Source organism: Streptomyces sp. NPDC101181 (assembly GCF_044767975.1).
Lineage (GTDB): Bacteria > Actinomycetota > Actinomycetes > Streptomycetales > Streptomycetaceae > Streptomyces.
In genome coordinates this window covers 1-56,399 of sequence record NZ_JBIWOX010000012.1, presented here as the reverse complement: position 1 = coordinate 56,399, position 56,399 = coordinate 1, and the positions used below count along the sequence as shown (strand labels likewise).

Annotated in this window: 48 protein-coding genes and 5 pseudogenes; 28 read left to right on the top strand and 25 right to left on the bottom strand. The window is 69.3% G+C overall.

Going from position 1 to position 56,399, the window contains the following annotated elements; all coding sequences use genetic code 11:
• Positions 1-23: 23 nt before the first annotated feature.
• Positions 24-488 (top strand): annotated as a pseudogene (locus ACIRRU_RS18965) (STAS domain-containing protein); the annotation flags it as partial.
• A 149-nt stretch (positions 489-637) separates the two neighbouring features.
• Here the strand turns inward: ACIRRU_RS18965 and ACIRRU_RS18960 are convergent.
• The 5 genes from ACIRRU_RS18960 to ACIRRU_RS18940 are packed head-to-tail and all read right to left on the bottom strand — an operon-like array spanning position 638 to position 6,004.
• On the bottom strand, positions 638-2,017 hold the full coding sequence (locus tag ACIRRU_RS18960) for an MFS transporter (protein ID WP_403681767.1): 1,380 nt from the start codon (positions 2,015-2,017) through the stop codon (positions 638-640).
• Between the two features lie 49 nt (positions 2,018-2,066).
• The gene (locus tag ACIRRU_RS18955; RefSeq protein WP_403681764.1) at positions 2,067-2,990 is read right to left on the bottom strand and encodes an amidohydrolase family protein; all 924 of its coding nucleotides are present in this window, start codon (positions 2,988-2,990) and stop codon (positions 2,067-2,069) included.
• A gap of 50 nt (positions 2,991-3,040) precedes the next feature.
• A complete protein-coding gene (gene ligK / locus ACIRRU_RS18950) occupies positions 3,041-3,724 on the bottom strand; it encodes a 4-carboxy-4-hydroxy-2-oxoadipate aldolase/oxaloacetate decarboxylase (RefSeq protein ID WP_403681762.1) in 684 nt (227 codons plus the stop codon).
• A gap of 55 nt (positions 3,725-3,779) precedes the next feature.
• Positions 3,780-4,805, bottom strand: a complete 1,026-nt coding sequence (locus tag ACIRRU_RS18945; protein ID WP_403681761.1) for an amidohydrolase family protein — start codon at positions 4,803-4,805, stop codon at positions 3,780-3,782.
• Positions 4,802-6,004, bottom strand: a complete 1,203-nt coding sequence (locus tag ACIRRU_RS18940; protein WP_403681760.1) for a 4-oxalomesaconate tautomerase — start codon at positions 6,002-6,004, stop codon at positions 4,802-4,804. Before ACIRRU_RS18940 ends, ACIRRU_RS18945 begins: the two co-directional genes overlap by 4 nt.
• A 174-nt stretch (positions 6,005-6,178) precedes the next feature.
• Here ACIRRU_RS18940 and ACIRRU_RS18935 point away from each other — a divergent pair, with 174 nt between their 5' ends.
• From ACIRRU_RS18935 to ACIRRU_RS18925, 3 genes are all read left to right on the top strand, one after another.
• Positions 6,179-6,832 (top strand): GntR family transcriptional regulator, encoded by a 654-nt coding sequence (locus ACIRRU_RS18935; protein ID WP_403681758.1) that lies wholly within the window; start codon positions 6,179-6,181, stop codon positions 6,830-6,832.
• Positions 6,833-8,007: 1,175 nt separating this feature from the next.
• Positions 8,008-8,529 carry a MarR family winged helix-turn-helix transcriptional regulator gene (locus ACIRRU_RS18930; RefSeq protein WP_403681755.1) on the top strand — a complete coding sequence of 174 codons (522 nt, stop codon included), beginning with the start codon at positions 8,008-8,010 and terminating at the stop codon, positions 8,527-8,529.
• A 73-nt stretch (positions 8,530-8,602) separates the two neighbouring features.
• The gene (locus tag ACIRRU_RS18925; RefSeq protein ID WP_403681753.1) at positions 8,603-9,268 is read left to right on the top strand and encodes an SDR family NAD(P)-dependent oxidoreductase; all 666 of its coding nucleotides are present in this window, start codon (positions 8,603-8,605) and stop codon (positions 9,266-9,268) included.
• Positions 9,269-9,309: 41 nt separating this feature from the next.
• Here ACIRRU_RS18925 and ACIRRU_RS18920 read toward each other — a convergent pair.
• Positions 9,310-10,055: pseudogene (locus ACIRRU_RS18920) on the bottom strand (IS5 family transposase); the annotation flags it as partial.
• 61 nt (positions 10,056-10,116) lie between these two features.
• On the opposite strand from ACIRRU_RS18920, the gene ACIRRU_RS18915 reads away from it, so the two are divergent.
• The 7 genes and pseudogenes from ACIRRU_RS18915 (at position 10,117) to ACIRRU_RS18885 (ending at position 16,641) form a co-directional block, all read left to right on the top strand.
• On the top strand, positions 10,117-10,458 hold the full coding sequence (locus ACIRRU_RS18915; RefSeq protein ID WP_403681751.1) for a hypothetical protein: 342 nt from the start codon (positions 10,117-10,119) through the stop codon (positions 10,456-10,458).
• An 85-nt stretch (positions 10,459-10,543) separates the two neighbouring features.
• Positions 10,544-10,664, top strand: a pseudogene (locus ACIRRU_RS18910) (IS5/IS1182 family transposase); the annotation flags it as partial.
• A gap of 358 nt (positions 10,665-11,022) precedes the next feature.
• Positions 11,023-11,925 (top strand): type II CAAX prenyl endopeptidase Rce1 family protein, encoded by a 903-nt coding sequence (locus ACIRRU_RS18905; RefSeq protein WP_403682122.1) that lies wholly within the window; start codon positions 11,023-11,025, stop codon positions 11,923-11,925.
• A 25-nt stretch (positions 11,926-11,950) separates the two neighbouring features.
• The gene (locus ACIRRU_RS18900) at positions 11,951-13,201 is read left to right on the top strand and encodes a sensor histidine kinase (protein WP_403681749.1); all 1,251 of its coding nucleotides are present in this window, start codon (positions 11,951-11,953) and stop codon (positions 13,199-13,201) included.
• A complete protein-coding gene (locus tag ACIRRU_RS18895; RefSeq protein WP_403681746.1) occupies positions 13,198-13,872 on the top strand; it encodes a response regulator in 675 nt (224 codons plus the stop codon). Before ACIRRU_RS18900 ends, ACIRRU_RS18895 begins: the two co-directional genes overlap by 4 nt.
• Before the next feature lie 148 nt (positions 13,873-14,020).
• The gene (locus tag ACIRRU_RS18890; protein WP_403681744.1) at positions 14,021-14,785 is read left to right on the top strand and encodes an ABC transporter ATP-binding protein; all 765 of its coding nucleotides are present in this window, start codon (positions 14,021-14,023) and stop codon (positions 14,783-14,785) included.
• Positions 14,785-16,641, top strand: coding sequence for an ABC transporter permease (locus ACIRRU_RS18885; RefSeq protein ID WP_403681741.1), 1,857 nt, complete (start codon positions 14,785-14,787; stop codon positions 16,639-16,641). The genes ACIRRU_RS18890 and ACIRRU_RS18885 overlap by 1 nt, the downstream gene beginning before the upstream one ends.
• 410 nt (positions 16,642-17,051) lie before the next feature.
• Here the strand turns inward: ACIRRU_RS18885 and ACIRRU_RS18880 are convergent.
• The 10 genes and pseudogenes from ACIRRU_RS18880 to ACIRRU_RS18835 form a co-directional block, all read right to left on the bottom strand.
• A pseudogene (locus tag ACIRRU_RS18880) lies at positions 17,052-18,338 on the bottom strand (ATP-binding cassette domain-containing protein); the annotation flags it as partial.
• A gap of 303 nt (positions 18,339-18,641) precedes the next feature.
• Entirely contained in the window at positions 18,642-19,370 is a 729-nt protein-coding gene (locus tag ACIRRU_RS18875) for an adenylate/guanylate cyclase domain-containing protein (protein ID WP_403681738.1), read from the bottom strand.
• Between the two features lie 13 nt (positions 19,371-19,383).
• Positions 19,384-19,914, bottom strand: a complete 531-nt coding sequence (locus ACIRRU_RS18870; RefSeq protein ID WP_403681735.1) for a Pycsar system effector family protein — start codon at positions 19,912-19,914, stop codon at positions 19,384-19,386.
• A 471-nt stretch (positions 19,915-20,385) separates the two neighbouring features.
• Positions 20,386-20,877 (bottom strand): hypothetical protein, encoded by a 492-nt coding sequence (locus ACIRRU_RS18865; RefSeq protein WP_403681732.1) that lies wholly within the window; start codon positions 20,875-20,877, stop codon positions 20,386-20,388.
• 1 nt (position 20,878) lies between these two features.
• Positions 20,879-23,059, bottom strand: coding sequence for an integrase (locus ACIRRU_RS18860; RefSeq protein WP_403681729.1), 2,181 nt, complete (start codon positions 23,057-23,059; stop codon positions 20,879-20,881).
• Positions 23,056-24,804 carry a hypothetical protein gene (locus ACIRRU_RS18855; RefSeq protein ID WP_403681727.1) on the bottom strand — a complete coding sequence of 583 codons (1,749 nt, stop codon included), beginning with the start codon at positions 24,802-24,804 and terminating at the stop codon, positions 23,056-23,058. The genes ACIRRU_RS18860 and ACIRRU_RS18855 overlap by 4 nt, the downstream gene beginning before the upstream one ends.
• Positions 24,804-26,255 (bottom strand): site-specific integrase, encoded by a 1,452-nt coding sequence (locus ACIRRU_RS18850; RefSeq protein WP_403681726.1) that lies wholly within the window; start codon positions 26,253-26,255, stop codon positions 24,804-24,806. Before ACIRRU_RS18850 ends, ACIRRU_RS18855 begins: the two co-directional genes overlap by 1 nt.
• A 96-nt stretch (positions 26,256-26,351) precedes the next feature.
• Positions 26,352-26,948: pseudogene (locus ACIRRU_RS18845) on the bottom strand (ABC transporter ATP-binding protein); the annotation flags it as partial.
• 287 nt (positions 26,949-27,235) lie between these two features.
• Positions 27,236-27,358: a hypothetical protein gene (locus tag ACIRRU_RS18840; protein WP_403681725.1), complete on the bottom strand. Its 123-nt coding sequence runs from the start codon at positions 27,356-27,358 to the stop codon at positions 27,236-27,238.
• A gap of 92 nt (positions 27,359-27,450) precedes the next feature.
• Positions 27,451-27,729 (bottom strand): hypothetical protein, encoded by a 279-nt coding sequence (locus tag ACIRRU_RS18835; protein ID WP_403682136.1) that lies wholly within the window; start codon positions 27,727-27,729, stop codon positions 27,451-27,453.
• Here ACIRRU_RS18835 and ACIRRU_RS18830 point away from each other — a divergent pair.
• The gene (locus ACIRRU_RS18830) at positions 27,704-27,871 is read left to right on the top strand and encodes an alpha/beta hydrolase (RefSeq protein ID WP_403682120.1); all 168 of its coding nucleotides are present in this window, start codon (positions 27,704-27,706) and stop codon (positions 27,869-27,871) included. The genes ACIRRU_RS18835 and ACIRRU_RS18830 overlap by 26 nt on opposite strands.
• A gap of 436 nt (positions 27,872-28,307) precedes the next feature.
• Here ACIRRU_RS18830 and ACIRRU_RS18825 read toward each other — a convergent pair whose 3' ends face one another.
• The gene (locus tag ACIRRU_RS18825) at positions 28,308-29,633 is read right to left on the bottom strand and encodes an MFS transporter (protein WP_403681724.1); all 1,326 of its coding nucleotides are present in this window, start codon (positions 29,631-29,633) and stop codon (positions 28,308-28,310) included.
• Between the two features lie 103 nt (positions 29,634-29,736).
• Here ACIRRU_RS18825 and ACIRRU_RS18820 point away from each other — a divergent pair, with 103 nt between their 5' ends.
• Positions 29,737-30,447 (top strand): AraC family transcriptional regulator, encoded by a 711-nt coding sequence (locus tag ACIRRU_RS18820; RefSeq protein ID WP_403681722.1) that lies wholly within the window; start codon positions 29,737-29,739, stop codon positions 30,445-30,447.
• A gap of 538 nt (positions 30,448-30,985) precedes the next feature.
• On the opposite strand, the gene ACIRRU_RS18815 is transcribed toward ACIRRU_RS18820, so the two are convergent.
• Positions 30,986-31,675, bottom strand: a complete 690-nt coding sequence (locus tag ACIRRU_RS18815) for a GntR family transcriptional regulator (protein ID WP_403681720.1) — start codon at positions 31,673-31,675, stop codon at positions 30,986-30,988.
• Positions 31,676-31,812: 137 nt separating this feature from the next.
• Here ACIRRU_RS18815 and ACIRRU_RS18810 point away from each other — a divergent pair, with 137 nt between their 5' ends.
• The 7 genes from ACIRRU_RS18810 (at position 31,813) to ACIRRU_RS18780 (ending at position 40,423) form a co-directional block, all read left to right on the top strand.
• Positions 31,813-32,619, top strand: a complete 807-nt coding sequence (locus ACIRRU_RS18810; protein ID WP_403681719.1) for an alpha/beta fold hydrolase — start codon at positions 31,813-31,815, stop codon at positions 32,617-32,619.
• Between the two features lie 88 nt (positions 32,620-32,707).
• Positions 32,708-34,123 (top strand): aminopeptidase P family protein, encoded by a 1,416-nt coding sequence (locus ACIRRU_RS18805; RefSeq protein WP_403681717.1) that lies wholly within the window; start codon positions 32,708-32,710, stop codon positions 34,121-34,123.
• On the top strand, positions 34,120-36,540 hold the full coding sequence (locus ACIRRU_RS18800; protein WP_403681715.1) for a prolyl oligopeptidase family serine peptidase: 2,421 nt from the start codon (positions 34,120-34,122) through the stop codon (positions 36,538-36,540). The genes ACIRRU_RS18805 and ACIRRU_RS18800 overlap by 4 nt, the downstream gene beginning before the upstream one ends.
• Entirely contained in the window at positions 36,537-37,829 is a 1,293-nt protein-coding gene (locus ACIRRU_RS18795) for an alpha/beta hydrolase (protein ID WP_403681712.1), read from the top strand. The genes ACIRRU_RS18800 and ACIRRU_RS18795 overlap by 4 nt, the downstream gene beginning before the upstream one ends.
• Before the next feature lie 327 nt (positions 37,830-38,156).
• On the top strand, positions 38,157-39,245 hold the full coding sequence (locus ACIRRU_RS18790; protein ID WP_403681710.1) for an alpha-hydroxy acid oxidase: 1,089 nt from the start codon (positions 38,157-38,159) through the stop codon (positions 39,243-39,245).
• A gap of 393 nt (positions 39,246-39,638) precedes the next feature.
• A complete protein-coding gene (locus tag ACIRRU_RS18785; RefSeq protein ID WP_403681709.1) occupies positions 39,639-39,983 on the top strand; it encodes an ArsR/SmtB family transcription factor in 345 nt (114 codons plus the stop codon).
• Positions 39,980-40,423: an SRPBCC domain-containing protein gene (locus ACIRRU_RS18780; RefSeq protein ID WP_403681707.1), complete on the top strand. Its 444-nt coding sequence runs from the start codon at positions 39,980-39,982 to the stop codon at positions 40,421-40,423. Before ACIRRU_RS18785 ends, ACIRRU_RS18780 begins: the two co-directional genes overlap by 4 nt.
• A 280-nt stretch (positions 40,424-40,703) precedes the next feature.
• Here the strand turns inward: ACIRRU_RS18780 and ACIRRU_RS18775 are convergent, their stop codons facing one another.
• On the bottom strand, positions 40,704-41,543 hold the full coding sequence (locus ACIRRU_RS18775) for a LysR family transcriptional regulator (RefSeq protein WP_403681705.1): 840 nt from the start codon (positions 41,541-41,543) through the stop codon (positions 40,704-40,706).
• A gap of 92 nt (positions 41,544-41,635) precedes the next feature.
• On the opposite strand from ACIRRU_RS18775, the gene ACIRRU_RS18770 reads away from it, so the two are divergent.
• Together ACIRRU_RS18770 and ACIRRU_RS18765 are read left to right on the top strand one after the other, a co-directional pair.
• Positions 41,636-42,373 (top strand): SDR family oxidoreductase, encoded by a 738-nt coding sequence (locus ACIRRU_RS18770; protein ID WP_403682117.1) that lies wholly within the window; start codon positions 41,636-41,638, stop codon positions 42,371-42,373.
• Positions 42,374-43,103: 730 nt separating this feature from the next.
• Positions 43,104-43,760 carry a class I SAM-dependent methyltransferase gene (locus tag ACIRRU_RS18765; protein ID WP_403681702.1) on the top strand — a complete coding sequence of 219 codons (657 nt, stop codon included), beginning with the start codon at positions 43,104-43,106 and terminating at the stop codon, positions 43,758-43,760.
• Here ACIRRU_RS18765 and ACIRRU_RS18760 read toward each other — a convergent pair.
• Genes ACIRRU_RS18760 through ACIRRU_RS18750 form a run of 3 tightly spaced genes read right to left on the bottom strand, consistent with a single transcriptional unit; the run spans position 43,751 to position 46,081 of the window.
• Entirely contained in the window at positions 43,751-44,614 is an 864-nt protein-coding gene (locus ACIRRU_RS18760) for an IS5 family transposase (RefSeq protein ID WP_403681699.1), read from the bottom strand. The two genes, ACIRRU_RS18765 and ACIRRU_RS18760, sit on opposite strands and share 10 nt — an antisense overlap.
• A gap of 39 nt (positions 44,615-44,653) precedes the next feature.
• Complete coding sequence (locus tag ACIRRU_RS18755; RefSeq protein WP_229882432.1) at positions 44,654-45,067, bottom strand: hypothetical protein; 414 nt, start codon at positions 45,065-45,067, stop codon at positions 44,654-44,656.
• Positions 45,068-45,070: 3 nt separating this feature from the next.
• Positions 45,071-46,081 carry a DUF6192 family protein gene (locus ACIRRU_RS18750; protein WP_403681697.1) on the bottom strand — a complete coding sequence of 337 codons (1,011 nt, stop codon included), beginning with the start codon at positions 46,079-46,081 and terminating at the stop codon, positions 45,071-45,073.
• A 187-nt stretch (positions 46,082-46,268) separates the two neighbouring features.
• Here ACIRRU_RS18750 and ACIRRU_RS18745 point away from each other — a divergent pair, with 187 nt between their 5' ends.
• Positions 46,269-46,460 (top strand): hypothetical protein, encoded by a 192-nt coding sequence (locus ACIRRU_RS18745; RefSeq protein ID WP_403681695.1) that lies wholly within the window; start codon positions 46,269-46,271, stop codon positions 46,458-46,460.
• 184 nt (positions 46,461-46,644) lie between these two features.
• Here ACIRRU_RS18745 and ACIRRU_RS18740 read toward each other — a convergent pair whose 3' ends face one another.
• Positions 46,645-47,586, bottom strand: a complete 942-nt coding sequence (locus ACIRRU_RS18740) for an MBL fold metallo-hydrolase (protein ID WP_403681692.1) — start codon at positions 47,584-47,586, stop codon at positions 46,645-46,647.
• Between the two features lie 100 nt (positions 47,587-47,686).
• Between ACIRRU_RS18740 and ACIRRU_RS18735 the strand changes: the two genes are divergently transcribed.
• The gene (locus ACIRRU_RS18735) at positions 47,687-48,709 is read left to right on the top strand and encodes a cupin domain-containing protein (protein WP_403681689.1); all 1,023 of its coding nucleotides are present in this window, start codon (positions 47,687-47,689) and stop codon (positions 48,707-48,709) included.
• 801 nt (positions 48,710-49,510) lie between these two features.
• Here ACIRRU_RS18735 and ACIRRU_RS18730 read toward each other — a convergent pair.
• Entirely contained in the window at positions 49,511-51,625 is a 2,115-nt protein-coding gene (locus tag ACIRRU_RS18730) for a tetratricopeptide repeat protein (protein ID WP_403681687.1), read from the bottom strand.
• Positions 51,626-51,953: 328 nt separating this feature from the next.
• Here ACIRRU_RS18730 and ACIRRU_RS18725 point away from each other — a divergent pair, with 328 nt between their 5' ends.
• The 4 genes from ACIRRU_RS18725 (at position 51,954) to ACIRRU_RS18710 (ending at position 54,206) form a co-directional block, all read left to right on the top strand.
• The gene (locus ACIRRU_RS18725) at positions 51,954-52,097 is read left to right on the top strand and encodes a hypothetical protein (protein WP_403681684.1); all 144 of its coding nucleotides are present in this window, start codon (positions 51,954-51,956) and stop codon (positions 52,095-52,097) included.
• A gap of 90 nt (positions 52,098-52,187) precedes the next feature.
• Positions 52,188-52,514, top strand: coding sequence for a hypothetical protein (locus tag ACIRRU_RS18720; protein ID WP_403681682.1), 327 nt, complete (start codon positions 52,188-52,190; stop codon positions 52,512-52,514).
• Positions 52,515-52,863: 349 nt separating this feature from the next.
• On the top strand, positions 52,864-53,343 hold the full coding sequence (locus ACIRRU_RS18715; protein WP_403681680.1) for a hypothetical protein: 480 nt from the start codon (positions 52,864-52,866) through the stop codon (positions 53,341-53,343).
• Between the two features lie 461 nt (positions 53,344-53,804).
• Positions 53,805-54,206 (top strand): hypothetical protein, encoded by a 402-nt coding sequence (locus ACIRRU_RS18710; RefSeq protein ID WP_403681677.1) that lies wholly within the window; start codon positions 53,805-53,807, stop codon positions 54,204-54,206.
• Positions 54,207-54,749: 543 nt separating this feature from the next.
• Here the strand turns inward: ACIRRU_RS18710 and ACIRRU_RS18705 are convergent.
• A complete protein-coding gene (locus ACIRRU_RS18705; protein WP_403681675.1) occupies positions 54,750-55,529 on the bottom strand; it encodes a class I SAM-dependent methyltransferase in 780 nt (259 codons plus the stop codon).
• Positions 55,530-56,399 lie beyond the last annotated feature (870 nt).

Genomic DNA, 56,399 nt, shown 5'->3' with positions numbered 1-56,399 from the left:
GGCACAGAATCGGCCTCTTCGCCATGGAGCAGCAACTCGCCCAGCCCTGCAATCTACGGCGGCGTCGCCGTGTCCGATGCTGCCGGTCAGGATGTCATTGGAAGCTGGCGCCCTGGCCGCGCAGGCCGAGGGCTGCGGCCAGGAAGTCGTGGAGCACGAGCAGGCCGTCTGACCGGCCCCCATTCCACCCCGCCGACCCCACCTGCGGACGGGCTGTCAGTGGTGTCTGTTTCGATGGGCGGACGGTGTGGAAGCCGGCGGTGTACGTCCGGGTAGGTGAGCTGCCCGGAATGTTCCTTGTCCATGTGGCTGGGCAACTTGACGCGGATGAGGTCGATCTGCTGTTGGCGGCATGGGACGAGGCTGACGAACGAGCGCTCCCCGCCACCGTCGTCGACCTCACCGGGTGCACGTTCGGAGACAGTTCGTTCCTTCACGCCCTTCTCCTGGCCCGTGCCCGGCACCGCAGGGCGGGCCGGCGGCTCGTCCTGGCGGGCCCCCTTCAGCCCCGGATCCTGCTGCTCCTGGCCGTGTGCGCAACCGCGGAGGTGTTCATTCCGGGAAACCGTCAGGGTCTGCTCGTGCGGCGCGGTGGAGGTGTGTCTTCGACCGGGGTGCTTGGCCGTGTGTGGCGCTGTCAGGTGGCTGTGGTGGAGGAGGACAGTTCTTTCTCCTGCGCCAGGGCTGGCAAGCGTCGGCGGCGGGTGGCTGGGCCGAAGAGTGCGAGGACGATGGCTCCGACGGTCCATGTTCCGGCGATGAACATGAAGACGGCTTGGTAGCCGATGCCGTTGTAGATTCCGGCGATGATGAGCGGTCCGGCGGCGTTGGAGAGTCGGCCGAGGCCGTAGGCGATGCTGGTGCCCAGCGAGCGGCCGTTGGTGTCGTAGAGCTCGGGGGCGTAGGCGTAGGCGAGGGCGGTGTAGCCGCGTTCGAAGAGGTTGACGAGGAATCCGAAGACGACGACGAGTACGGGGGTGAAGGTCAGTCCGTACAGGAGTCCGGATGCGGCGATGACGAGTCCGAAGACCACCAGGCACCACTTGCGTTCGAAGCGGTCGGTGACCATGGCGGCGAGGAAGGAGCCGAGAGGGGCGCCGACGGTGGTGAGGGCGACGTAGAAGATCGAGTCTTCGACGCTGACGCCCTCGGAGGCTAGGAGGGTAGGGGCCCAGCTGGAGTAGCCGAAGAAGCCGATGGTCTGGGTCACCCACAGGACGGACAGGAGGATCGTGGGGTAGAGGAACTTCTTGTCCTTGAGCATGCTCAGGCCGGCGTTGATCGTGGGCCTGAGCGGTGCGGGTTCGGCGGGTTCGGGCAGCGTGCCGTGTTCGGCTCCGGCGGCCGCTTCCATGCGGGACAGGATGGCCTCGGCTTCGTCGTGGTGTCCCCGGGATTCGAGCCACCGGGGGGATTCCTCGATCTTGCGGACGAAGAGGAGGAAGAGGACGCCGAATGAGCCCCAGAGGTAGACCAGGCGCCAGGACGAGTCCGACATGGGGACGACGAAGGAGGCGATGAGGTTGGTGGCGGGAGTGCCGCAGATGCCGATGACGATGGCGTACGCCTGGTATTTGCCGCGTTTGGCGGCGGGGAAGAGTTCGCTGATGTAGACGACGGCGACGACGGTCATGGCGGACAGGCCGGCCGAGGTCAGCACGCGGAAGACGCCGAGGGACCAGATGTCCCAGGCGAAGACGCAGGTGAAGGACCACAGGGTGAACCACAGGGTGGTCATGGTCAGGGTGCGTTTGCGTCCCAGTCGGTCGGCGAGTCCTCCGGCGATGACGGCGCCGAGGAACATGCCGACGAAGGAAAGGGAGGTGACGTAGGCGATGTGGTTGACGTCCGAGCCCCACTGTTCGCGGATCACGGGTGCGGTGATGGCGAAGGTGTTGATGTCGGCGAATTCGAAGAAGTAGGCGAACGCGACGGCGAGCAGGGTGGTTTTGTGGAACCGTGAGATGGGCAGCCGGTCGAGCCGGTTGGCCGCATTGGCGGTGTGGGTGTGCTGCACTGCACGCTCCTGGGGTGGGGTCCGGCGGCGGTGCCGGGCCGTTGTGGCGTCAGCGGGCTTCTTCGGGCCAGTAGAGACGCAGGGGGTTGTCGACCAGCAGTGCTTGTTGCTGTTCGGCGGTGGGGGCGATGTGGGGGATGTGGTCGACGAGTAGGCCGTCGTCGGGCATGTGGTTCTTGAGGTTGGGGTGGGGCCAGTCGGTGCCCCACAGGACCCGGTCGCCGAACTGCTCGATGACGGTGCGGGCGAAGGGGACTACATCGCGGTAGGCGTGGCGTTCGCCGTCGAGCGCGGGCGGGCCGGTGACGCTGAGGCGTTCGGGGCAGGAGACTTTGACCCAGACGTCACTGGTGTCCACGAAGCGCAGGAAGCGGGCGAAGCCGGGCCCGGTCGGGGAGAGGGTGACGTCGGGGCGGCCCATGTGGTCGACGACGAGCGGCACCGGGAGGGACGCGAGGAAGTTCTCCAGGTCGGGCAGGTCCGCTGCTTCGAAGTAGAGGACGGCGTGCCAGCCGAGCGGTGCGATACGGCGGGCGATGGTGGCCAGCGTGTCGGTGGGCGGGGCGTCGACGAGCCGTTTCACGAAGTTGAAGCGCACCCCGCGAACGCCGGCTTCGTGCAGGCTCCGCAGTTCGTCGTCGCTGATGTCGGGGCGAACGGTGGCCACTCCGCGGGCGCGGTTCCCCGCCGTGCTCAGGGCGTCGGTCAGGGCACGGTTGTCGGCTCCGTGGCAGGTTGCCTGCACGATGACGTTGCGCGCGAAGCCCAGATGGTCCCGGAGGGCGAACAGGTCGTGCTTGGACGCGTCGACCGGCGTGTACTTGCGTCCCGGGGCGTAGGGGAATGTTCCGGCGGGCCCGAAGACATGACAGTGGGCGTCGACCGCTCCGGTCGGGACGTTGTAGACGGGGGTGCTGGGGTCGGGGTGTCGGTCCAGCCAGCCGGGGGTGACCTCGAAAGCTGGTTCTGGCATGGCGGGTGCTCCTGTGGGTGTCGGGTGGTGGTGGGGCGCATCGAGGGGGATCAGTCGAGATAGGTCAGTCCGAGTTCGGCCAAGGGGCCGCGCATGCTGTAGATGTCGAGGCCCAGTTCGCCGGCCCGGAACCGTTCCCGCTTGGCCTCTTCGGCGTCCTCGCGCCGTGCGGCGGCCTCGGCGACTTCGGCGGCGCGGGTACGGGGCACGACTACGACGCCGTCAGCGTCCGCGACAACGACGTCGCCGGGGTTCACCAGTGCGTTGGCGACGACGACCGGGACGTTGACCGAGCCGAGGGTGGCTTTGACGGTGCCCTTGGCGTTGACGGCCCGGGAGAAGACGGGAAAGTCCATGCGGCGCAGGTCGTCGACGTCGCGGCAGCCTCCGTCGATGACGAGTCCGGCGGCGCCGCGCGCCCGGAGCGAGGTGGCGAGGAGTTCGCCGAAGAAGCCGTCCTCGCTCTCGCTGGTGCAGCCCGCGACGACGACATCGCCTTCCTGTACCTGCTCGGCGGCGACGTGCAGCATCCAGTTGTCGCCCGGCTGGAGCAGCACGGTGACGGCGGTGCCGCACAGGCGGGCGCCTTCGTAGACGGGGCGGATGTAGGGGCGCATCAGGCCGACGCGGCCCATGGCCTCGTGCACGGTGGCGACTCCGAAGCGGGACAACGCCTTTACTGCGGCGCGGTCTGCCCGTTCGTGCTTGCGGTGGACGACTCCGAGCTGGTGCATGGTGAGGCTCCTGGATATGGGGATGGCCGGCCCGCTCGACGGGCCGGGGTGGGGCTCAGCGGCCCTGTGAGGTGAGCAGGGCCTCGAGCCGTGGGTAGACACGGCGCGCGTTGTGCTCCTCGATCGCTCCCAGGCTCTCGGCGCTGAGGCCCGCGTTCTCGACGTAGCGGCGGGTGTCGTCGAAGTGGTGACCCGAACGCGGGTCGACCCCACGGACCGCGCCCACCATCTCGGAGGCGAAGAGGATGTTGTCGTGGGGGACGACGTCCAGGAGGAGGTCGATTCCGGGCTGGTGGTACACACACGTGTCGAAGAAGACGTTGTTCAGCAGCGCGTCCTCCGGCTCCGGCTTTCCCAGGGCCTGGGCGAGGCCCCGGAACCTGCCCCAGTGGTAGGGGACGGCTCCGCCGCCGTGCGGGATGACCAGGCGCAGTTCGGGGAAGTCGGCGAAGAGGTCGCCCGACAGCAGTTGCATGAAAGCGGTGGTGTCGGCGTTGAGGTAGTGGGCGCCGGTGGTGTGGAAGGCCGGGTTGCAGCTGGTCGAGACGTGGACCATGGCGGGTACGTCGAGTTCGACGAGCTTTTCCCACACCGGGTACCAGGACCGGTCGGTCAGGGGCGGGGCTGTCCAGGAACCGCCGCTGGGGTCCGGGCTGACGTTGACGGTGACGGCGCCGAGGTCCTTGACGGCTCGCTCGATCTCCGGGACCACGGTCGCCGGGTCGGAGCCGGGCGACTGCGGGAGCATCGCGCCGGGGACGAAACGCGTCGGGTAGAGGTCGCTGACCCGGCGGCACAGGTCGTTGCAGACGCGGGCCCAGGCGGACGAGGTGGCGAAGTCCCCGACATGGTGGGCCATGAACGAGGCGCGAGGGGAGAACACGGTCACGTCGATGCCGCGCTCGTCCATGAGGCGCAGCTGGTTGGCCGCGATCGATTCACGGATCTGGTCGTCGCTGATGTCGGGGCCACCCGGGTCGGGAGCCCTGAGCGGGTCCGTGAGCGCGTCGACCTGAGCTTCACGCCAGTGGCCGAGCGGCGGCGGCGCCGTGGTGTAGTGGCCGTGGATGTCGATGATCACGCGGCAATCTCCTGGACGGTGGATACGGCAGCGGCTGTCGGGTCCCAGACGGAGCGCGGGACGTAGAGGTCGCCCGCCATGAGAAGGCGCGCGGTGCGCAGCAGCGCCGAGCGGGTGAACCGGCGGCAGTCCTCGGGATCGCGGGCCAGGGTGACGTCGAACGCCCCGGAGGGATGCTCGATGGAGACGTCGATCTCCGGTCCCGCCAAGTCACCGGCGGCCAGGTCGTGCGCGACGCTGCCCTCCAGGGCGCAGGCGGTGGCGGCGGTGATGGCGGCCAGCACGCCGATGGACTGATGGCACACCCGGGGGATGAGGCTGCGGGTGGAAAGCGCGCCGCCGTGCCGGGGCGGTGCCACCAGCGTCATCTTCGGATAGTTCAACGTTCCGACATCGCCGAGACCCATCGCCGCACCGCAGATCAGGCGCAGGGTTTCGACGCGCTCCTTGAGGGCGCTGTCGGCGTCGATCTCCGCCGGTGTCTCGTAGCCGGTGACGCCCAGGCGCTCGGCGGCCACGATCACCAGCGGCTGCCCGTTGTCGATCAGCGTCACCTCGACCCGGCCCTGCCCGGGGACATCGACGGTGTCGCGTACCCGGCCGGTGGGCAGCAGCGTCCCGGTGACGGACCCGGCGGTGTCGAGGAACCCGATCTCGACGGCCGCCGCTGTACCGGGGACGCCGTCGATGCGGGTGGTCCCCTCGTAGGAGACGTACCGCTCACCTCCCGGCCTGGCAGGGGTCGCCACGGTGATCTCGGCGACCATGCCGGTGTTACACGTCAGCACCCGGGCGCTCGTACGCTCACCGGTGGGCGTGATCATGCCGGTCTCCACAGCGAACGGGACCACGGCGGCCAGCATGTTCCCGCAGTTCGCCCTGGTGTCGACGGCATCACCACCCGGCTGGATCTGGGCGAACGTCCATTCGATATCGAGGTTCGCATCCTCGGCCGGGCGCACCATGCCGATCTTGCTGGTCAGCGGATGGGCTCCGCCGACGCCGTCGATCTGCCGCAGATCGGGAGACCCGAGAGCGGCCAGAAGAACGGCGTCCCTGGTGCGTGGGTCCTCGGGCAGCAGGCGAGCGTCGAAGAACGGGCCTCGTGACGTGCCGCCCCTCATGAAAAGGCTGGGGATCGCTGTCTGGGATCCAGCGCCGGCAGCTCTGCGAGCGAGGGCGGCAGCTATGGCGGACATGGCCGCTCCAATCTGAACTGGGTGTGCAGAGGAACGTAGAACAAGACAAGATTGTTGACAAGATGTTTCAACGAGATTGTTAACCTGGGAAGGCAGTGCAAGATCATGAGGACCGGCGGACTATGGTTCTTCCGCAGGAACCACCGTGAAACCAGCGCTGAGGGGTCGACCGAGTTGACGGACAAGCTCACGGGCGCCGCCGGCCGCCAGTACGTCGCGGACGCCATCAGGCACGCCTTGCGCTCCGGAGACCTGGTACCCGGGCAGCGGCTCGTGGAGAACGACCTGGTCGAGTCCTACGGCACGACCCGCGGCGCCGTCCGCGAGGCACTGCAGGACCTGGCCGCCGAAGAGATAGTCGAGATCATCCCCCGGCGCGGCGCCCGGGTCCGCGTCGTCTCGGTCGAGGAAGCCGTCCAGATCACCGAATGCCGCTCCGCTCTCGAGCAGCTGTGCGCCGCGCACGCCGCCGAACGCGCAACCGACGCGCAACGTGCCGAACTCGGCCGCATCGGAAAGGGCATGACCCGAGCCGTCTCCGGCGGGGCCTGGGACGTCTATTCAGCCCTCAACCAGCGCCTGCACGAACTCGTCATCGAGGCCAGCGGCCAAGACGTGGCCCGTCGGCAACTCGAACGTCTCAACGGGCCGATGGTGCGCTTCCAGTTCCGGCTGGCCCTGCGCCCCGGGCGCCCCGCCACCTCCCTGCCCCAGCATTTGGCCATCATCGACGCGGTGGTCGGCGGGGACGCCAAGGCCGCTGCCGCGGCAGCCGCCGCGCACCTGGACGATGTCATCACGCAGATCCGCACCTCCGCTGTCTCCTGACACTCCCTGACGCTGCCGGAGGGCATACCGAAAGGTGCTGGTTCCCTTGGCGACAGGATGCCTGGTTCTCGCGCCGGAGTTGCCGCAGTCCGAACGGTCGGGCCGGAGGGCATGGCGAGGGCGCCGGTCATGTAGCTGCACCCCAACTGGTCCTGCGTCAGCGCCGAGCAGGGCGTTTTCGGGGCGATCGTGGCCCCGGGCGACTTCCGCCGCCAGGGCTTACTGCCTGCCGGGTTGTCCTGGCGGAGGGTGCGCGCGCCCCCATCCCGGCGCATTCCGGCGGCGTCGATCGGCCTCGCCGATTGGTCGGTGGCGACGCGGCCAGATCGAGGGGCGCGTTCGCGCGGAGTCGCACCTCCTCGGGCACCACGTGCCTCACGCGAACACATAGATGAACGCGGGGGACATGCCACAGGGCCGGAGCTGAGACACCTGCGCTGCCTGGTCGCCATCATCGATGCCGGTAGTTTCACGAGCGGGAGACCGGCGTGCCGACATGGCTCGACCTGGTCACCGAAGGCTTCACTGCGCAGGGGGAGCCCGGTCGGCAGCCGCGGTGACCGCCGCGCTCCAGAACGCTCATCCCGAGCGCCGGGTCCAGGCACCCCTCGTACGTAACACCTTGGATCAAGGGGTCGCGTGGGGCCGGTGGGAGCGTACTCGGCAGGGTCGATCGGTGTTCTATGCGCTGGTGTCCACGGCTGATACTGGTCAGAGCTCAGAGGGATCCTGACCGACAACCGGCCAGCACCGCGTGGCCACGGGCCTTTGTCATGTCCGGCGCTGGTTCTTGTGGGTTCGATCATGCCGGCGCGGCGAGGATGTGCCCTAGCCCCCCCGGGCGCCCCCATCAGTCGCTGTCGGTGCAGAGCACCGTATCCGCAGGCCCGTACTGGCCGGTCGGCCCGGGACGTCCCGTCCTGGCAGTCCTAGGCCTGCGGCGTCTGGCTCGCCGCCTAGCCTGACCATCCGTACGAGCTGCCCTCCGAGCGGCCGGGATGTCCCTCTGTGCTGGTCCGTCCGCGGTCGGCCGGGAGCCCGCAACAGCACTGTTCGTATGCGCCTGGGCCGCTTCTTGCGGATCATCTGACCACTGGTGACCTTGACGGATATTTACTTCAAGCTAAGAGCTTTCAGGGTCGCGCTTAACTCCATGCTTGGAGTATATTGTGGTTATGGGAGACGAGCAGGAGTCGGCCGGTCTGCAGTGGCTTGATGCCGATGAGCAGCAGCATTGGAATGCTTTCGCCTACGTGCTGACCCAATTGCCGACCGCGTTGGAGGCGCGGATGCAGCGGGACGCGGGCATCGCCCACTTCGAGTACGTGGTGATGTCGGTGCTGTCGATGGCGCCTGAGCGCACCTTGCGGATGAGCGAGGTCGCCCAGTACGCAGGAAGCGCGTTGTCGCGGCTGTCGAACGTGGTCATCCGTCTGGAGAAGCACGGCTGGGTGCGTCGCCACCCCGACCCTTCCGACGGCCGGGCGACCCTGGCCACCCTCACCGACGAGGGCATGGCCAAGGTCGTCGCCGCAGCCCCCAGCCACCTCGACGCGGTACGCCGACTCGTCTTCGATCCGCTGACCAAGGCGCAGCAGCGTCAGCTCGGCGCGGCTTCCCGGCGCATCCTCGGCGCCTTGGAGGCGCCGTATCCCAGCGACTGGCCCGGGGCCGCCGCGCGGTCCGGCCAAGACTGATGTCCTCGCCTGTTCCTCTCCTTCTCCCACCCGGCCCACCGGCCGGGGCAACATCGCCTCAAGGAGTTCTCGCATGCCTGCCATCGCCATCGTCGGAGCCGGTCCCGGCCTGGGTCTGTCCATCGCCAAGGTCTTCGGCGGCCACGGCTTCGACGTCGCCTTGGTCTCCCGGAGCAAGGGCAAGCTCGACACCCTCGTCGCCGAGCTCGCCGAGAGCGGCATCACCGCGCAGGGCTTTCCCGCCGACGTCGCCGACCCCGGGCAGCTCACCGGCGCCCTGGAGGCCGCGATCGACCGGTTCGCGCGGATCGACGTCATGGAGTTCTCACCGCACGCGGGCCTGACCATGACCGCGCCCGAGGACGTGACGGTGGACAAGCTGCGGCTGCAGATCGACAGCCTCCTCTACGGCGCGGTCGCCGCCGCCCGGGCGGTACTGCCCGGGATGCTCGCGGTCGGATCCGGGACCCTGCTGTTCACCACCGGCGGCGGGGCGATCAACCCGTACCCGATGCTCGCCGACGCCAACATCGCGCAGGCCGGACAGCGCAACTGGGCCCTCAACCTCCACAACACCCTCGCCGAGAAGGGCGTCCACGTCGCCACCGTGGCCATCAACCTCATGATCGGCACCCAGGCCCCGCAGGGCATCCCCTTCCGCGCGCCCGACGAGATCGCCCTCGACTACTGGAACCTGCACACGGAGCGCACCCGGGCCGAGCACCTCATCGGCGCCTGAACCCTCGGCACGGCCCCGGCCGCCCGGAACGCTGTCCCGGATCACCTCGTCGACCAGGTGAAGACGGCGGCGAGGTGGAGCGCGGCGAGGCAGGTGGTGGCAGTCTTGTCGTAGCGGGTGGCCAGGCCCCGCCACTGCTTGATCTTGCCGATTACAGCGGTCGACCGTGTTGCGCTGCTTGTAGGCGCTCCGGTCGAATGCGGGCGGACGCCCGCCCCGGCTGCCTCGGCGCTCGCGGCGAGCCACCTGGTCGGCAGGTTGAGGGATCACCGCCCGGATCCCGCGTCGCCGCAGATGCCGGCGAATCGCCCTTGACGAGTACGGCCTGTCCGCCAGCACCATGCTCGGCGTCGTGCGCGGTCGCCCGATAGGGCGCGGTACGCGAATACGGGCCATGATCTGATCGAAGGCGGGCGCGTCGCCGGCCTGGCCGGGCGTGAGGACAAACGCGAGCGGCCGACAGTGTCCGTCCGCAGCGAGATGGACCTCCGTGGTCAGCCCACCGCGGAATCGTCCGAGGGCATGGTCGTGCGGCCCGTCGGCCGGACCCCTGTTGCCTTGCTCCGGCGGCGTGTTGGTGTGCGCGGACGATCGTGGAGTCGACCGCGACGAACCGGTCGAGGTCACCCTCGGCGTCGGCTTGGGCGAGCAGCGCGGTGAAAACTCTCTCCCACGTGCCGTCGAGCGCCCACATTCGCAGCCGGTCGTAGGCGCCTCTCCACGACCCGAATCGCGTAGGCAGGTCCGTCCACGGCACTCCGGTGCAGTACTTGAACGCGATCGCGTCGTGGTCAGGCCGGAGCTACCGACCCACCACCGCCCATAACGGCTTCAACTCTCAAGGGGGCATGGTGCGTTCGATCGCTCGTAGCGCTCTGATCGGTACCTGCACCGCGCTCGCTCTCGCCGTCCCGGGCGTGGCCGCCTTCGCCGCCGCCCCTCTCGCTGCTTCCGCGTCGGCATCCTCCCATCACATCCGCGCGCGGAAGACCCCGACCTTCACCGTGAGGCTCGGCGACGGCACCACCGCTGTGATCAAGGGCACCCCGAAGCACGGCTGCACCGCCCGCCTCAGCAAGGGCAAGACGAACATCGGCACCCGCAGGGGGAACCACGTCGTCCTGCACGGCAAGAACGATGTCCGCTACACCTTCGCTCCGAGCAACGGCCACAGCGGCCTCCACCACTGAGACCAGCCGCCCCCCGGCGGTCGGCAGCGAGACCAGCGCACCAGCGTCCGAAGATGGGGAGGAACGGCGGGTCGAGCGGGTTGTGCTGCCTGTTCGGCTGGTGATCGCCGATGCGATATGGGACCGGATCGAGCCGCTGATGCCTGCCGATCCCGGTCCGTGGACCACGCTGGGCCGACCATCGCCGGACCGTGGAAGCCATCGCGTGAAGGGGCGCGTGGGGTGAGCGTGCGCTCCCTCGCACCGGGACGCGTCCGGATGGGCCGGGCATGGCCGCGCTTGCGCAAGGGTCCGGGCTTCACCACCAACTCTGGCGACAGCGAGGGCAGGCTGGCTATGGCGGGCACATGAGGGAGTCTTTTTCATGCCCCTCCTCGCCCGACGGCCTCCGCGGAGGGGCTGGCGGCACGGGCTTGCATCCTTCGATTGCATCGCTTCGGTACAGCCGTCGGGCCGTAGAAGCGACCGGCGCGGATTCCTAGCGTTGTTGTCATGACCTCGCACCAAGCAGTACACCTCGACACCCCGTCCCCCGGCCGTCCCCCGGGAGGACTCCTGGCCAGGATGCGCGCGTACCCGCTGATCTCCTTCTTCGTCCTGGCCAACGGGCTGAGCTGGCTGGCCTGGCTGCCGTACATCCTGTCGCAGAACGGCCTGGGCATCTGGGGCTACCGGTTCCCCGACATCCTCGGCACCAGCCAGCTCCTGGGGGTCCTCCCGGGCGCCTACGTCGGGCCGATCGGCGCGGCGCTGGGGATGACCGCCCTGGTCGGCGGCCGGGACGGGCTCCGGGTCTGGGCGCGGCGGCTGTGGCGCTGGCGGGTCGCGCGCCGCTGGTACGCGATCACGCTGCTGGCCGTGCCCGCCGGGATGCTCCTGACCGGCCTGGCTTTCTCCGGCGGGCGGATCTCCGCTCCGTCGGCCGCCGCGCTCAGCGCGTTCGTTCCCATGCTGGCTTTCCAGATGATCACGACCGGACTGGCGGAGGAGCCGGGGTGGCGGGACTTCGCCCTGCCGCGTCTCCAGAGCCGCTTCTCGCCGCTGCGGGCCGCGTTCGTCCTGGGCCCCCTGTGGGGGGTGTGGCACTTCCCGTTGTTCCTCACCGAGTGGGGCGGCTACCCCGACGCTGCCTGGACGCGTCCCTTCGTGTTCCTCGCGTTCTGCGTCGCGTTCAACATCGTGATGTCGTGGGTGTTCAACCGCACGGGCCAGAGCGTGCCCCTGTCCATGCTGATGCACGTGGGCGTCAACACCTTCGCGTCCGTGATGTGGACCGAGATGTTCCCCTCCCTGGATGGTGAGCTCGCCCTCGCGGCGATGGCGACCGGAGCCACCGTCGCCGCGACCGCCCTCGTGGTCGCCACTCGCGGCCGTCTCGGATACACCCCTCCCGCACCGGCCCTTGCCTGGGAGCGTGGCGTACCGGCCCGGCTCGTCGACCACGCCGCACCCGGCCACCGCTCCTGACCGGAAACCGATCTAGGATCGCCTCGTGACCACCGCACAGCGTTCCGGCGTGACCGTCCCCGCCGCCACGGCGGCGGGAACCGCGCTGGGCGCCCTGGCCCTCCTGTGGACCATCGCCGTGCTGGGACGCGACGACCCCTCGCTGGGGGACGCCGTGCCCGGCACGGCCGCGTGGTGGGTGACGGCCGTCACGGTCGTCGTCCAGGCGGCGACCCTGCTGCCCGGCCGCCTCCGGGTCCCGGCCTTGGGCGCCACCGCCGCGCTCGCCCTGGTCCTGGCCCTCGTCCACCCCAGCGCCCTGTTCACGGTCTCCGCCCTGCCCGTCCTGGTGGCCTCCTTCCGGGCGGGACTGACCGGCCGCGGGCGCGACGTACGCCGGTGGGCCCTGGTCTCGGGAATGCTGGTGGCCGTCGCCCAGTTCGCCAACGCCCACGCCGAGGGAGGCACCGAGGTACCGTCCCTGGTCACGCAGGCGGTCCTCCAGGCGGTCCTGGTGGTCGGTCTGCCGCTCCTCCCGGCCTCGGTGATCGCCGCGCAGCGCACGACCCGGGCCGCCCAGCAGGAGACCCTGGCGGCCGTCACCCGGGAGCGCGACGCCAGGATCAACGAGGCGATCGCCCTGGAACGGGCCGCGATGGCCCGCGAACTCCACGACATCGCCGCCCACCACCTGTCCGGTATCTCCCTGATGGCCTCCGCCGTCGCCCGCCAGACCGGCACCGCCCCGGAGGAGGCCCGCTCCGGCGCCCTGGAGATCCGCAAGCAGAGCAACGTCATCCTCGACGACCTGCGCCGCCTGGTAGGACTGCTCCGCGACACCGGCCCCGAGGACGCCGGGGTCAAGACACTCGCCACCATCCCCGGACTGATCGAATCGGCCCGCCGCACCGGGGCCGGGGTCGAGTTCGAGCTGCGGAGTGACGAGCGGCGCGAACCGGGGGCGGGCATCGGCCCGCTGGGCCAGCTCGCCGCGTACCGCATGGTGCAGGAGTCCCTGACCAACGCCGCGCGCCACGCCCCCGGCGCCCCCTGTGCCGTCACCGTGGACGACCGCGACCCGCGTCTGCTGCGGCTGACCGTGCGCAACGCACCCCCCGGCCCCCGGACCGGCTCCGCCTCCACCCAAGGCAGCGGATTCGGCATCGTCGGCATGAGGGAACGCGCGTCCCTCATCGGCGGATTCTTCGACGCCGGACCGACCGGCGACGACGGTTGGGAGACCCGTATGAGCATCCCCCGCGAAAGCGACCACGACCTCTCGGAGCCGTCCGCATGATCCGTGTCCTCCTCGCCGACGACCAGCCCCTCGTCCGTGCCGGCCTGAGCGCCCTGCTGAACGCGGAGGAGGACATCGACGTCGTCGGTGTCGCCGCGGACGGCGCCGAGGCCCTCGACCTGGCGACCGGGTTGGAGCCGGACGTCGCCTGCCTGGACATCCGCATGCCGAAGATGGACGGCATCGACGTCGCCGCCCGCATCTGCGGACCCGACGCGTCCCCGCACGTACCGGTGCTGATCCTCACCACCTTCGACATCGACGACTACGTCTTCCGCGCCCTCGAAGCGGGCGTCGCCGGATTCCTCCTCAAGGACTCCGACCCCGAGGAGATCCTGCGGGCCATCCGGCACATCGCCGCGGGCCACGGCACCCTCGACCGCACGCTCACCCGCCGCATCGTCGCCGAGTACGTCCAGCGGCGCAGCCTGCGGCCCGTGACGGCGGCGCGGGCCATCGACATCCTCACCGCCCGCGAACGGGACATCCTGCTGCTTCTCGCCCAGGGCATGTCGAACGAGCAGATCGCCCAGGCCCTCGTCGTCGAGGTCGCCACCGTCAAGTCCCACCTGGCGCGGATGCTGCCCAAGCTGGGCGTGCAGTCCCGGCTCCAGGCCGCCGTTTGGGCCTACCAGAACCGGGTCGTGACCGTGGACTACCTGCCGCACTGAGGGCCGTGCCCCGGCCCGACGGCCCCGCACACGCGCGCCTTGCGTCGAAGGATGCAGGGCGCGCGGTGCGATCCAAGGCGTCTAGGGGCCGGACCGCGCGATATCTACGGTCGAAGGGACCTCATCGCCTCCCTTCCTGGAGCCCGCCGTGTCCTTCACCGCTTCGTACGCCCCGCCCCCGGCCCCCGCGGCGGTCCGGTTCACCGGTGTCCGCAAGAGCTTCCCCGACGGTGACCACGTCGTGGACGTCCTGCGGGGTATCGACGTCAGCATCGCCCAGGGATCGTTCACCGCGATCATGGGGGCCTCCGGATCCGGCAAGTCCACCTTCCTGAACTGCGCCGCAGGACTCGACACCCCCTCCGGCGGGTCGGTCCTCGTCGGCGGCCAGGACCTGACCGCCCTCCGTGGTGACGCGCTCACCGCCTTCCGGCGCGACCACCTCGGATTCGTCTTCCAGTCCTACAACCTCCTCCCGCACCTCACCGTGGCGGAAAACATCCTCCTGCCGACCCTGCTCGGCGCACCCCCGATCCCGGCCGCGTGGCAGCGCGAGGTCCTCGCCCTCGTCGGCCTGAGCGACAAGGCGCAGCGCCTGCCGGGAGAGCTCTCCGGCGGACAGGCCCAACGCGTCGCCATCGCACGGGCCCTGGCCACCAAGCCCGCCGTCGTCTTCGCCGACGAACCCACCGGCGCCCTCGACCCGCACACCGCCGCGCACGTCCTCGACGTCCTGCGCCGCACCGCCGCCCAGGTGGGGCAGACCCTCGTCCTGGTCACCCACGACGCGTCCGTCGCCGCGTCCGCCGACCGGGTGCTGTTCCTCAGCGGGGGCGTCATCGCCTCCGACCTGCACCGGCCCGACGCCGCGCACATCAACCAGCGGCTCTCCCACCTGAGCGAGGTCCGCTGATGTGGCAGCTCATCCGCCGGAGCATCCGGGTCAACCGGGCGGAGAACCTCGGCTCCGTCGTCGCCCTCGCAGCCGCCATCGCCGTCCTGACGGCCGCCGCGCTGTGGATGGCCGCCGGGCTCACCGATTCCGCCCTTGGCGACACCGGCGCCCAGGTCACCACCCTCAGCAGCTCCTTCACCGGGATCGCCTCCCTCCTGGCGGGCATGACGGTCTCCACGACGATCGCCACCGGACTGCGGGAACGGCACCGGCAGTTCGCCCTGCTCGCCGCCGTCGGAGCCACCCGCAGCCGTCTGCGCTCCATGGTGCTCACCGAGACCCTCCTGCTGAGCGCCCTCGCGGTCCCCGTCGGCAGCGCGGCCGGCTACGGGCTCGCCCGGGCGACGGCCCCCCTCCTCGCTACCACCGGCCTGGCCCCCTCCGGCTACCGTGTCCCGTTCGACCCTCTCGCGGTCCTCGGCGCCGTGACCACCCTGCTGGCGGTCGCGTTCCTGTCCGCCTGGGCGGCCTCGCGCCACACCGTACGGATCTCCGCCGCCGAAGCCGTCAGCACCTCCGGCACCGAGGCCGCGCCCCTCGGCACCGGCCGCCGTATCGCGGCCGCCCTGACCCTGTTCACGGGCCTGGCGACCGCCGTGGCCCCGGTGGCCGTGCCCGGCACGATCGGGGTCGCCCTCGCCGCCATGTCCACCTTCCTCCTGATCACCGCGCTGGCGCTCGCCGGACCGGTCGTCGCCGCAGCCGTGGCCCGCGCCCTGTCCCGTCGGCTTCTCGCCACGGCGGGCCCGGCGCTCGCCCTGATCAACGTGCGCGGATTCTCCCGTCGGCTCACCGCCGTCCTCGTCCCCTTCGCCCTCGTGGCCGCCCTCGGCACCGTGCAGCTCAGCACCAACGCCATCGCCGACACCGCCGCTCGCGAACAGCTCGCCACCGGGCTGCGCCCCGGTCTCGTCGCCCCGGAGGCCGACGCCGGCACAGCCACCGCCCTGCGCGCCGTCCCGGGCGTGACGGACGTGTCGGTCCTCGGTGCGGTGAACGGACAGGTCCGGACCGACCAGGACGACGACCTCCCCTTCACCCTCTGGGAATCCACGAGCATCACCACCCTCACCGGCTCCCGGCCGGACCGGGTCCTCGACCCCGACGTCTCCTCCGGCTCCTTGCGCGACCTTCGGGGAGAAACCACGGTCGCCGTGTCCGCCGACACCCTCCTCGGCTCGACCGACGGAGTCGGCTCCACCGTCACCACCCGCATCGACGGGACCACCGTCGATCGCACCATCGTGGCGGTGTACCGCAGCTCGCTCGGATTCGGCGACTACCTGATCGTCGCCGACAAGGCCGAGGCGGGAGCGGCCCTCGTCACCATCCGGCCCGACGCGCGCGACGACGTCGTCCGGACGGCCGCCGCGCGCGGCATCACCCTCCTCACCCCCGCCGCCCACGCGGGCACGGCAGCCGGCGACGAAGGGGCCGACCTCTCCAACGTGTTGCTGTTCGCGCTCCTCGCCTTCGGACTCCTGGCCGCCGTCAACACCCTGGTCAGCCTGGTCCGTTCCCGCCGTGACGAGTTCGCCCTCCTCGCGCGGATCGGAGCCCCCCGGCCCGTCGTGATCGCGACCGTCCTGACCGAGACGGCTCTCGCCGTGTTCCTCGCCGTCGTCCTCGGGACCCTGGCGGCGCTGCCTGCCGCCGCGGGCGCGGGCTTCGCCCTGCTCACCGAATGGCCCGACCTGCCCTGGCAGTTCCTCGGCGCCCTCCCGGTCGCCCTGCTGGTCTGCGCCCTCCTCCCGGCCGCCCTCACGGTGTCCGTCCTCACCGGCCGCATACGGTACGGGTATGTGAGCCGCTGACGGTGCGGACACCGGGCGGAGTACGGGTCCCGGCGGCACGTTGCACGGATGTGTAGTGCGCCCCTGTCACGGGACAGAGGGCGCGGGGTCAGGACAGAGCGCTCGGCCGGCGCGGGGACCCCGGTAGGGATGATCGCGGACCGTACGGGGCGCGGGGCGGCGACCGACCGGCTTCTCGTCGCCGCACGCTTGCCGGGAGGGACTGAGTCTGTGCTCACTGCCGTCGTCTGTGTTTTTCTCGCGCTCGTGATCTGCTCAGGGGTGTGCGTAGCCTCGCCGAGGTATCGGCGCCGGATGAAAACCTCGCACCGTGACGTCGGTACGCCACCGGCAGGGCGAGCACGATTCCTCCTGGGCGGGGCGGCGCTCGTCCCGGCGTACGTACGCCGGGGCGAGCGGGGGCGGTAAGTTCAGCGGTCCTGAGAGAGGGCCAGGAGCTCGGCGAAGGTTCCGCCGCCGTGGAAGAGGTCGTCGTACTGGCCCTGTTCGGTGATCCGGCCGTGCTCCATCACGATGATGTGGTCGGCGATCCTGGTGTTCTCCAGGCGGTGGGTGACCACGATAGTGATCCGGTCGGCGGCGATGGCCTTGATCTGCTCGAAGATCTGGTGCTCGCCGCGCGGGTCCATCTGCGAGGTCGGTTCGTCCAGGATCAGCAGTTCGGGCTTGCGGTACAGGGCTCTGGAGGCGGCCGTGCGCTGCCACTGCCCGCCGGAGAATTCGAAACCGCCGAAGATGTCCCGGGCGAGGAGGGTGTCTAGGCCGGAGGGGAGGTCGTCGATGGCTTCGCGGAGCCCGACCGCGTCGATGGCCTCCCACACCGGCCCGTCGTCGTGGGTGCGGGGCTGGCCGAGGGTGACGTTCTCGCGCACCCGCAGGGGCCACTGGGCGAAGATCTGCGGCACCAGTCCGGTGCACCGCCAGACATCAGCGGGATCGACGTCGGCGAGGTCGGTGCCGTTCCAGGTCGTCCGGCCCTTGTCGGGGAGGTAGATCCCCGTGAGCAGCCGGGTCAGGGTGGACTTGCCCGAGCCGTTCGCTCCGACGATTGCGAGGATCTGGCCGCGCTTGAGAGTCAGGGAGACACCGTCGACGGCGGGCTTGTCCTTCCCGGGGTACTGGTAGACGACCTCGTCGAGCCTGATCTCCTCCACCGGGGCGGCCAGCTGGTGGAGGCCGCGTTTCGGTGCGTGGGCGGTGGCGTCGTCGAGGAAGGCCTGCATGTCCCCGAGGTAGAGGCTTGTGTGGAAGACGGCCGCCCCGTTGATCACGACCTGGGACAGGGCGGCGAGCGTGGTCTGGACGGCGATGACGGCCGTGGCCGCGACGGCGGCCTCAACTCGGCCCGTGGCGACGAGCCACGCAAGGGCGCCCCAGGTCGTCAGGAGGAAGATGCCGCCGGCCAGTGAGCAGAGCAGCGCGATGCGCAGGGTCCGCGGGGCTGCGGCCAGGGTGCGCCGGTCGCAGCGCTCGGACAGGGCCCGATACCAGTAGATGAGGTAGTCGGTCATGGAGTTGGCGCGGACTTCGTCGCCGTACTTCGATGTGGTTGCCCACCAGCGCATCATGCCGCGCACGTTGCGGTCGCTGATGTTGGAGTAGTGGATCTCGTAGTCGACCCGGGCGTTCAGCAGGGCGCCGATGCCCGCCGGGAGTACGGCCAGCAGGAGCAGCGGTAGCAGCAGCGGGTTAGTCGTTGCAGACACCGTGTCCCCCGCAGGTCGTGTCGCAATCTGGGGGCGGCCCTCCCATCGTATGACTTCCTGCGGTGCATGGGCACGTACCTTTCGCATCCGAGGCTCCCCGGTAGCACCGGGTGACGGACGACAAGCACCAGTCCCTCCCCGGCATGCAGCAGCGGGGTGCTGCTTGGCCACAGGCGACCGGCGAAATCGAGACAGGGTAATTCGGTTGCATCGCACGGTCGTTCCGGGTCTCTCGCGAGTGGCTATCTGCGAGAGACCCGGCCGGCAGTCCCTAATTGCAGATTCCCCAAACCGCTAGGTGCAGTTCTTCTGGTACCAGTCCTCCATGGCGCTACCGACCACTTCCGCCGTGTAGCGACCGTTGGCGTAGTCCTTCTTGCAGAAGGCTTGGTTTTCCGCCTTGAGGTTGAAGTGAAAGTCTTCCGACAGTACGAGTGTGGGAATGAATGGGCTGCTCCCCCCGTAGTTGGCGAGCTTTGCCGCCTCGTTGACCACGTCACCCATGTAGACGACGTCGTTGATGCCGCTCCCGTTGTACCCGGCCTTCACCATGAGGGCTCGGCCATACGACATGCCGACACCGATCTTGATGGGGTGCTCGAAGCCCGCCTTCTTCATGTAGTAGTTCATGAGCCTGACCATCGAATTCGCTTGGTATCCCATCGCGAAGACCGTGTCGATGTTGGGCTTCGATGGCGTGTTCACCACAGCCCATGCCGCATCTCCCGCGATATTGATCTCTCGCGTTAGAGTGCTCCCGTTGAAGATGGCGACAAGCTCTGATAGGTACGAACGGTAGATCCGAGCCAGGCGGGGTCGCTTGTATTTACTGGGGAGTTGCGAAGAGCCGCGAATGTCGACGAAGATCGCCGAGCAGTTTGCGTAGAATCCGTTCGAGAAATTTAGCTTGTCCCGATCGGGTAGTTCCTTGACTTCTTCGTAGCTTCCCTGGGCACCCGTCAAGTACTCCTTGATCCGGCTCGCACTTGCGACGTGGTCGTATGCCTTGTAGTTGCTGTCCAAAGTTCCTTCTTAGCTAGTCGACCACGCGGAGGCCGGCGGTCACGGAGAGGATGACAAGGGCGATCAGGAGCAGGCGGATCGCCCGGCCGCCCCACATGTACTTCTCATGGGCGACCTTGGAGTTCGCCCAGCTCTGGCTGGCGATCTCGGTGACAAGTGCTTCCATGTCCTTGGTCAGGGCGACCAGGGAGGTGGTGTAGGTGCCGCTGGCGACGTGGCCGCGAGCGATGTGGTGGAAGTAGAGGAGGCTGGTGGGATCTTCCTTCATCTTTAGCCGGGGCCAGAGAACCAGCCCGGCACAGAGTCCGGCCGCCAGGACGGTGAGCCCGCAGAGGGCGGCGCTGGCGATCAACCAGGTCGAAGGGATGTCCGCATCCTTGACAAGGTTGTAGAGGACGCCGCCGGTAACTCCAGTGGCCGCTAGGGTTACGCCAGCCTTGGTCTCGGCGTGCTTGATCCAGTCGATGACCAAGCCCAGGGCCTTCCAGGCGTGGTCGGGGTTCGGGGGTGGCTCGGCTTCTGGTGCCGAAGAGGTATCCGTCACGCGGTCATCTTGCACCGCACCACTGACAATGCACCCGGGAACGTCACAGACCGAGGCAGATTCAGCGGCGGGGGCCTGGTGCGGATGTAGGCGCGGGTCTCATGCCAGGGCCGCCTGGACTTCATGGACGGCCGGTTCGTGGTGGTGAGGGGGGGGAGTGGAGCAGGCCCATGCCGCGTTCGTTGGTGAGGCCGATGGAGCAGGCAGGTAGCCGCGACTTGAGGGCGACGGTCCCGGTGCGGCGTGCCCGTTCGGTTTCACCATCGCGGTGGAGGCAGGTGATGGAGTGAAGCCTCAGCAGCGTGCGGCTCATGCTGGATTCCGGCGCTGACGGAGTGAGAGCCCAGTCCTGGCTCTCACGGGCCCGGCTTGTTGCACCGTTCCAGCACCAGGCCGCTGCCGGCCGTCCCAACGCATCGTCAGCAAGAGGAGTAGTCAGAACCGCCGTGGGTCTCAGCTCACCTTCTAGCTTCATGAACCGAACGGTGCGATAGGGCCTGCGGCTCCTGGCAACCGTCGTACGGTGCCGCTGTCGGTGAGCTGCCGACGCAGACGCTCGATTTCGTCGTGCTGTGCAGTGAGGCGCGAGATCGCCAGGGTCTGGAACTCGGTGAGCTGTGCGATTCTCTCGTCGCGGGCGACTACGCGCTCTTTGAGTTCGGCGTTCTGAGTCTTGAGGCGTCCGATCTGCGCAAGCCGCGGATCGATGATCTCTCCGGCGTCGCGAAGCTCTTCGAGCCTGCGCTCGAACTCTTCTGCCAGGTGCTGGTAGGCGCCGGGCCTGGCGGTTCCGTCGCGGTTCTTCTTGGGGTAGAAACCGGTGCGGGTGACCCCGGCCAGGCTGGCGAGGGCCTTCAGGTCGGCCTTGCCGCCGGGCGGAAGATCTCCCTTCAGGATGCGTTCCATGGCGGCTCGGATCGCGGCTTCGTTGCGGTTCTTGGACTCTTCGGTGAGCCGCGCCATCTCAGTCCTCTCCAGCAGGCGCCGCCTGGGCGTCATCGATCTCGGCGACGACCCGCAGGGCGCGATCGCGTTCGGGGATCAGCCGCACCTTCTCGCCCTTGGCGACCCGGGGGCTTTCGATGAACACGTCAATGGCGGTGGCCTGCCCGGCCCACACGGGACGGTGACAGGGATGGTGGGTGGCCTGCGGGCAGCGTGCTGAGTCACACATCCCCACCAGCGGTTTCGTGGCATTGGGCGTGCCAGCCAGGCGCAGGCAAAGAGCCTTGGACGGGTCGCGGAACCAGCAGAAGTTGGCGGCCCCGACGTGAAGTGTCTTCGCCTGCTTGCGCAGGAGACCCTCCAGGTGACGGTCGTCCTTGAGGACCTTCGGGTCCGTGCAGGCCGCGTCCTTCAACTGAGCGTCCACGTGGTGGAACGCCTCGATCAGGCTCCGCGCACCGGGACCGGCGGGCATCCGTCCCGCCTGGACATCCCGGAATGCCTCCACCGTCAGTTGCACGTGATGGACCTCCTCAGCTTCTTCGATCTCGGCATGGAACAGTCGCTGCGAGCCGCCTGGGCGAGCGGCGTAGCCCTCCGTGGTGGCCACGGAGATGTGCTTGAGAGCGACCTTCGCGGCGAGGAGGCCGCCGGGGCGTTCCGCGATGGCCAGGGACAGTGTCCGGCGCAACATCCTGGCGTTGAGCGGGCCTTGGGGAATGACCGACAGGCCCCATCGCTCCCGGTTGCCGGTCCGCTCCAGCCAGCCGCGCAGATTCTTCAACCGGCCGGCCAGGTCGATGGTGCCGAACAGAGCCTCACCGGCTGGCCGGTCCACCAGCCGTTCGGCAAGGGCCACAGCGCAGTCCACCTGCTCGATGACCACCCACTCGTCGGGGACACCCCCGAACTTCTGCCCCTTGATCAGGCGGCTGGCGAGCCGGAACCGCTGGCCGCCTCCGGGCGTCGGCACGGCGGGGAGCCGGCAACCTGCTTCGATCTCCAGCAGTTCACTGGTCCGCATCCCGCTGAGTGCACAGGTCACCACCAGACAGGCCGTCACCGCATGATCGACCATGAAGAAGAGGTCACCGTCGGCCAGCGGCGGTGTCCACGGGACGAGCTCGCCGTCGACCACACGGGGGATGAGTGCGGCCTGCCGGGCCAGCGGCGGCTGGAAACCGACCTCGGCGGCCAGTACGGTCAACTCCGGGATCAGAGACTGCCGCGCGTCATCCCCGAATCTGCGGACGCCGACGGTGCGGGCGAGAGCTTCCCACCCCAGATGCTTCAGCGGCCCTTCCTCTCCCAGCGTGGTCCGCTTGCGCAGCTGAACGTCATCGACGGCCGGGAGGGGCTCTCCCGATGCTCGCATGCGTTCCAGGACCTGCCGCAGAACGGGCAGCTGCGCCAGGGTGACGCCGCCCGATGTCGGAAGGCCCGCTCTACTGGCGCGCACCGTCTCCATCAGGTCGGCGAGATGTGGCCCCACCTCGTTGACCAGGTGCAGACAGGTGGCCAGCAGCGGTTGCAGCATGGCGTCGGGCACGGGCGGCGTCAGGTTCGGCCCCTTCGACTTGTAGCCGACGACCTGGGTGGCGGTCTTCCCCTTCCACGGTACGAACCCCGCCTCGTAGCTGTCGTTGGACAGCAGTTCTTCGTACTGGGCGATCAGCTTGAGGATCTTGACGTGCGCCACGGTCGAGTACGGCTCCAGACGTCGTCGGGGCCGCCCCGGGCGGGGAACACTCCACGAATGTTCCTCCAAATAGCGCTCGCACAGTTCTTGCGAGACGCCATTCAGGCTGGTGATGCCTTTCTCTGTAAGCCAGTTGAACCACTCGATGTACTTCTCGAGAAAGCCGTAGAGGGTCCGAGGGGAGCGAACCGCCCGCAGCGCCTGCGCACACTCCAGCACTGCCGCGTACTGCGGAGCCAGCATCGCCAGCAGGATCTCCTTGGCCACGACCCGCCAAAGCGGATTGATGATTTCGGTGAAGTCCCAGATCTGCTCCCGCTCGGACATCATCCGGTGCGCGTCCATGAGACCGGAGAACACCCAGCGATCCTGCTCGAATCGCGGGCGCACCGAACCGTCGGCCAGCCGTAGCCCGGCGATCTCGCACACGTCCACCTGGGCGAAGACCGAGGCCAACCGTCGGTGACGAGGGAAGGTCGCGGATACGGGGAGGCGCATCACAGGGTGCCCTCCTCGGGCCGGAGCGGGAGATCAGTGTCGTCGTCCGCCACCTCACGTGCGGCTTTCACCTTGGCCTCCTCGGAGAGCTTCGGCAGAATCTCGTTTGCGAGACGGTCGGCGTACGGACCGAAGACCCGGACGAAGTTCTCCGTGGGTATCTGCCGGAACTGCCGTGCGAAGAAGGCGTTCAACCGCAGCAGGTTTGCCGCATGACGCGGCAGGAACACCGACAGCGGGCACAACAGGCACACCCATGGCCGAGCCGGACACGGCTGCCCGGCCGGACCGTGAACCCCGGCCAGTTGATCGGCGCACGCCGCAGTGAACACATCACGCTCGCCGCCGACCAACTCGGAGATGGCTACGGCGTCCAGCTCGAGCCGCTTCACTTCGTCAGGAAAGTCCTGGGCGAACCGCGCTGCCTGATCCGCCGACAGCACCACCGGCGGCAGCGCTTTGCGCAGGACGTCGGCCTGACCGTCCTCGATGATCGACTCCACCGCGTCGAGTTGGGCGGGGCTGGTCGGGGTGACGTAGTGATCACCTTCGGTGCGGGCGGTGTGGTTCGGGTCGATCGTGGCCCGTCCGGTCCACCCCCGTCTCGCCAGTCGCTCGTGATACGTCGCACGAATCCGGCCGCGATGGATCACCAACGGCTTTCCGGCATGGTCCGCAAGGCCCATCTGTTTCACCAGATACCGATGGTGGTCCGTGTCCGACGGAGGACCGACGACCAATCTGAAGCCACCACTCGCCGTGAACCACCTCGGGCTGTACGAGATCCACAGCTGCCGTCGGATCTCGTCGTCGGCGAAACTCCGCAGCGGGGCCGAGTACTCCAGCCACCGCTGCAGGAGCCGCACCGCCCGAGCTGGCAGATTCGAACTCTCGCGCGCTGTACGGCCCTTGATATACGTGATCAGCATCGAGGTGTCGCCGGTCCACTCGAGTCCGTCCAGTTTCAGATCATCGATCCCGTCCGGCACAACTCCGCAGTACATACCGAATAGGACTGAGTAGGCGACTTGGACGACTGGGTGCGGAAATAGATCGCCGCGCACCTGCCGCACGGCCCGGCGCAGGTCCCACTGCGGCGACCTCGTGCTCCGGGCTTGGGCTTGTGCCCGGTACCCGGGCCGGTCCGGGAAGGGGCCGTCCCGCAGCAGCAGCCAGGCGATGTCCTGTGGGTTGTGCTCCCCCTCTGTTGGTGGTTCCCCGCCCTGGGCAGCCAGTTCCAGAGCGCGGCGGTGCCGGCTCCAGCTGTCGTCCACAACCGTTCGGCAGATCGTCTCCAGCCGCTCCCACTCGCCATCTGTGTACGCCTTGTACGGATCCCTCCTGGGTGGCGCCTGGATCTGGTTGCCGGAGAGATAAGCGCGCACTTCCGGACGCAGGGATCCCGTGTCCCTGTCGAAGCCCTTCAAGAGCATGCGGGTCTCACGCTCACCGGTATGGGTGCTGGCCATCCAATAGCGGACCAGAGTGGCCCGCGTCAGATCCGAGGCCGCCCCGGTGAACCCGGCCTCGCTCAAGGCACGCACCATCTTGCGCAGGGCCACCGCGTACACCTTGACCGTGGTCTTCGCGCCGATGCCTCCGTCCGGATGCGCGTTGGCCGCAAGCCCTCGCGCGAGGTCACGTGCCAGTCCAGGATTAGGAAGATTGTCGAGGACGGATGTCCACTCGCGACCGTTGGGGAAGACGAAGCGCACGGCCAGCGGCTCGTCGATCACGTATGCGGGCATCAGATGGTCTCCTCGTCGTCGAACTCGGCCGCGGCTTCGGCGGCGGCCCCCGGATCCGGCGCGCTGCTCGTGTCCTTGTATGCGTCGCGATAGATCCGTGTGACGTCCAAGCGTGCGATGTAGAGCTCTGTCGACAGGACGCTCTGGTGGCCGAGCAAGTCCCGCAGGATCAGCATCGGATCGTTCCGGGTCAGATACAGCGCCATCGCGGCGTCATCCTCGGTGCCTGCTGCGAGTGCGGCCGCCCGCTGGTAGTAGCCTGTGACTAGCCACTCCAGGGTCGCCATCGCCATCGAATGACGTAACCGGTGCGGTGCCACGGTCGGAAACCGCGGCTCGAACCGCTCGCGGATACGGGCCGATGTCCGACGCAAGACCGTTGCCCAGTCCACGAACGGCTTTCCCGAGGACTGCAGGCCCACCAGCGCCGACCCGCCCTCCGGAGTGACCAGACGGAGCCGCTCAGCGGGACGCAACTTTCGCCACGACCGCCGTTCTCCGTTGAGGAACGCCCCTTCCCAGTCGGGCTCCTCCACGATCAGAGGTTGACCAAGCTTCGACGGTGGCCGCCATCGGTAACCATCCGCCGACGCCGCCCGGTCCAGTTCGATGTACTGATGCACGTCGGTGAGCGACTCATAGCTGATCCATGACGTACGGGCCTTCTGCCCCTTGGTGATCGCATGGCTCAGTGGAAACAGCACGGGCAGCTTGCGCGGACGGGACGGGAGCGGCGGCACTTCGTAGATCGTCAGGTGCGTGAACTCCTGCCGGCGCAGACCACTGGACAACACGAGGCCGCCCATCGCCGCATTGCGGGCCCCCTCCCGGCCGCGGAAGCGAGGGTCCGGCTCGCCGTCCGGACCGAGCCCTGCCAAGCCCCGCACGAACAGCTCCGCGAAGTCCCGCTCCAGGTACTTGATCGTCGTGTGCGGCCTCGGAGTTCGCAGCTTGGAGAGGTTCCGCTCCACCTCGACCAGAACGCCATCCGCCATGCGCCGACCCACTCGATAGTTGAACGGTACAGCGGCAGCGACGCCCTCGTCCCGTGCCCACGTGTAAAAGCCAGACAGAATACCCATGTTGAGGTTCCATGTGGTGGGGTCCCAGCGGTTTTTCAACTCGCCGCCCAGTCTGTACTCGGCGTACATGCTCAAGGCGGCGCGCAGTTCCGTACGGTCGCTCAAGGGACTGACCCCGCGGGCCTCGAGGAACGTCAACCAATCGCGGAGGCAGCTGGCGCTGTTCTGCCACGTGCGTACGGCCGGGGAGCCGTTCAGTGGCAGCTCACGCAGCCACCGGTTGACGAACACCGTCGGGCGGGGCATTCCGGGAGCGTCCTCGAGTATCAGATCGTCGTCGATTAGCACAGGCATCTGGTCGCGGATGAGAGGCTGTTGGTCCACATCCCAGGACTCCCAGCCCGCGGCGGAGAAGCTGATCAGGTGCATGACTCGGAGACTAGGTATTCGACACGAGCTTCATGCAACAGACTTCGAGGGATCACCCGAAGGTGTGCCGGAGTGAATGCGACACGGTGACTAAGCAATGACTTGCGGGTGGAGCACCGACAGGACTCCGGCGGCGGTGCCCATGCGGATCAGTGCGGACATGAAGCGTTGGGCGTCGGTGACCATCACGTGCGTGCGGGTCACCCCCATCTCAGCCGCCTCCTGCCGGTCGGAGAACCCGTCCTGCGCGCACGCGGCGGCCTCGACCCGGCAGACCGCCTCCACCAGTGCGCTGTCCATCTGCGAGGTGAGGCGGGGAGTGATCCGCCGTTCCCCGTACGTGGCCACTGCACTGGCGACGCGGCCGAGAGCGGCCGCGGACGTCACCACCAGCAAAGCCGGCAGCGCACTGTGCAGCCGCTCGGACACGGGCCCGGGCCCGAGAACGGGCCCCATTGCCTGGGCGGTTGCGGTCAGCAGCACGGCCGCCGAGATGCCGGTGAGGACCTGACACAGGACCAGGAGTTGCACGGCCCTCCTGTCCGTTCGCCACGACAGCCTGGCAATCCTCCCGAGCACGGCCGGGATCTGCGCACACATCCGCCGGAATGACACCTGGGCAAGCGGGTTGACGGAGTACTGGCCGCTGTAAGTGATCTCCGCCGGCGGCGGGGGAGGCGGGGCGACGGACATACTTCTACGGACATCGGCCACGGCTTCAGGTCCCCTTGGATCGTCGAATGCAGGCTGTCGGGAAGGCAACGAGAGCGCCGCACTTTTCGAACTCACGTGTTTGAGACGAGCTGACTTCCGCATGACTGCGGGCGGCACGGCGAGTGCGTGATGCACCGACCCAGGCCCCGCATGGAAAGGGTGACAGGACGGCGTGGCCGAAACGCCATCCGTCGAGCGCTCTTGACGAGCGGCGCACCACAGCTGGACCTTGTCGGCGCGCCCGCCCGCGCGGCGCGCCGTAGAGGTCAGGTGCCGCTCATCCTGCTCTCGGCTGGAGAACCGACGGCACGTTGGGCGGGCACGTCGTAGGCCTTGGACTGCAGCAGGTAGGGCTTGCGGAAGGTGCCGTTGCCGGTGTCTGAGTGCATGAGTTCCTCGAACGTCCCGGATTCGGCGACCTGCCCGTCCTTGAGGCCATCGATCAGGTCGGCGTGCTGTTCGGAGTGCAGGCGGTGGGTGATCAGGACGACGGTCTGGCCGGTCGCGGCCAGGGCCCGGACCTGGCCCCGTCCAGGAGCCGGTGGAACTCGTCGTCCTCGATCGTCGACAGCTCCACCCGGTGCACCAGGGCGAGGTACCGCTCGGTCGCCACCCGCTGGACCTTGGGCTCCAGCGTCCCGGCCGCCGCCGTTGACGCCGACCGAAGCAATGAACCGGCGAGCGCCGTCCCCGCGACCACCGCCAGTGCGGGCAGCGCGGCCTCCAGCCGCTCGGTGGTGCTCCCGCCTGCGACGCCCACTCCTGCGCGGCCAGGAGGAGGACAACGCCTTTACGGGCAGTACGGCAACGCATGCATCGACCGCACGGTTGACCAGTACCTGAGCAGCGTCAAGCTCCCAGCCCGAGACGCAAGCTGCGCACCGCAGGACGCCGACAGGTAGTCAGACCGGCCGTGGCCTGTCGACCCCGGTGCCGCAGATCGCGCACGAAAGTGCGTACCGCGACTCCGGCCGTCGGGCTGACGGGGGTTACGCCGCCTCAATGATGCTGCTGTCCCCGCAGACGGCTGCGCCCGGACCGGCGCGAGGGAACGGAACGATTCACCCCGGATCTGCTTGTGGGGCCCCGCTTCCGCACGGCGAGCGCGGTAGGGCAAGCAGACGGCAAGCGATCGTCCGTGCCGGACATCACCTATACCCGTACGTCGTCCCGTCGGGCTCCTGCTGACCGGTGTTCCGCTTTGTCCCATCGCCGGGCCCGCGTGAACGGGCAAGGCGCGGGGGCATCAGCCTGGCTGCGCAGAGGTGCGGGCAGGAGGCGGGGCGAGCGCCGGTTCTGTTCGCATGACCAGGTCTCCGCTTCGTTCGACGGGCCGAATCAGCCGGCAGTCTTTGCCCGGTAGCGCCAGAACGGGCGTACGGCCAGGGCGGCTGCGAGGACGAGGGCGCCGCAGACGAAGGCGGAGGCCGACCAGGCGAGGGTGAGGGGAACGACGGCGGCCATTGTCCCGGCACGCAGGTCACCCAGTCTCGGCCCGCCCGCGACGACGACCGTGTGGACGCCCTGGAGGCGGCCGCGGAGGTGGTCGGGCACGTAGGACTGGAGGATGGTCTGCCGGTAGACGGCGCTGACGAGGTCCGCGGCGCCGGCGAGGACCAGCAGGGCGATCGCGGCCCACAGGGTGCGGGTGAGTCCGGCGGCGGCGATGGCCGTGGCCCACACGATCACGGCCGCGGTCAGGGCGACGCCTTGGCGGCGGACACGGCCGATCCAGCCGCTGAAGAGTCCGGCGGCAAGCGCTCCGGCCGCGATCGCGGAGTACAGCGGGCCCACACCGCCGTGGAACCGTTCGGCCGCGGCTTGAGGGAAGAGGGCTTCGGGAGCGGCCAGCACCATGGCGGCGACGTCGACGAAGAAGGACATGAGCAGCACGGGATGGCGGGTGATGAACAGCAGGCCGTCCGCCACCGAGCGCAGGCCGGGCAGGCCGGCGGAACCGCCGGAGGGGGAGGGGAGGTGGGGCAGGCGGAAGGCCGCGTAGAGGGCGAGGGTGAAAAGCATGGCGTCGGCGCCGTAGATGAGGGCGAACCCACCGGGAAGGGCGAGCAGCACCCCGGCGAGGAGTGGGCCGAGTACTTGTCCGAGGTTGCCGACGCTGTAGAGGAGACCGTTCGCGGCGGAGATCTGGTCTGCGGGCACCAGCCGGGGCACGATGGCGCCGCGGACCGCTGAGGAGACGGCGAACCCGCCGGACTGGACAGCTACCAGGACGAGGATCAGTGCGGGCGACCGCACGTGGAGCAGGCTCTGCAGCATCAAGGCCAGAGAAACGATCCAGGTGAGCCAGCACGATGCGAGATACAGCTTCCGGCGATCCACCGCGTCGGCGACCGCTCCGCCGTACAGGCCGAAGACCACGGTCGGCAGCAGCGCGGCGAGTCCGCTGACGCCCACCACCGCGGAGGAGTGCGTCAGCGCGTACAACTCGACGGGGACGGCGACCGAGGAAGCCATGAGGCCGATCACGGACACGCTCTGCCCGACGAAGGTGCGACGGAAGGCTGGTACGGACAGTGGCCGGGTGTCCGCCACGCTGCGCGACAGCCGGGTCCTGATACGGCCGACGGGACGGGTACGGCCGCGCGGAGGCGTGTCGCCGGGATCCGCCCCGTGCGAGGCGTCGGCGGCGGAGACGGAGGACACAGGCTCGGAACCTGCTGGCGGAAGGGGTACCTGCGGGGGATGGCTCACAAGATCCACCATCGACCGCCCGCCCCGATGACGGCTTCCGATATTCTGACGGGTGATGTCGTATATCCGACACGGTCACCTGCCAGGCGAGTACATCGCACGACACCGGCACGAAGAACACCAGCTGGTGTACGTCAGTGACGGCATCCTGGCCGTACGCACTGATCACGGCGCCTGGGTGGCCGGCGCACAGCGCGCGGTGTGGATTCCCGCGCGCACCTGGCACGAACACGGTGTCCACGGACATACGACGGTGCACACCCTGATGTTCCCCGCCGGGCGGACGACGCTCCCCTGCACGACGCCGATGGTCATCGCCGTGGGCCCACTCCTGCGCGAACTGCTGATCGCCTGCACCGAGCCCGGCCTCGCACCTGCCGAGCGGCGCCGGTTGCTCGGTGTGATCAACGACCGGCTGCTGCGTGCGGATATCACCGGCCTGCAGCTTCCCACGGCCCGCGACCCCCGCCTGGCCGCCGCATGCCGCCTCGTACTGCAGGATCTGTCCCAGCCGCGGACCCTCACCTGGCTCGCCGGACGCGTCGGCGTGGGCGAGCGGCAGCTGGGACGGCTCTTCCGCGCGGAGTTCGGCGGAACCTATCCCCAGTGGCGCACCAACGCCCGGATCTTCCAGGCGATGATCGAACTGAGCGAGGGAGCCACCGTGACCCAGGCGGCACACAGGTGCGGCTGGGCCACCCCCAGCGCCTTCATCGACACGTTCACCCGTGTCATGGGCCGCACCCCCGGCAGCTACCGCGGGTAGATGCTCCCGCGGGCTCGGCTCGCTTCGCCTGTCTCATAGCCGGCGGCGATCCGCGGCAAGCATCCGCCGAGTGGTACCCACGGCACCGCAGGCCTGGACTGCCGCCCGAATGAAGCGTGCAAGCGGCCGAAGCTTTTGATCATCTTGAAGATGGTGACCGCAGACCTGGCCCGTAGTGGCAGTGCGGTTGTGTGGCGTCCGAACCGCAGGAGGTGAGGTTGTTCCACTGTCCGCCGATCTGCGCGGCAAGTTCGGTGGCCACGGTGATGCTCCCCACGGCTGTGCCCGGTCCGCACGCAGGAAAAGGGTCCGATTCACGCCAGTTCTGCGTGCGGGGCCCCGCTTCCGCGCAGCGAGGTCGAAAGCGGGAGCGAACGCGAAGTGGGCGGCGGTCCATGACGGGGGGCCGCGACGCCAGGACCGGGGCAGCCCGAGAAGATGGCAGAGGACGGATCCCTGGCGTCGATTCCCGGCACCCTGGGCGGCCTGGATCTGTGCGCCCCCCTCCCGGCGCTGGCGTGGCGGCATCAGTTCCGCTTCAGTGGCCGAGGAGACGGGCCGCGGTCTCGGTGCGGGTGAGGCTGTGGAGCAGTGCCGCGCGGCCCGTCTGATCGATGTCCTCAGCGAGCGCGTCCACGGCGGTCTCGCCACCTTCTCGGAGGCTTCGCAGAAGGGTTCGGTGGACGGCTGCCATCGTGGCGGCGTCGAAATCGGGGCGGACGAAGGTCAGCAGCAGCCTCAGTTCGTCCTCGCAGCGCCGGTAGCTGTCCATGAGCAGTGGATTGCCGGACGCGGCGACGATGCGTTCGTGGATCGCGCCGTGGGCCATGGTGAGCTCCCGCCAGGCGAGCGGTTCTTCGCGCGTGGCGAGCAGTTCGAGGTTCTCCACGGCGGTCTCGACCTCCGCGAGGTCCGCTCCGCCTGCCTGGGCCAGGCGGAGCGCGCCGAGTTCGAGCACCTTGCGGTAGTCGAAGACCTCGTCGATGCGCTGTCTGCTGAGCGGTGCCACGCAGACACCGCGATGACGCTCATGCGTGACGAGCCGCGACTCCACCAGCAGGCGCAGCGCCGCCCGCACGGTGTGCCTGGCGACGTCGAACCGCTGGGCGAGGCTCTCTTCGCGGAACCGTGTACCGACCGGATGCGCGCCGTCGAGCAACTCGTCGCGCAGTACGGCGGCAACGCGCTCGGCAGCAGCACCGGAATTCTGGCGGATGCTTGCGTTCACTCCCACCCTCCCATATTGTTCCACAATCCTGAGATGGATTGATGACCATCATCGCGCAGTCTCGTCCGGCGGTCAGCAAGACAGCGATGCCGGACGCGGATCCGTCACACGCTTCACGGAAGGCGACAGGCAGCCCCATGAGCGAACACATCGAGATCCACGGAAGCTCCGGCCCCCCTGTTCTGCTGCTGCCCGGAGGGCACGTGAGCTGTCACGGCTTCTACCCGGGCTATGCCGAGGCGCTCGTCGCGGACCCGGGGGCGAGGGTGATCGTTCATGACAGGCCGGGCACCGGCAGGTCCACGGTGCCGGGAACGCTCGCAGGCGTGAGCGGGCACCTGCACGCTCTCGTGCACAGGCTCGGCATGGGCCCCGTGGTCGTGGTCGGGCAGAGCCTCGGCGGTGACGTCGCCCTGCTTTTCGCGCGGGACTTCCCCGAGGACGTGGCGGGGCTGGTGCTCCTGGACCCCGTGCCTTGCGGCGATGTGGGCCTGGCCCGTCTGCTGGAGCGCAGATACGCCGGGCTGGCCAGGGCCGCACGCGTCCCTCCTGTCCGCCGGCTCATCCGGCACGTGATGCGCGCCACGGCCGAGCGGGAGATCGCGAAACGCGGACTGCGGGGCTCTGTCGCGGACGCACTGGAATGGAGCACCGACATCGATGTGCGCGAGCTGGCGCGTGCCCTGGAGGGACTTGCCGCACTGGCGGAGGGATTCCGCCCGGCGGATCTGCCCCGGGGTGTTCCCGCCGCGATCGTCAGCGCCGACCACCAGCCGGGCAGGATCGGCGACGTAGCCCGGGCCGCCCACGCCCGAGTAGCCGCCGCGCTGGGCGTACCGGTGACCCGCTGGCCGGGCACCTCGCACAGCCTCCACCTCGAACAGCCCGAGCGGACCGTCGACGTCATCCGCGCGGTCCTACGCCGGACGGCGAACCATGCCTGACGGCGGCCCGATCCCTCTCTTCTCTTTTCGTCCGACGGAAGCCGGCGCGGTCCGGCCGCCACCGGATGACCGACCAGGAGGCGACATCATGACCGAACCCACCGATGCCGAGCTCGACGCGCTTCTCACCCAGCGGCCAGGCATGTCGCGCGAGCAACTGCGGCTGCTGATCAGGCACTGGAATCCGCAATCGCCGACCGCCGAGCCCTGGCAGGGTGCGGCCCCGAGGGCACACAGGAGAGCGGCCCTCGCGGCGGCCCTGCCCGGCGAGTGGCTCGTCGTCCCCAGCGGCCGGCCGCAGCCGCGGTGCAACGACCTGCTGTACCCCTTCCGGCCGGGCTCGGACTTCACCTGGCTCGTCGGTGACGACGAGCCAGGATCGGTGCTCGTCGTCGATCCCTCGGGAGCATCGACGCTCTACCGGGACGAGCGCCCCGCGCTCGGCGACCCGCTGTCGCTGCTCGACGCCCACCGGGGCGCTTTCTGGGACGGCCAGCCGTCGCCGTCGCCGGACGTCGCCATCACCCTCGGCCTTCCCGTACGGCCGCTGTCACGGCTGCCGCAGGTGCTCAGAGCCGCCGGTCGCGCCCGGGCGGTCCGAGGCCTCGATGACGATGTCGACGCCATGATCACCGCGGACGGCGGTGAACTGTCCCGCATCATCGCAAGGATGCGTCTGGTGAAGGACGAGCACGAGCTCGCGCTCCTGCGGCAGACCGCCGCAGACACCGTCACCGCGTTCGGGGCACTCGCCGCGGCCCTGCCCGCCGCCACCACGTCCGGTGAGGCACATCTCGAAGGCGTGTTCCTCCAGTACGCGCGGACGCTCGGGCACGGAGCCGCCTACAACCCCGTCGTCGGCGCAGGGGAGCACGCCACGGTGCTCCACTGGATGCGTAACGACGGGCGGGTGGGCGAGGGCGATCTCGTTCTCATCGACGCCGGAATCGAGGGTCGCGAGCGGTACGCGGCGGACGTCACGCGCACCTTCCCGGCGTCCGGCCTCTTCACGCCCGAGCAGCGAGCCGTCTACGACCTCGTGTACGCAGCCCAGGAGGCCGCGCTCGCCCTCGTGCGCCCGGGGGTGACGCTGCGCGACCTCCACACGGCCGCGGTCAAGGTCATCGGCGCCGGGCTGCGCCGCCTGGGTGTCCTCACCGACCGGGTCGCCGGAGATCTGCCGGACCAGCAGGTGGTCATGCGGTGGATGCCGCACGGCATCGGTCACATGCTCGGCGTCGATGTCCACGACTGCCTGGCGGTCGCCTCGGAGGCCGCCACGATGCCCCTCGAAGCCGGACACGTCATCACCGTCGAGCCCGGTGTGTACCTGTCGCCGCACGACACCCTCGTCCCCGCGCACCTCCGCGGCATCGGCGTACGGATCGAGGACGACATCGTCGTGACGCCGGACGGGCACGACAACCTGACCGCGGCGCTCCCTCGCTCGTCCGATGCCGTCGAACGGTGGCTCGCCTCCCTGGACACGAGGAGTGCGGCATGAGCATCCCGGAGTTCATGTCGGCGGAGCACATCGAGACGATGCGGGGGCTCCTGCACGGGGAGCCGGCCGTGCTCGCGGTCTGCCGGGACCTCGACCACAGGTACGGGGTCTCCTATGTGCTGACGGACGGCCCCGGTGGAGAAGAGATCCATTGGCAGATGATCTTCGACCCGGTGACAGGTGTGCACGTCGGACTCGGCGATCCCGACCAGATTGATGTCGTGTACCGCGGCGACTGGACCGCGGTCATGCTCGGGGCGGCGGCCCGGCGGCGCGGGGAGGCACCGCCCGACCCCTTCGTGGTCGACGGCGACCCCGCCGTTCTCGACCGCATCGGCCCGGCGTTCGCGTCCGCGCACCGGGCGGCCGCGATCGAGACGAGCCTGCCACGCGTCGACCCTTTGCCGGAACCCGGCGCCGTCGCGGGCTCCGGCGACATCCGGGAGACTGCCGCGTGGAGCTTCACCGAGCGTGCCTTTCGCGCGGTGCACGAGCCTGCGTTCGGCCGTCCGCACCGCCTGTCCGAACCCGATGCGAGTCCCGACGGAGCACGCGTCGCTCTCACCGGCGCGGTGTTCGACGAACTCGTGGGACTTCCTCGCAGCGCGGCGTACCACCTCGCGGCAGATGGGCTGCGCGCACTGGACCCCGGGGACGGTTCACGCCGCTCCCCACGCTTCTCGCCCGACGGGCGGCAAGTGGCTCTGCTGACCGACGAGGCCGAGCCCGGCGTCTTCCAGGCGGCGATTCTGTCCGGTGCCGATCTCGAACAGCGCACCTTGGCTCCGGGCGTGCCCGGGACCGTGGAGTATCTGGCGTGGTCGCCTGACGGATCCGCCGTTCTCCTGGGCGTTGCGGGCAGGGGCGCGGATCTGGCAGGAGGACAGGGCAGCGGCACCATCCGAGAGCAGCCTGCGGACCGGCCGGACTGGGCCCCTTCCGTCGACGACGGCGTACCCGCGAACATCTGGCGCTCGGTCCACGTCTTCGACCTCGCTTCAGGAGAGCTGCGCCGGTGGTCGCCCGCCGATGTGAACGTCTGGGAGGCGGCCTGGCTGGGCACGGACGCCATCGTGGCGGTCACCTCGCCGAGCCCTGACGAGGGCGCCTGGTACACCGCCGCGCTGACCTTCATCCGCCGGGACGGGACCACCACCGGCCTGCATACGCCCCGCGACCAGCTCGGCTGGCCCGCCGGATCGCCGGACGGGGGTGCGGTCGCGGTCGTGGAAGCGATCGCCTCGGACCGCTGGGTGGTGGCCGGCGACCTCCTGGTCGGCCAACCGGAAGCACTCGAACCGGTCGACACGCTCGGCGTCGACGTCACTGCCACGCACTGGATCGACGAGCGGCGTCTCGGATACGCCGGTGTGCGGGGCCTGGAGACGGTGCTGGCCGTACACGACCGCACCACCGGCACCACCACCGAGCTGTGGGCGTCCGCCGACACCGGCTGCGGGATGCCCTACCCCCAAGCCGGATGGACAGCGGCCGGCGATGCCGTGATCGTCGAGGAGGGATACCGGGTCCCGCAACGCCTCGTCACCGTACCGGGCGACGGCAAGCCGCCACGTGTGCTGCACCGCACGGATCACCCGGGCACCGACGACCTGCTCGGCCTGGCGGGTACGGCGCAACCCGTGTCGTGGCACAGCTCCGATGGTCTGCGGATCGAGGGCCTGCTGTGCCTGCCGCCGGGCGATGGCCCGTTCCCGCTGGTGGTCAACATCCACGGCGGTCCGGTCTGGGCGTACCGCAACCAGTGGTCGATGTTCTCCACGGTGGTCCCGGTGCTCGTCTCCCGGGGCTACGCTGTGCTCAATCCGAACCCACGCGGCAGTTCGGGACGCGGTCGTGCCTTCGCCCGGCGCGTCCTCGGTGATCCCGGCGGGCTGGACGGCCAGGACATTCTGTCCGGGGTGGACGCCCTGGTCGGACGCGGCATCGTGGACCGGGCCCGCGTGGGACTGATGGGCGGCTCCTACGGGGGCTACCTGTCCAGCTGGCTGGTGACTCAGGATCAACGGTGGGCCGCCGCCGTGCCGGTCGCGCCGGTGACCGACTGGTACAGCCAGCACTACACCAGCAACATCCCCTCCTTCGACCAACTCCTGCTGGGCGGTGGCCCGGAGCGGGACGGAGCCTACGCCGCGCGCAGCCCCCTCACCCACGTCGGCGCCGCCACCACGCCCTGTCTGCTCGTCGCAGGCGCCCTCGACCGCTGCACACCGCCCACCCAGGCGCAGGAGTTCCACCGCGGCCTGCGGGAGAACGGCACCGAATCGGTGCTCGTCGTGTACCCGCGCGAAGGGCACGGCGTACGCGCGTTTCCCGCCTGCATCGACTACGCCGCACGAGTGCTCGGATGGTTCGAGCGGCACATGCCGGCTAAAGCCGAAGACCGGAGGACAGCATGACCGACCGCACCGGAGACCGGATGGTGTCCACGAGCCGTCGCCTAGACCATTTCGACGCCGAACTCGCCCGTGACCCGGAGGCTGCCGTCGCGGCGCTGCTGGCGGACCTCGCGGCCGCCCAGGGGCCGATCATCGAGGAGACCGAAGGCGGGCACGACGCGCTGGTGACCTTCGTGTACGTCGACGACGTCGACCAGGTCGAGCTCAACACCCCGGCCCTCCTGCTCAACGCCCCCCGCCTCAGTCAGCCGATGCGGCGCGCGACGGGCACGAACGTGTGGACCCTGGTGGTCCGCATCGCCCGTGACGTGACCACGGCGTACCGCTTCCACGTGGATCCGCCCACGCTCGGGGACACCACCGAGGAGATGATGGAGGTGTTGTCCGACCCCGACCGGTACGCCGCCTTCGCCGCCGCCTACACGCGCTCGGTGCGCCCGGACCCGTACAACCCGCGTCAGGTGGTCGACCTGGCGGACGGTTCCGACGAACCGCAGAGCAGCGTGCTGATCATGCCGGACGCCGACGCGCTGCCCGTGGCGAATGACGTCTCCGATCGTGTCGTGGAGCACCGGCTCCCCGGTGGACGCCGTATCGACGTGTACCGGCCCGCGGGTGGGGGCGACGACCTGCCCCTGGTCGTGGTGCTGGACGGCGAACACTGCCGGCGGGGACTCGTGCTGGAGCACCTCGACACAGCGATCGCCGAGGGACGTGTCCCGCCCGTACGGGCCGTCCTCTGGCACAACCTCTCGCCGACCTCCCGCATGGCCGAGATGGCCTGCAACCCCGCCCTCCCACAGGCGCTCACCGACGAGCTCTTCGCCTGGCTCGACAAGCGCGCAGAGCTTCCTCCCACCGAGCGGCGCGTCCTGGTCGGCTTCAGCTACGGCGGGCTCGCCACGGCGTACACGGGCCTGCACCGACCGGACCTCTTCGGCGCGGCGCTACCCGTCTCGCCCAGCCTCTACTTCACCCCGGAACCGGACACCGAGCCCGGCGAATGGCTCACCCGCCAGATCACACCCGACACCACACACACCCGTTGGTTTCTCGCGGTGGGACGGCTCGAAGACATCCCGATCGGTCTGCCGGGCGTGGCCCCGGACGCCACGATGCTGAGCTGCGCACGACGCTTCCACGACGCGCTTCGGAGCGCGGGCGCCGACATCGTCGGCCTGCTCGAACACCCCTCAGGACACGAAATGTTCACCGTGAATGCGGCGGTCGAGCAAGGGCTCGCAGCCCTGCTCACCGCGAGGGCTCAGGGCACGGATCCCAGGGAATGAAGGCGTAGGAAGAGGTGGTTGCGCCCCGTCGACAGGCGACAGGGCGAGCCGACCACGCGCGCTTCGAGGAACCGGTGCCGGAAGTCCGTGCGGCCTCGCCGGCCGCTGCCCCGTCCAAGAAGACGGTCTGTCTTCGCTGCCCCGTCCGGAGGTTCGGGAATGACGGTTACGGGCACCAGTGGTGCCGGAAAGCTCTTCGCACCGCGCCGGATGCACCGGCAGGTCCCCCGATGGGCTGACCTTGCTCCGTTGCTTCGGTTCCGAGCAGCTCCCTTCACCCCGGGGAGCCCGCTGGCGAGTGCGCACACCGTCGAGGACCTCCGGCGGTTGGCACGCCGCCGCGTTCCCCGTTCCGTCTTCGACTATGTGGACGGCGCGGCCGAGCAGGAGATCGGCATCCGCCGGGCCCAGGCGGCGTTCGACGACGCACAGTTCCGTCCAAGGGTGCTCAAGGACGTCTCACGGGTCGACACCTCCGCGGACATCCTCGGAGCGCGGGCCGCGCTTCCCCTCGTCCTGGCACCCACCGGATTCACCCGCATGATGCATCACGCGGGTGAGGTGGCAGTGGCGCGGGCGGCGGCGCGGGCCGACATTCCGTACACGCTCTCGACGATGGGCACGACCGGACCCGAAGAAGTCCGCGCCTGTGCGCCAGAAGCGCGTCACTGGTTCCAGCTGTATCTGTGGCGCGAGCGCGCGGCCAGCGAAGCACTGATCGAACGGGTGGATGCCGCCGGGTACGAGGCACTGATGCTCACGGTCGACACCCCCGTCAGCGGCGCGAGGATGCGCGACGTGCGCAACGGCCTCACGATTCCTCCGACGCTCACGCTGCGGACACTCGCAGGTATGGCGGCACGGCCGGCCTGGTGGTGGAACGCACTGACCACCGAGCCGCTGAAGTTCGCAGCGATGACCGGCTTCGACGGAACGGTGGAGGAGCTGGTAGGGAGGATGTTCGATCCTGCGCTCTCGCCCGCCGACTTCGCATGGCTCCGTGCCCGCTGGCCGAGGACACTTGTCGTCAAGGGTATTCAAACTGTCGAGGGTGCCCGGATACTTGCCGCCCTCGGCGCCGATGCGGTCGTCGTGTCGAGCCACGGCGGCAGGCAACTGGACCGCACCGTCCCTCCGCTGCACCTCCTGCCGCGTATCGCGGCAGCCGTGGACGGAGCCTGCCAGGTACTCATCGACAGCGGAGTGCGGTCCGGGGCCGACCTAGCCGCCGCCCGCGCCCTGGGCGCGTCGGCAGCGATGATCGGACGACCCTACCTCTACGGACTCATGGCCGGAGGTGAGCAGGGAGTGGAACGAGCCATCGACGTACTCGGCACCGAGTACACGCGAACCCTGCAGCTGCTCGGCGTCAAGAACACGGACGAACTCGCCCCCGAGCACGTCTCGCTGCCATAGGAGCGTGTCGGCCCGACGATGCGGTCCGACACGCTCCTTGCCCTGCCCCGCCACCTGGGCCGGATTCGGTATCGAGGCACAGGACCGCGACCCCGTGCAGAACCTCTGCCGCGCTGCGCTCGCCCTGCAGGCAGAACCTCCCGGACCCGGCTATGGGCCATCGAGTGGCTTCCCGCAGACGACAGCGTCCTCACCTTCACCGCGGCACCACCGGAGACAGCGCCCGGTGGACAGGGGCGCTGGACTATCGCCGACCGGCTCGGTCACACCGAGTGGCGGCCTGAGGGAGGAGACTGACCGCCACCGCCACCGATCCACGGACACGCCCGGCAGGCCGAGTAAAAGCTTAAGCCTCCACTTGACTTTGTGGCCCAGGCGCCTAAGCTTAAGCTTATGCTTAAGTATGAGTCGGGAGCGGCGGACCTGGTGTTCCACGCGCTCGCGGACGAGAACCGGCGGGCGGTGATCGAGCGTCTGACCCGGGGGCCGGCCACGGTGAGTGAACTGGCAGCCCACCTCGGAGTGACGCTCGCTGCGACGGTCCAGCACCTGAGGGTCTTGCAGAACAGTGCGCTGGTGCGGTCGGAAAAGTCCGGGAGAGTCCGTACCTGCCGGATCGACCCGTCCGGGCTCCGTGACGCCGAGGCATGGTTACGGCATCAGCGCACGGCGTGGGAACACACCCTGGACCGCCTCGGCGCGGTCCTCGACGACCAGCCGAAGGAGTCAGGATCATGACCAGCCACTCGGTGAAACACAGCACGTTCACACTGGAGCGGACCTACGCGCCTGCGCCCGCTGCGGTCTTCGCGGCTTGGTCCGACCGCGACACGAAAGCGAGGTGGTTCGCGGCCTTGGACGGCCGCTACTCGCTGGACTTCCGGGTCGGAGGCACCGAAACCGTGCACGGTGACAAAGGAACCGGTCTCGTCGCGAGAAGCACCTACCACGACATCGTCCTCGACGAGCGCATCGTCTACACCACGGCTCTGTCCACCGATGAAGCTCTGTCGACCGTGTCGCTGACCACCGTCCAATTCGTCCCCGATGGCAACGGAACCCGCCTGGTGCTGGTCGAGCAGGGCACCTTCCTGGACAACCAGGAACAGCCCGACTGGCGCGAACAAGGCACCGCAGACTGGCTGGACGCCCTCGGTCGGGAGGTCGACGAGCGATGACTGCGGATGCTGAGCGGCAGATCCGCGGCTTACTGGAGGCCCGCAGCCGGGCTTTCGCCGCCGGAACGCCGACACCGCGGCCGCCGACTTCCGGTCGTGAGTCACGATCCGGCATGTGAAGTCGACCGACGAAATGCCTCCGTCGACACCGTCGGCCTCGCCCCGCATAGCGGAAGCCCTCATTCTCGTCGTCCTGGCAAACCGGCGCAACGCCGGACACCGCAGCCTGGCGAGACTCACCCTCCGACCCCGCAACTGGAGCTGTCCTCGAAAGACAAACTCAGAGCGAGGTTGCTACGCGGACGAGATCGGCCACCGGCCGTGACCGGCTGTCCGGCAGCCAGGCGAGCACCGTCGTCACCGGCGGCGCGTCCGTCACCGGCACGGCGACCAGGTCCCGCCTCAGGTCGTCGGCGGCCGAGGCGGGCAGGACCACGGTGGCCCGGTCGAGGGCGATCAGCTGGAAGAGCTGTGTCAGGTTCCGCACCGCGACCCCGGGGCCCTCGGGGCAGCCGCCGTCCGGGGCGGGCCAGCGGGCCGGGGGAGGGCCGGGTGCGGCCGTCAGCTCGGCCTGCCGCACCGCCGTCCGGCCGGCCAGAGCATGGTCGCCGGGCAGGACGGCCACCTGACCCTCGGTCAGCAACGCCTCGTTGTCCAGTCCCGTGACGGCGTCGAACGGCAGATGCAGCAACGCCACATCCGCCCGCCCCGAGCACACCAGCTCCCGCTGCTCGTGCGCCTCGCACAACAGCAGATCGACCGCACACGCGCCGGGGTACGCGGCGTACGCGTCGAGCACCTTGGCCAGCAGGTCACCCGCCGTACCGGCCTTGACCGCCAGGGCGATACGGGGCCGCCGCTCGGCCGCTTCCCGGGTACGCCGCTCGGCGGCCTCAGCCGCCGCGAGGATCGTCCGCGCCTCCGTCAGCAGCACCGCTCCCGCATCGGTGAGCCGGACCCGGCGGCTGGACCGTTCCAGCAGCACCACCTCGAGCCGTCCCTCCAGGCCGGCGAGCGCACGGGACAGCGTCGGCTGGGCGATACCCAGCCGCTCGGCCGCTCTGCCGAAGTGCAGTTCCTCCGCGACCGCGACGAAGTACCACAGCTCACGCATCTCCATGTCGGCACGGTAACCCGCCCTGACCACGAACGATGCCGTTAAGGCATCGCTGCCAGACCCGTACGGTGTTGGTCCCCGGCGCCCGGCCGCCGATGCTGGCGGACATGAGAGAACAGACGATCGCGCTGGTCACCGGGGCGAACAAGGGAATCGGATACGAGATCGCGGCGGGCCTCGGCGGGCTCGGCTGGAGCGTCGGCATCGGAGCCAGGGACCGGGAGCGTGGCGAGCAGGCCGTCGCGGAGCTGTGCGCGAAGGGGGTCGACGCCTTCGCCGTCCCGCTCGACGTCACCGACGACGCCGAGGTGAGTGCCGCCGCCCGGCTCCTGGAGGAGCGCGCGGGCCGACTCGACGTACTCGTCAACAACGCTGGTGCGGCTGGTGGTTGGCCCGACGAGCCGACCTCGCTCGGCCCCGCAACCCTTCTGCGGCTGGTCGATACCAACGTCGTCGGGGTCGTCCGGGTGACCAATGCGATGCTGCCGCTGCTCCGCCGTTCCGCGCATCCGCGGATCGTGAACCAGTCCAGCCACGTCGCCTCCCTGACTCTGCAGACCGATCCCGGCACGGATCTCGGAGGGATCAGCGGGGGTTACGCGCCGACGAAGACCTTCCTGAACGCGGTCACCGTCCAGTACGCCGCGGAGCTGCGCTCCACTCCGATCCTCGTGAACAACGCCTGCCCCGGCCATGTGGCTACCGACCTGAACGCCTTCAGCGGGACCCGCACCGCCGAGGAGGGGGCGCGGGTCGCGATCAGGCTCGCGACCCTCCCCGACGACGGGCCAACCGGGGGCCTCTTCGACGACGAGGGCCCCGTGCCCTGGTGAACCGCCGTCCCGGGCCCGCCGGCCGTAAGAACTGCTAACGAAAGGACCTTCCAGGTAGTTGGATCACTCTCAGGCCGTTGATCTGAAGGTGTGAGGTGGCCCGGCGGAAGTCGTGGGCCGGTCAGTGGCAGCGCCTGCCTTCCTGCCGTGCGCATCGGATGATTCCTCCCTCGGCCGCGGGGCTGGCACAGTGGTCCGGCGGGCCACCGTGCCCGGGGCCGCCCGGGACCCGTCGGCGACCCAGTCATACCGGGCGGCCCGACAGTGGGCAGAGTGGGCTCTTTCGGCCGAAGAACTGAGGAGGAGGGCGAAGCAGCAGGTTGGCCGGCTGCCTCGTACTCCACGACGTCCTAATCCCGCGGTCCTGAGCCTGACCCTGGTCTTTCGCTTCGCCGACCGGCGGCGGTCCGGAACTCGTAGCCGCCTATCCCCGGCATCTGGACGTCCATGATGATGACGGCGAAGTCCTCTTGATCCAGCGGGGACTTGAGGGCGTCGCGCCCGGAGGACGCGGTGACGAGCTCCCTGGGTTCGACGCCTGTCGCTGAGGGGGCTGTGATCAAGCGAGGCCCCGCCGCCGTGTCAGGTCTGGGGGCCGGACCCAGCGCGAGCTGTCTCAGTAGGTGTTTTTCTACTCGCTTCCTTGGACTGCGTTCCGGCAGTCCGGGAGCGAGTGATCTTTGTTCTGGAACAGAGTGCGCATGCCGCAGGGACTTGATGGACTGGGGCGATGAAGATCTTGTCGCCTCGTGTCCTGCGGACTCTTGAACGGTTCAACGCCGCTTATCCTTGGGATCACAACGCCCACTACCATCGCTGGATCCTGCGGCAGTTGCCGAGGCGCTTCGACCGCGCCCTGGACGTTGGTGCCGGCAGCGGTGATCTTGCAAGGCGCTTGGCCGGACGAGCCGACGCTGTGCAGGCCGTCGATTCCGATCCGGTGATCACGGCCCAGGCCCAGAAGCTGACGCCTTCCGGGCTCCCCGTCACCTTCACTGTCGCGGATGCAATAGCCGAGCTTCCTGCCGGCCCCTACGACGTCATCACGTGCGTCGCCACGATCCACCACCTGCCGTTCACCCAGGCGCTCACCCGTTTCCGCCGTCATCTGGCTCCGGGAGGAACCCTGGTGATCGTCGGCCTGTCTCGCGCCCAAACCCCCGTGGACCACCTGCTCGGTGCCATCGCCATTCCGGCCAACGCTGCCATGGGCTGGCTGAAGAACAAGGGGCGCCCCTCGCAGCGCCCCGTCTCCATGACGGCCCCTACTCGCTCAGCGGACATGACCTTTGACGACATCGCCCGTGAAGCCAGAGACATCCTCCCTGGCGCACGGCTGCGACGACGGCTGTTCTGGCGCTATACGCTTGTATGGAATCAGCCGTGAGTGGCCCGTGGCTTCCTCGACCACGTGTCGGTGCGGGGGCTCTTGCGGGTCAGGCGTCGGGTCATCATGGTGATGAGTGCCCAGTTCAGATGTGCTTCGGAGTGCTGGGGCAGACGTTCGTAGTCGCGTGCGTTGCGGCGGGCGTTCATGCACCAGCCGATCGTGCGCTCGACTTTCCAACGGCGCGGCAGCACGACGAAGCCCTTGGTGCCCTTGGGCCGGGAGACGATGCGCAGGCTCAGCCATAGGCGGTCGCGGGCCCAGTCCACGAGGTCGCCTGCATAGCTGCGGTCGGCCCAGATCTGGGTGATCTGCGGCTGGGTCAGGCGCAGCCGCCAGAACACGTCGCGGGCGGCGTCGCGGTCCTGGATGTCGGCGGGCGTCACCGTGATCATCACGGGCAGGCCGAGCGTGTCCACGGTGATATGTCGCTTGAGTCCGTTGATCTTTTTCGCGGCGTCGTACCCGCGGCTGTTCCTGCCGACGGTGGAGGCTCCCTTGACCGACTGCGAGTCCACGATCAGCGTCACCGGGTGCGGGCAGCGGCCCTTGCCGGTACAGATCCGGCGGCGGAGCTGGTCACGGATGTAGGTCACCACCCCAGCCCGGTTCCACCGCCAGAAGAAGCCGTAAACCGTCTCCCACGGAGGGAAATCCGCAGGCAGGGCTCGCCACTTCGCGCCGTTGTCGACGATGTAGCGGATGCCGTCGACGATCTCCCGCCGGGGCCACTTCTCCGGGTGGCCGCCGGTCTTGGTCTGGCAGGCCGGGACGGGCAGCAGGGGTTCGAGAAGGGCCCATTCAGCGACGGAGGTGTCGGACGGGTAGCGGCGGCGACGAGAGGCAGCGGGCATGGCGGGCTCGGCAGAGGTAATCGGCGGGGCGGGCAGGGGCTATTTGGAGAGTTGGGCGAGAGTGGCGCGAACACCCGTGAGCTGGGCGGTGGCGAGCTGGGCCCATTCGTCGTCGGGGTAGCGGGCCAGGTGCGGATCGAGCGTGCCCGTGATCACCCGCGTGAGGCGGCCGAGGATCTGCCGGAACTGCCGCTTGTCGTACTCGATCCAGTCCGCGGGGTCGTCGGAGAACATGAACCCGTCGCGGCGGGTCCAGGTAATCGGCGTCAGGTTCTCCGCGGCGACGACGTCGCGGACGTGCCGGATGCCGCGGCCGACCTGCGAGCGGGTCAGGCGGGTGGCTGCCATGAGCTGGTAGGTGTGCAGGCCGGCGGGGCGTGCTTCCATCAGGGCGACACGGACCAGGTCGCCGTAGTGCTCGGCCAGCGGCCGAGCCTCCCGGCGTCGCGGCATGGCCTACTCGCCTTTGAGCAGCTGTACCAGCTGCTCATCCAGAGTGAACTCGCCGTTGTCGAGCGCTCCTTCGAGCCAGTCCGCCGCGGCACGGACTCGGCCGATCTGACGGCGGACGGTCTCGCGCTCGTCCTCGGTGAACTCCTGCCCGCGCAGCTGCGGGACCAGGCGACCGAGGGTGGCCACGAAGCCGTGGCAGGAGCCGACCAGGTCGAGGTACTCGATGGTGTGCACGATCGCCCGGACGGCCGGGGTGCGCTCCCGGATCCGGTCACGAGTCTCGTTGGAGTTGTCGAACTGGGCGCGGTTGACGAGCATTCGGGTGGTGTCGTCCCGCATCGTCGTCCGGGCAACGGCCGGACGGCGCAGCAGACTGGTGGTGACCTCCTGCGCGACGCTGTCGTCCCTGGTCAGCTCCGTGACGACCCGCACCTTTTCGGCCGGGGTGACGTGCTCGGTGACCGCCGGCCGCTTCAGCAGGTCGGTGGCGACCTGGGCCGCGACCTCGTCGTCCCGGGTCAGGTCGGCCACGGCCTGGACCTTCTCATCCACCGTCACCGGCCGGTCGACCCGCTGGCCGACCACCCGTTTCGCGCCGTCCGGTGTCCACTGCCGGGCCCCGGTGCGCGGGTTGAACGGCGCGTCCTCGATCGCGGCCCACCGCTCGTCCTCGTCCGCCACCGAGGCCAGGATGCGGTGAACGGTGAACGACACGCCCTCCTTGCGTCGCTCCTTCTGCCAGCGGTTGGCGGTGTAGCGCCAGTCCTCCACCGTCCTCCGCTCGACGCCTATGTCGTCCGCGAAGATCTGCAACGACTCCGTTACGGTGAACAGGTCGTCCGTGCCGTTCGGCATCGACCCGCCCACCGCCCTCATCGGTTCGATCTCCAGCGCCATGTCGCCCAAGGCGAACTGCGAGCGGGCGATCTGCGCGATCAGTTCCTTGGCCTGGGTGACGAGCTGTTCGTAACGCTGCCGGGTGACGTTCCCGATCCGGTCGACCACGTCGGCCATAAAGACCACCGCCCTCGCCCGGGTCCGGCCCGGCCACCAGGACGTGACCGGTCAAAGGGGCGCCGGCCCCGGTCACCGTCCACCGTGACGCGCGCGCGACACGCCGGGGCAGAGCGTGAACCAGGGGCGCTCGAAGCGCACAGGTATCGCTCCCAACTACCCGTGCAAAGCACGGGGTGTTGGAGGGGTGCACGAGGCGTTCGGCTATGGCGTTTCTGTAACGCCGTTCCGCGACGCCCTCCGCTGGCGGCAGGCACGCACCCGGCAACGGTCCGAGCAGTACACCGCCGCCTTCGACCGCTCCACCCCCACTGTCCACGACCGCCCGCACACCGGGCACTCCGCCTGCTCTCCCCGCTGCATCGCGGCCACCCGCTGACGGGTCCGCTGATGCCTGCGCCACCGCCGTGACCTGCACCGACCCGAGCAGAACACCGCCTCCGCCGCCATCGTCTGCGGCAGCGGATCACCACACTCTCGGCAGTACCGCCGAGCCGTCCCGCCAGCCCCCACACCCCAGATCATCCAGGTACGCGCAGCTCACGGCCAGGGATCAAAAACACCTACTCAGAGGCGTGGGCACTCCTCTTCGGGCCGGGTGATGCCCAGGAACCGAGGGCGAAACCACCGCCGTTGCGTTGGACGTGCAGGGCGCCGGCACCACCGAAGTGCGCGGGGACGAGCAGTTCCCGTTCATCAGCCGCCCGCTCGAGAATCCGACGGCGGCTGGCAACCGCTTGTTGCGGGGCCAGGCAGGCGTTGCTGTTGCAGCAGGGATCGAGAATCTGCGTGGGGCTGTGCAGCAGATCTCCGACGAAGACCGCCCGGTCGGTCCCGGATGCGAGTCGCAGCACGGACGAGCCAGGGGTGTGGCCTGGTGCGGATTCCAGGGTGAGGTGCTCGTCGATGTGGTGGACACCGTCCCACAGCACTGCCTGCCCGGCCTGGTGGATGGGCGCGATGCTGTCCTCGTAGATCAAGCGGTCGACCTTCTGTACGCCGTTCCCGTACCCGTTGTCCGGACCGTAATGGAAGTTGTCGGCGGCCGGAATGAGGTAGTGGGCGTTGGGGAACGTCGGTATCCACTGCCCGTCCGCGTCGATGGTGTTCCAGCCGACGTGGTCGACGTGGAGGTGAGTGTTGACCACGACATCCACATCCTCCTGGCGAACACCGGCCCTCTCCAAGAGGCCGAGAAAGTCGCTTCGAGCTCGGTGGAATGGCCCCATGTCCGGCCGTTCGCGCCCGTTGCCTGCTCCGGTGTCGACCAGCACGGTCCGCCCGGCGCTGCGCAGCACCCAGCTCTGCAGTGCAATCACTGTCACGTCGCGGGCCGGCTCCCAGTGATCGGGTGCCAGCCAGTCCTCGTTGTCCTTCCACACATCGGCGTCCGCTCCCGGGAACATGCCGGAGGTGGGCAGGAAGGGTTCGTGCCACTCGATCACCCGGATGACCTCAACATCCCCCAGCACCATGCTCTGCACACGCTCGTTTTCGTTCGTCATGGGATCGACCGTAGGAAAGATCGACAAGCCTCTCAATGCGTGTTCTGCTCAAAAAAATACGAGCCCGTCTCATGCATCATGCGGGAGATATCCTCGATAGATGGATGTGGTCAGTGACGCGATCTCTGCCGTGCACCTCGGGCACCCGTGGTTCTACCGGATGCGGACGAACGGGAAGTGGTGTGCGCGGCTGGATCCGTACGATGGCGCGGGTTTTTACGTCGTCCTCAAGGGCAACTGCTGGCTCCTGACCGACAATGGCGCCCTGGTGTCTCTCAGCGTGGGTGACGCGGTGTTGCTGCCTCATGGCACCGGTCATGTGATCGCCGATTCTCCCGTCGATTCGACGGCCGCGGCGCAGTCGGCCGTGCCGTTCGAGCAGTGGCTTGCGGAGGCAGGCCCGGGAGTCCGGCCCGACCGCGGCGGAACGGAGATCCTCTGCGGCAAGTACTGGCTCGACTGCAGCCGCATGCACCCGCTGATGACAGAACTGCCCGAGGTCGTCCACCTTCCCAGCCAAGTCGGCAGCCACCTCGAACTCCGCTCGGCGATCGACCTGCTCGCCGGTGAGATGGACCAGGTGCGGCCCGGCTCCTGCGTGGCACTCCCGAACCTGCTCGACCTGCTCCTCGTCTACATGATCCGCTCATGGATGGCCCAGAGCAACAGCGGAGCCTGGCCCAGCGTGCTGGGCGACCCGGTGACGGCCGCCGCCCTGCGGGCGATGCACTCCCAGCCGGCCGCGCAGTGGAGCAACGACCGCCTGGCCGCGGAGGCCGGCGTCTCCCGCCCCACTCTGGCGCGCCGTTTCACCACCCTGGTGGGGCGTCCTCCGATGACGTACCTCACATGGTGGCGCGTGATCCTTGCAGCCACCCTGCTCCGTGACACTAAGGAAACTCTGGCCGTGATCGCCGGCCGAGTCGGCTACGGCAGCCCGTACGCACTCTCCCACGCCTTCGAGAGGGAGTTCGGCATCACACCGGGCCGGTATCGAGCGCAGGCCCGGAGTGCAACCGTTCGCGAGCACCAGAAAGGCATCCCACGTCCCCATAGCGGGCTGGGCCATGGTGCTCCCGCGCTATGCGCCCGGTCGATGCGCAGGCCGGGGTGGGGTGACTAGCGTGAGGATTCCCCCGGGGCCCGACCTCCCGGGTGCGTTCACCGGGCCCCGGGGCCAGCCTCTGGGCGCCCTGGACGATCACGGTGGCGACGCTGGCCGCCGAACTCACCAGACTGCCCGCCGGCCTGGACTGACCCCGCGGTTGACGCCGAGACGGGGCTGGTGGCCCCACCCGGGCCAAGTTGTCCTGGGAGGACGCGGCCCGGCCTGGTGCGCGGCGGGTTGCCGGTAGGTATTGCCGGGAGTGGTCCGCCGTGGTGACCACCGCACCCTCGGGTTGGTGCAGATCATCCGTCCAGCGATCCGTCCGGCGTCCGTCCCGGATCTGTCCGGCTGGAGGGACGGGGACGGATCGCTGGGCAGGCCCGGGACGGGCCGTATGGCGGTCTCATCCGGGCTGTGAGTGGGTGCGTTCGTGGCGTCGAGTGGGTGTCAGCGGGACAGGGCGCTGGGTGCCTGGTCATGGGGGCCGACTGCGGGCGCGTTCGCTGTCATGAGGTGACCAAGTGGCTGCTGCCCTCCGCCTGGCAAGCGGTTGATCGGCTGCCGTGGGAGCGGCCACTCACAGCCACCGCCTGGCACAACGACGCCCAGACCCGGGCCGCCACCCTGCTCCGCGAAGCCGCCATCCGCACCAGCACCCCGCCAGCCACCCGGCCGTCCCGCACCGTGCGGGTGACACCCGCCGCCGGGCGTGGCGCCCCTGTGGCTCCGCCCGTTACCGGTGTACCGGCCCGACCAGGCGCGGGACCCGCTGTGGGGCCGAGGTCTTCGCGCTGACGGCGACTACGTACCTCGGCTCTACCGGCCCCGTTGCCACCACCGGTGACGCCCTGCCTGGGCCAGCCTGGCTCGCGTGTCGGCGAGATTGTTGCGGCTGGTGAGGGTGTGGGGGTGGTCGGGGCCGAGGATGCGTCGGCGGTCGGTGAGGTTTTGCTGGTGGAGGTCGGCGGCTTGCTGGTGTTCGCCGAGGTCGCCCAGTGCGCGGGCGAGGTTGTTGCGGCTGCTGAGGGTGTGGGGGTGGTCGGGGCCGAGGATGCGTCGGCGGTCGGTGAGGTTTTGCTGGTGGAGGTCGGCGGCTTGCTGGTGTTCGCCGAGGCTGTTCAGTGCGTGGGCGAGGTTGTTGCGGCTGGTGAGGGTGTGGGGGTGGTCGGGGTCGAGGATGCGTTGCCGATCCGTAAGGACTCTCTGGTGGAGGTCGGCGGCTTGCCGGTGTTCGCCGAGGCTGTTCAGTGCGCTGGCGAGGTTGTTGCGGCTGCTGAGGGTGTCGGGGTGGTCAGGGCCCAGGACGGTGGATTCGTTGTCCAGGACGTGTCGGCGCAGGAGGAGTTCTCCGGACGCTGCTCCTGCGGCGTCTAGGACGCTCGCGAGATCGTCCAGGGTGTTGCGTGCGCTGCCGAAATTATGGGGTGTGTTGCGGTCGAGGTGTGCTGGGAGGTGGGGGGCGAGGAGGCGGGCGGTGGGCCATCCGGTCCGGCCAGGCATGCCCGCGACCACCTCGACGGCCCGGGTGAGGTGTTCGTCGAGTGCTGTGAGCCAGGTGTTCGCGGGCTCGGGGCGGTTCAGGGTGTGGGCGGTGACCTCACGGACCAGGGGGTGGAGCTGGAGCCGGCTGACGGCCGGTGAGATGAGTTCTGAGCTACCGGATTCGGGTGTGTGGAGGAGTCCGTACTGGTGGAGTCCGGCGAGCGCGGCGTCCACGGTCGCCGCGGTCGCGGGCAGCCCGGTGGCGTCGGAGACGAGCTCCCGGGTGATCAGGGTGCGGGGGACCGGTGCGGGTTCGAGGAGGGCGAGGAGCTGGAGGACGGGGCGGGCGAGGGTGTAGCCGTCGCTGTCGAGCTGGTCGAGGGAGAGATCCCAGGTGTGCCGTACGACGCGGCGGGCGACCGCGGGGTCGGTGGCCGCGGTGGGGTGCTCGGCGCCGAGGAGGTCCGCGAACTCGGTCTCCAGGGCATGCTGGTAGGCGGCGAAGGTCTGGTGCCGGCTCGTGGGCACCGACAGGTAGGCCCCTGCTGCGTTCAGCGCGAGCGGGAGCCCGCCGAGCCGGACGGCCAGCGCTTCGGCCTCGTTTTCGGTTCCGGCGTGCGGTGCGGCGTCCAGGAGAACCGTGCCGGCCGCCTCGTCGGCGAGGGGCTGAAGGTGCAGCAGGTCGGCGTCGGGGCCCCAGGTCTGCCGGGTGGTGTCCCGGGTCGTGACGAGCAGGACTCCGCCTCCGTGCGGCCGCAGCCACCCCCGGTAGGCGGCTGGCGGCCCTGTCCCGGGCCCCACGCGGGTGGGGGTGTCGACGTTGTCGACAACGATCAACCACCCCTCGACGGCGCCCAAATGCTCCCAGACGGCGTCGACGAGCGAGACCCTGCCTGTGCGGGCCTCCTCCAGCCGGGCCTCGGGAAGGCCGAGGATGTGGGCGGCCTGGGCGAGGTCCTGCCCGAGCTGCTCGGGGTCATCGCGCCACCGGATCCACACCACCACCCGCCCCTGCGCCCCGGCCTGCGCGGCGGCTTCGGCGGCGAGCGTGGTCTTGCCCAGGCCTCCGGCCCCACAGACCACGGCCATGCCCCCGCCCGGCCCCCGAACCAGGGCGCCGATCCGCTCCAGCTCCGCCTCGCGCCCCCGCACCGGTGCCGGGACCGTGGGCGGGTTCATCGAGTGCCCACCTATGGCGATTCGCCCGAGCGGCACCGACCGCACACCGCCGTCCGGTGCCCCGCCGGCCAGGCGCCGTTCCCAGAAGAACAGCCCGAGCGACACGATGGCCAGCCCTGCGAACACCGACCACACCAGGACGGTGTTCTCCGCCCACTTTGGAGGCTGCGCGGTGACGTAGTTCGTCACGATCGCCACCAGGAACGCGATCGCCGCCGAACTCCCCGAGACCGCCGAACCCACCCTGGCAGCACGCCTGTTACCCGCCACCCCATGCCCCCTGCCCTGACCGGAACCCCGGACCACATCATCGCCCCGTCCGGGCGACGCGTCTGTGATTCGTCCGGTCCGGTACCGGCCCGTGACACAACGTCAGCACCGCACTCCAGGTCGGGGCGACAGCAGGAGATCCGGGGGACACCAACCAGCTGTCCGACGCGCCGCGCACCGTATGGATGACGCCCGCCGCCGGGCGTAGCCCCTCCCTGTCCGCGCCCGTTACGGGAGTACGACCCCGACCGCACCCCGGTCCGCGCCCGGCTCCGGCCCCGGCCTGGGGGCCGGGTGTTCGCGTTGACCGTACGAAGGAGCCTTCACCATGACCATGCCCGCCGCCGCGCAGCTGCTCGGTGAGCCGTTGTCCGCAGCCCTCTCCGAGGCGGCGCAGGCCGCGGCGATGTCGGTTCGGCTGATCCTCACGATCGCGGATGCGGTCCACCGTGCCGCCCAGAAGCACCACTAGTGCAAGGAGAAGGAGCTCGGCCCGGACGCGGAGGAGCTCGCCGGGAGCTGGTCGGCCGAGTAGCTGCGCACCGTCCTGCCCGAGGGAGCTTTGAACGGTCTGATGGCCGGTGCGGACTGGCCGCTGATGGCCCGCCACCTCACCACGTTCCTGCCGAACCTGGGCCGCGTGGCCGCTGGAGTCGAGCAGGCCGTCGCCCGCAACACCGCCCGCTACAACCACGGAGGAACCATGAACGTCTGTTTTGTCGGCGGCCCGCTCGCTGGAGTCGTGCTCAGGACCACCGAGGACTGGGCCGGGGGCTGGTTCACGACCGAGGGCGCGAACAGCTGGAGCCTCTACGTTCCCGTTCACCGCGAGGCGTCGAACGGAACCGTCCTGGCCGAGGAGCGGACCACCGCGCCGCGGGCCCGGTAGCGGACCGGACCGGCCGGGCTGGTTAGGGTCCGGGCAGACCGCGCCGTATGGGTGCGCGGGACAGGTCCGGGTCCCCGGAGTACGGCTCGGCCCCCCCGGGGTGCTGGTGGCGGCCCCTGCCCCCGGCATCCGGGCACCGGTATCCCAGCAGGCCGGTAGGCCGGCGGGACGTGCTCGTTCGCCCCCAGCGGTACCCCCAGGCCCCCAGAGGCCCGTCGTAGACCTGTGGGTCTGGGGGATAGGAAGGGTGGTTTCCCTGGTAGCCGCGTCACGCCGCCAGGATCTGGGGGGTTGGGGGTCTGGGGGATGGGCGAGGTGGTGACCTCCTGCCCGTCTGGCCGGTTACCCGGTGGTGACGCTCTCGTACCTGCCCCCGCCCCCGCCCGTCTCCTCCAGCCGTGAGCCGTGGCCCGGTGAGGCCGAGGCGCTGGAGGCGGCGGCCGCCGCAGGGCGCCGGGCGGCTGCCTGGCTGCGGTCGCTGCCCGCACCGCCGGACACTGCGGAGGGCCGCGCCCTGGGTGAGGAGCTGGCGGCCGCGGTGGAGTCGGTGACGGCGGGCCTCGACCCGGAGGACGACACCAGGGCCGGCTGGGACGGCGGGATGGTCGAGGGCTTCGCCGGAGCGGACCCGTGGGCACTGCTCGTGCTCGGCGCGGTACCGTGCGCGGCACCGGCCGCCCACTGGCTCACCCCCGGACAGCGGCTACGCCTGGTCGCGGTCGCCTCTCTCGCGGTGGGCGCGGTGCGCCTGGTGGCCGAGGACCCGGGCACGGCCCTGCGCGAGGACCTGGCCGAGGTCTGGGGCCTCCTGGACCACGCCCTGACCTGACCGCCCCGGTACGTCACCGCGGTGACGCACACCGGTCCGTGGTGACGTACGCGACCACGGCGGCCGGACTCACCACGGCCGCCAGACCGCCAGGCCGCTCGTGGTGAGTCGGCGCAGACGCTCCACTCACCAGGGCCCCACGCACTCACCACTCGCGCCCGAGTGGCTTCTCCGAGCCCTTCAGGGGTCTCTCAGAGAAGTAGTCGGCGCAGATGCTCGCAGATCCGGACCCCCTGACCTCCAGGTCAGAGCGGTGCGGGCGGTCCGGCGGCCGGGACCTGGAGGCAAGTTGTAGAGCAACTTGGAGGGCAAGTGGAAAGGCAAGTGGAAAGGCAAGTTGAAAGGCACGTTGTAGGGCAAGTTGTAGAGCAAGCCGCGCCCGGCGGCTGGTGCCCCCCTGACGACGCTGTGCAGGCCTCTCGCGTCGCAGCCCTATCCCGGGGGCCAGCCCCCGGCGGGTCATGGCCACCACCAACGATTTCCGGGAGGGGAACAGCGTGAAGTACGTCTGGATCATGAGGAAGAGCTACCGGCCGGCGACCGGGGCCCCCAAGTCGACCCTGGTACGCGCCGACGCCATCAGCTACCTGAGCGTGCGGGAGAACCAGCTGAGGGCCTCCGAACTCGGCTCCGACGAGATCGTGGTCCTGGCCGACACCGAGGACGGCGGACACGGTGCTCCCGAGCTGCCGGAGGACTTCCACACCGACCTGCTGTTCGCGGTCGCCATGGCGCGTCGAGACGCACGGGACGCGGACGACGACGTGGATGAGCAGGACCGCATCCTGCTGGCCCAGCTCGAGGACGGCCATTGGGTCTGGAAGATGTTCCGGCCCTCGGAGCCGGAGCCCAAGCCGAGCTGACGGCTCGCGCTGCACGAAGCCCCGGGACCATGACGACCCGGGGCTTCTCTGTGCACGTGTACGCCGGGCTCAACGAGCCGGGCCCGGCCCGGTCACCGGCCGACCGGCTCCGGGGCTGGCGCCGGGGGCCGGCCTCCGGCGGGACTTTTTCAACGGGGGTTGCACAGGGGGTTGCGCAGTGGGTTGAAACGGACCTCGCACCGGGGGTTGCATTGGGGGTTGACCTCTTCGTGCTGCTCTACGGGCTCCGGCCCTGGTCAGGGGCCCTGCGCGACGTGGTGAGTGGTCAGACTTCCTCGTCTGCCGCCCTTCCCCGTGGTCCTAGTGGTGGTGGGGGAGCGGGGCGGGCGGCGCTCCTCGGAACCCGCAACGGCTGCGCCGGGCCCTGATCGGCCGGACGCCACGCGCCCGGCCCGTTCTCGCAGCACGCTCCAGCGGCCGGGCCTACCGGGTGAGGGCCTGGCCTACGGCGTCGACCAGCTCGACCTCCCGGTGCACCTCCACCGTCCGTGAAGCAGCGCGAGCAGAGGTTCGACGCAGGTGTCAGGCCGGAACGGACCGGATCACAACCAACGATCCCTCGTAGAAAGGCTGCTTTCGTAGGACACCGAAGCGGGCGTCCCAGGCTCCGCTGTCCAGGTCGCCCCGCAAATCCACGGCGAATTGTTCCCGTGACTCCTCGCCGACGAAGCTCCACGCCGAGTTCGCCTGCCGGGCACCAGGGTCGAGCAGCATCTCGGGGCGTGCGTAGTACGCCTCGTTGAAGCCGTCGGTGCAGTCGACGGGTATCGGCACCCGGGTCACCGTCGTGTCTCCCCCGAGAGCCTCGGCCAGATCCGCGATCACCGGATAACGGCGCGCCTCCGTGTCCAACACCTGCGGCGCGTACTCGTACAGCCAGAAGTCCCGAACGAGATCAGGGTCGCAGGTCAGCAGGACGACGGGGCCCCGGGCCACCCGGCGCATCTCGCGAAGCCCTGATCTGAAGTCGCCCCACTGGTGCACGCTGAAGGTGGTCATCGCCGCGTCGAACGCGTCGTCGCCGAACGGCAGGTCCTCGGCCACGGCATCGATGGCGGCCGACAGGTGTGCGGGGCGCTGGGCACGCATCGACGCCGACGGCTCAACCGCCGTCACCTCCAGCATCGCCGACTCGTAGGACCCGGCTCCAGCCCCGACATTGACCACCGTGCGCGCCCCACCCAGGGCGGCGGTGATCACCTGCTCGATCCTTGCGTCCGGCTGCCGGTAGGTGGCGTAGCCGCCGCCTATCCGGCCGTAGTCCGCATCCCCTGCACTGCCGTCAGCCCCACGTTCACTCATGATCCGAACCTAGCCGCGCTGTCAACACGTCCATCCGGGCTTGTGAGGTTAGGCCGTGATATCGCTGGGATGTTCGGTGTTGTACGTCACTGATGTGTGGGTGTATTCGCGCTGTTCAAGGGCGGTTGGGTCAGTCGGTCGTGGTGACGATTTCCCGGGCATTGCGGTGACGTGAAGCCGTATCGGCCGGTGTCGTGTTCGTCGTGTCTCCTTTGTCTTCGTGGTTTTCACGCCTGTTTCGCGTTGCCTGTCCAAAGAGGCAACGCGAAAAATGTGTCTCCGGGAGTGGTGGTGGTTGGTTCGTGATTCCACCCGTGCATCAGTTGGTGTACAGCGGCTCCCGGTGGTGGCACAGAATCCCAGTCTCTAAACAGTGCTGGGAAGTGATGCACCTGCCCAGGGGCTGTGGTGTGGTTCTGCCATTCGTACATGTGCATCAGACTGATGCAGTGGAGGTGGGGCGCGAGTCCAGAGCTGGTCTCGGCCCCGTTTTGAAGCACTTCCCCGGGGTGCCTTCCAGGGCCCCGGAGGCGACCCGTGAGCCTGTCTCCGCTTGAGGCCGCCCAGGGGCGCCCCGGGCGGCCTCGGAATCCCTGTCCCGCATCGGCGTACGGCACCATCCCGGCCACCCCCTCACTTTGCCAGCTCCGGCGGAGCCGGTAGGGCGGGAGCGGAGCGGACGCCCGATCTCGGAGCGCAGCGCAGAGACCCGTCATGAATTATCGCGCAGCGGTAATTCAAATTCACGCGAAGCGTGAATTATCCGTAAACCGCGCAGCGGTTTACGGAGAGGCGCGCAGCGCCGTCAGAATTCGCGGAGCGAATTCGGTCACTGCTATGCGCGCAGCGCATAGGGACCCGCTCCGCGGG

What these genes read in the sequence shown, in the direction of transcription:
- ACIRRU_RS18955 (WP_403681764.1), bottom strand. Translation starts at nt 2,990, where the DNA reads ATGCCAGAACCAGCTTTCGAGGTCACCCCCGGCTGGCTGGACCGACAC.
- ligK (WP_403681762.1), bottom strand. Translation starts at nt 3,724, where the DNA reads ATGCACCAGCTCGGAGTCGTCCACCGCAAGCACGAACGGGCAGACCGC.
- ACIRRU_RS18940 (WP_403681760.1), bottom strand. Translation starts at nt 6,004, where the DNA reads ATGTCCGCCATAGCTGCCGCCCTCGCTCGCAGAGCTGCCGGCGCTGGA.
- ACIRRU_RS18930 (WP_403681755.1), top strand. Translation starts at nt 8,008, where the DNA reads ATGGGAGACGAGCAGGAGTCGGCCGGTCTGCAGTGGCTTGATGCCGAT.
- ACIRRU_RS18925 (WP_403681753.1), top strand. Translation starts at nt 8,603, where the DNA reads ATGCCTGCCATCGCCATCGTCGGAGCCGGTCCCGGCCTGGGTCTGTCC.
- ACIRRU_RS18915 (WP_403681751.1), top strand. Translation starts at nt 10,117, where the DNA reads ATGGTGCGTTCGATCGCTCGTAGCGCTCTGATCGGTACCTGCACCGCG.
- ACIRRU_RS18905 (WP_403682122.1), top strand. Translation starts at nt 11,023, where the DNA reads ATGCGCGCGTACCCGCTGATCTCCTTCTTCGTCCTGGCCAACGGGCTG.
- ACIRRU_RS18895 (WP_403681746.1), top strand. Translation starts at nt 13,198, where the DNA reads ATGATCCGTGTCCTCCTCGCCGACGACCAGCCCCTCGTCCGTGCCGGC.
- ACIRRU_RS18885 (WP_403681741.1), top strand. Translation starts at nt 14,785, where the DNA reads ATGTGGCAGCTCATCCGCCGGAGCATCCGGGTCAACCGGGCGGAGAAC.
- ACIRRU_RS18865 (WP_403681732.1), bottom strand. Translation starts at nt 20,877, where the DNA reads ATGGCGCGGCTCACCGAAGAGTCCAAGAACCGCAACGAAGCCGCGATC.
- ACIRRU_RS18855 (WP_403681727.1), bottom strand. Translation starts at nt 24,804, where the DNA reads ATGCCCGCATACGTGATCGACGAGCCGCTGGCCGTGCGCTTCGTCTTC.
- ACIRRU_RS18850 (WP_403681726.1), bottom strand. Translation starts at nt 26,255, where the DNA reads ATGCACCTGATCAGCTTCTCCGCCGCGGGCTGGGAGTCCTGGGATGTG.
- ACIRRU_RS18840 (WP_403681725.1), bottom strand. Translation starts at nt 27,358, where the DNA reads ATGCACTCAGACACCGGCAACGGCACCTTCCGCAAGCCCTACCTGCTG.
- ACIRRU_RS18820 (WP_403681722.1), top strand. Translation starts at nt 29,737, where the DNA reads ATGTCGTATATCCGACACGGTCACCTGCCAGGCGAGTACATCGCACGA.
- ACIRRU_RS18810 (WP_403681719.1), top strand. Translation starts at nt 31,813, where the DNA reads ATGAGCGAACACATCGAGATCCACGGAAGCTCCGGCCCCCCTGTTCTG.
- ACIRRU_RS18805 (WP_403681717.1), top strand. Translation starts at nt 32,708, where the DNA reads ATGACCGAACCCACCGATGCCGAGCTCGACGCGCTTCTCACCCAGCGG.
- ACIRRU_RS18800 (WP_403681715.1), top strand. Translation starts at nt 34,120, where the DNA reads ATGAGCATCCCGGAGTTCATGTCGGCGGAGCACATCGAGACGATGCGG.
- ACIRRU_RS18795 (WP_403681712.1), top strand. Translation starts at nt 36,537, where the DNA reads ATGACCGACCGCACCGGAGACCGGATGGTGTCCACGAGCCGTCGCCTA.
- ACIRRU_RS18785 (WP_403681709.1), top strand. Translation starts at nt 39,639, where the DNA reads ATGCTTAAGTATGAGTCGGGAGCGGCGGACCTGGTGTTCCACGCGCTC.
- ACIRRU_RS18780 (WP_403681707.1), top strand. Translation starts at nt 39,980, where the DNA reads ATGACCAGCCACTCGGTGAAACACAGCACGTTCACACTGGAGCGGACC.
- ACIRRU_RS18775 (WP_403681705.1), bottom strand. Translation starts at nt 41,543, where the DNA reads ATGGAGATGCGTGAGCTGTGGTACTTCGTCGCGGTCGCGGAGGAACTG.
- ACIRRU_RS18770 (WP_403682117.1), top strand. Translation starts at nt 41,636, where the DNA reads ATGCTGGCGGACATGAGAGAACAGACGATCGCGCTGGTCACCGGGGCG.
- ACIRRU_RS18765 (WP_403681702.1), top strand. Translation starts at nt 43,104, where the DNA reads ATGAAGATCTTGTCGCCTCGTGTCCTGCGGACTCTTGAACGGTTCAAC.
- ACIRRU_RS18760 (WP_403681699.1), bottom strand. Translation starts at nt 44,614, where the DNA reads ATGCCCGCTGCCTCTCGTCGCCGCCGCTACCCGTCCGACACCTCCGTC.
- ACIRRU_RS18755 (WP_229882432.1), bottom strand. Translation starts at nt 45,067, where the DNA reads ATGCCGCGACGCCGGGAGGCTCGGCCGCTGGCCGAGCACTACGGCGAC.
- ACIRRU_RS18750 (WP_403681697.1), bottom strand. Translation starts at nt 46,081, where the DNA reads ATGGCCGACGTGGTCGACCGGATCGGGAACGTCACCCGGCAGCGTTAC.
- ACIRRU_RS18740 (WP_403681692.1), bottom strand. Translation starts at nt 47,586, where the DNA reads ATGACGAACGAAAACGAGCGTGTGCAGAGCATGGTGCTGGGGGATGTT.
- ACIRRU_RS18735 (WP_403681689.1), top strand. Translation starts at nt 47,687, where the DNA reads ATGGATGTGGTCAGTGACGCGATCTCTGCCGTGCACCTCGGGCACCCG.
- ACIRRU_RS18725 (WP_403681684.1), top strand. Translation starts at nt 51,954, where the DNA reads ATGACCATGCCCGCCGCCGCGCAGCTGCTCGGTGAGCCGTTGTCCGCA.
- ACIRRU_RS18710 (WP_403681677.1), top strand. Translation starts at nt 53,805, where the DNA reads ATGGCCACCACCAACGATTTCCGGGAGGGGAACAGCGTGAAGTACGTC.
- ACIRRU_RS18705 (WP_403681675.1), bottom strand. Translation starts at nt 55,529, where the DNA reads ATGAGTGAACGTGGGGCTGACGGCAGTGCAGGGGATGCGGACTACGGC.